Origin of the sequence: Halomonas sp. ATBC28, assembly GCF_005937175.1 — a bacterium.
In the GTDB taxonomy this organism is placed as follows: Bacteria; Pseudomonadota; Gammaproteobacteria; order Pseudomonadales; family Halomonadaceae; genus Vreelandella; species Vreelandella titanicae.
On sequence record NZ_VCQL01000008.1, the window covers coordinates 1 to 57,329 of the forward strand.

General features: G+C 54.1%; 53 protein-coding genes and 5 pseudogenes (1 of these 58 running past the window's edge). 41 read left to right on the forward strand and 17 right to left on the reverse strand.

The genetic code is table 11. The annotated features are described in order from the left end of the window. Window positions 1-207 (reverse strand): annotated as a pseudogene (locus E0L35_RS10535) (IS110 family transposase); the annotation flags it as partial. Between the two features lie 287 nt (window positions 208-494). Between E0L35_RS10535 and E0L35_RS26460 the strand changes: the two are divergent. The 6 genes and pseudogenes from E0L35_RS26460 to E0L35_RS10555 all read left to right on the forward strand — a co-directional run bounded on the left by E0L35_RS26460 (window position 495) and on the right by E0L35_RS10555 (window position 5,830). Next, window positions 495-857 (forward strand): site-specific integrase, encoded by a 363-nt coding sequence (locus E0L35_RS26460; RefSeq protein ID WP_212751678.1) that lies wholly within the window; start codon window positions 495-497, stop codon window positions 855-857. Next, a complete protein-coding gene (locus tag E0L35_RS26940) occupies window positions 850-951 on the forward strand; it encodes a tyrosine-type recombinase/integrase (RefSeq protein WP_349304639.1) in 102 nt (33 codons plus the stop codon). Before E0L35_RS26460 ends, E0L35_RS26940 begins: the two co-directional genes overlap by 8 nt. Window positions 952-1,153: 202 nt before the next feature. Continuing rightward, on the forward strand, window positions 1,154-1,852 hold the full coding sequence (locus E0L35_RS26845) for a transposase zinc-binding domain-containing protein (RefSeq protein WP_212751679.1): 699 nt from the start codon (window positions 1,154-1,156) through the stop codon (window positions 1,850-1,852). A gap of 56 nt (window positions 1,853-1,908) precedes the next feature. Further along, a pseudogene (locus E0L35_RS26850) lies at window positions 1,909-2,019 on the forward strand (transposase); the annotation flags it as partial. Window positions 2,020-2,561: 542 nt separating this feature from the next. After that, entirely contained in the window at window positions 2,562-4,130 is a 1,569-nt protein-coding gene (locus E0L35_RS10550; RefSeq protein ID WP_138800249.1) for an HAD-IB family phosphatase, read from the forward strand. A 218-nt stretch (window positions 4,131-4,348) separates the two neighbouring features. Then, complete coding sequence (locus E0L35_RS10555) at window positions 4,349-5,830, forward strand: transposase (protein WP_249362122.1); 1,482 nt, start codon at window positions 4,349-4,351, stop codon at window positions 5,828-5,830. Window positions 5,831-6,086: 256 nt separating this feature from the next. Here the strand turns inward: E0L35_RS10555 and E0L35_RS10560 are convergent. After that, window positions 6,087-6,728 (reverse strand): annotated as a pseudogene (locus E0L35_RS10560) (tyrosine-type recombinase/integrase). A 442-nt stretch (window positions 6,729-7,170) separates the two neighbouring features. Here E0L35_RS10560 and E0L35_RS10565 point away from each other — a divergent pair. The 5 genes and pseudogenes from E0L35_RS10565 (at window position 7,171) to E0L35_RS10585 (ending at window position 15,281) form a co-directional block, all read left to right on the forward strand. Continuing rightward, the gene (locus E0L35_RS10565; RefSeq protein WP_249362123.1) at window positions 7,171-8,580 is read left to right on the forward strand and encodes a PLP-dependent aminotransferase family protein; all 1,410 of its coding nucleotides are present in this window, start codon (window positions 7,171-7,173) and stop codon (window positions 8,578-8,580) included. A gap of 99 nt (window positions 8,581-8,679) precedes the next feature. Then, window positions 8,680-9,135 (forward strand): FixG Ig-like domain-containing protein, encoded by a 456-nt coding sequence (locus E0L35_RS10570; RefSeq protein ID WP_138800251.1) that lies wholly within the window; start codon window positions 8,680-8,682, stop codon window positions 9,133-9,135. After that, window positions 9,132-11,189, forward strand: a complete 2,058-nt coding sequence (locus E0L35_RS10575; RefSeq protein ID WP_138800252.1) for an EAL domain-containing protein — start codon at window positions 9,132-9,134, stop codon at window positions 11,187-11,189. Before E0L35_RS10570 ends, E0L35_RS10575 begins: the two co-directional genes overlap by 4 nt. Before the next feature lie 269 nt (window positions 11,190-11,458). Next, window positions 11,459-14,113, forward strand: a pseudogene (locus E0L35_RS10580) (ATP-dependent Clp protease ATP-binding subunit); the annotation flags it as partial. Window positions 14,114-14,312: 199 nt separating this feature from the next. Next, window positions 14,313-15,281, forward strand: a complete 969-nt coding sequence (locus tag E0L35_RS10585) for an LLM class oxidoreductase (RefSeq protein WP_138800254.1) — start codon at window positions 14,313-14,315, stop codon at window positions 15,279-15,281. Window positions 15,282-15,328: 47 nt separating this feature from the next. On the opposite strand, the gene E0L35_RS10590 is transcribed toward E0L35_RS10585, so the two are convergent. Next, window positions 15,329-16,150 (reverse strand): CmcJ/NvfI family oxidoreductase, encoded by an 822-nt coding sequence (locus E0L35_RS10590; RefSeq protein WP_138800255.1) that lies wholly within the window; start codon window positions 16,148-16,150, stop codon window positions 15,329-15,331. Window positions 16,151-16,393: 243 nt separating this feature from the next. Between E0L35_RS10590 and E0L35_RS10595 the strand changes: the two genes are divergently transcribed. Together E0L35_RS10595 and E0L35_RS10600 are read left to right on the forward strand one after the other, a co-directional pair. Then, on the forward strand, window positions 16,394-17,710 hold the full coding sequence (locus E0L35_RS10595; RefSeq protein WP_022523782.1) for a DUF3422 family protein: 1,317 nt from the start codon (window positions 16,394-16,396) through the stop codon (window positions 17,708-17,710). Between the two features lie 391 nt (window positions 17,711-18,101). Then, complete coding sequence (locus E0L35_RS10600; protein WP_171051137.1) at window positions 18,102-19,202, forward strand: hypothetical protein; 1,101 nt, start codon at window positions 18,102-18,104, stop codon at window positions 19,200-19,202. A 68-nt stretch (window positions 19,203-19,270) separates the two neighbouring features. Here E0L35_RS10600 and E0L35_RS10605 read toward each other — a convergent pair whose 3' ends face one another. The 3 genes and pseudogenes from E0L35_RS10605 to E0L35_RS10610 all read right to left on the reverse strand — a co-directional run bounded on the left by E0L35_RS10605 (window position 19,271) and on the right by E0L35_RS10610 (window position 23,762). Beyond that, entirely contained in the window at window positions 19,271-21,151 is a 1,881-nt protein-coding gene (locus tag E0L35_RS10605) for a monovalent cation:proton antiporter-2 (CPA2) family protein (protein ID WP_022523779.1), read from the reverse strand. Window positions 21,152-21,517: 366 nt separating this feature from the next. Next, window positions 21,518-21,757: pseudogene (locus E0L35_RS26625) on the reverse strand (IS1380 family transposase); the annotation flags it as partial. A gap of 223 nt (window positions 21,758-21,980) precedes the next feature. Beyond that, a complete protein-coding gene (locus E0L35_RS10610; protein ID WP_249362133.1) occupies window positions 21,981-23,762 on the reverse strand; it encodes a GGDEF domain-containing phosphodiesterase in 1,782 nt (593 codons plus the stop codon). A 352-nt stretch (window positions 23,763-24,114) separates the two neighbouring features. Between E0L35_RS10610 and E0L35_RS10615 the strand changes: the two genes are divergently transcribed. Continuing rightward, window positions 24,115-24,906, forward strand: coding sequence for a 2OG-Fe dioxygenase family protein (locus E0L35_RS10615; RefSeq protein ID WP_138800256.1), 792 nt, complete (start codon window positions 24,115-24,117; stop codon window positions 24,904-24,906). Window positions 24,907-25,112: 206 nt separating this feature from the next. On the opposite strand, the gene E0L35_RS10620 is transcribed toward E0L35_RS10615, so the two are convergent. The 3 genes from E0L35_RS10620 to E0L35_RS10630 all read right to left on the reverse strand — a co-directional run bounded on the left by E0L35_RS10620 (window position 25,113) and on the right by E0L35_RS10630 (window position 28,329). Then, complete coding sequence (locus E0L35_RS10620; protein ID WP_138800257.1) at window positions 25,113-25,646, reverse strand: invasion associated locus B family protein; 534 nt, start codon at window positions 25,644-25,646, stop codon at window positions 25,113-25,115. 262 nt (window positions 25,647-25,908) lie between these two features. After that, window positions 25,909-26,613 carry a phosphatase PAP2 family protein gene (locus E0L35_RS10625; RefSeq protein WP_249362124.1) on the reverse strand — a complete coding sequence of 235 codons (705 nt, stop codon included), beginning with the start codon at window positions 26,611-26,613 and terminating at the stop codon, window positions 25,909-25,911. 747 nt (window positions 26,614-27,360) lie between these two features. Continuing rightward, window positions 27,361-28,329 carry a LysR family transcriptional regulator gene (locus E0L35_RS10630; RefSeq protein WP_138800259.1) on the reverse strand — a complete coding sequence of 323 codons (969 nt, stop codon included), beginning with the start codon at window positions 28,327-28,329 and terminating at the stop codon, window positions 27,361-27,363. 95 nt (window positions 28,330-28,424) lie between these two features. On the opposite strand from E0L35_RS10630, the gene E0L35_RS10635 reads away from it, so the two are divergent. Beyond that, complete coding sequence (locus E0L35_RS10635) at window positions 28,425-28,886, forward strand: hypothetical protein (protein WP_138800260.1); 462 nt, start codon at window positions 28,425-28,427, stop codon at window positions 28,884-28,886. A 270-nt stretch (window positions 28,887-29,156) separates the two neighbouring features. Here the strand turns inward: E0L35_RS10635 and E0L35_RS10640 are convergent, their stop codons facing one another. Beyond that, a complete protein-coding gene (locus tag E0L35_RS10640) occupies window positions 29,157-29,330 on the reverse strand; it encodes a phosphatase PAP2 family protein (protein WP_138800261.1) in 174 nt (57 codons plus the stop codon). A gap of 368 nt (window positions 29,331-29,698) precedes the next feature. On the opposite strand from E0L35_RS10640, the gene E0L35_RS10645 reads away from it, so the two are divergent. Beyond that, complete coding sequence (locus E0L35_RS10645; RefSeq protein ID WP_138800262.1) at window positions 29,699-30,451, forward strand: Crp/Fnr family transcriptional regulator; 753 nt, start codon at window positions 29,699-29,701, stop codon at window positions 30,449-30,451. A gap of 78 nt (window positions 30,452-30,529) precedes the next feature. Here the strand turns inward: E0L35_RS10645 and E0L35_RS10650 are convergent, their stop codons facing one another. Beyond that, entirely contained in the window at window positions 30,530-31,057 is a 528-nt protein-coding gene (locus tag E0L35_RS10650; RefSeq protein ID WP_039858268.1) for a PadR family transcriptional regulator, read from the reverse strand. 114 nt (window positions 31,058-31,171) lie between these two features. Between E0L35_RS10650 and E0L35_RS10655 the strand changes: the two genes are divergently transcribed. The 16 genes from E0L35_RS10655 to E0L35_RS10730 all read left to right on the forward strand — a co-directional run bounded on the left by E0L35_RS10655 (window position 31,172) and on the right by E0L35_RS10730 (window position 44,003). Then, complete coding sequence (locus E0L35_RS10655; RefSeq protein ID WP_138800263.1) at window positions 31,172-31,543, forward strand: DUF2306 domain-containing protein; 372 nt, start codon at window positions 31,172-31,174, stop codon at window positions 31,541-31,543. A gap of 109 nt (window positions 31,544-31,652) precedes the next feature. Then, window positions 31,653-32,279: a LysE family translocator gene (locus E0L35_RS10660; protein WP_027959191.1), complete on the forward strand. Its 627-nt coding sequence runs from the start codon at window positions 31,653-31,655 to the stop codon at window positions 32,277-32,279. Window positions 32,280-32,322: 43 nt separating this feature from the next. Next, window positions 32,323-32,910, forward strand: a complete 588-nt coding sequence (locus E0L35_RS10665; protein ID WP_212751680.1) for an O-methyltransferase — start codon at window positions 32,323-32,325, stop codon at window positions 32,908-32,910. Window positions 32,911-33,008: 98 nt separating this feature from the next. Further along, on the forward strand, window positions 33,009-33,500 hold the full coding sequence (locus E0L35_RS10670) for an arsinothricin resistance N-acetyltransferase ArsN1 family B (protein ID WP_138800265.1): 492 nt from the start codon (window positions 33,009-33,011) through the stop codon (window positions 33,498-33,500). Between the two features lie 167 nt (window positions 33,501-33,667). Beyond that, on the forward strand, window positions 33,668-34,072 hold the full coding sequence (locus E0L35_RS10675; RefSeq protein WP_138800266.1) for a DUF1801 domain-containing protein: 405 nt from the start codon (window positions 33,668-33,670) through the stop codon (window positions 34,070-34,072). A gap of 52 nt (window positions 34,073-34,124) precedes the next feature. After that, complete coding sequence (locus E0L35_RS10680; protein ID WP_249362125.1) at window positions 34,125-35,345, forward strand: crosslink repair DNA glycosylase YcaQ family protein; 1,221 nt, start codon at window positions 34,125-34,127, stop codon at window positions 35,343-35,345. Window positions 35,346-35,562: 217 nt separating this feature from the next. Beyond that, complete coding sequence (locus E0L35_RS10685; RefSeq protein ID WP_138800268.1) at window positions 35,563-36,363, forward strand: hypothetical protein; 801 nt, start codon at window positions 35,563-35,565, stop codon at window positions 36,361-36,363. 274 nt (window positions 36,364-36,637) lie between these two features. Beyond that, complete coding sequence (locus tag E0L35_RS10690; RefSeq protein WP_138800269.1) at window positions 36,638-37,435, forward strand: M48 family metallopeptidase; 798 nt, start codon at window positions 36,638-36,640, stop codon at window positions 37,433-37,435. A gap of 66 nt (window positions 37,436-37,501) precedes the next feature. Then, window positions 37,502-38,728: a GGDEF domain-containing protein gene (locus E0L35_RS10695; protein ID WP_138800270.1), complete on the forward strand. Its 1,227-nt coding sequence runs from the start codon at window positions 37,502-37,504 to the stop codon at window positions 38,726-38,728. A gap of 9 nt (window positions 38,729-38,737) precedes the next feature. Beyond that, complete coding sequence (locus E0L35_RS10700; protein ID WP_138800271.1) at window positions 38,738-39,139, forward strand: DUF2784 domain-containing protein; 402 nt, start codon at window positions 38,738-38,740, stop codon at window positions 39,137-39,139. Window positions 39,140-39,192: 53 nt separating this feature from the next. Then, window positions 39,193-40,563, forward strand: coding sequence for a CHAD domain-containing protein (locus tag E0L35_RS10705; RefSeq protein WP_138800272.1), 1,371 nt, complete (start codon window positions 39,193-39,195; stop codon window positions 40,561-40,563). 88 nt (window positions 40,564-40,651) lie between these two features. Next, the gene (locus E0L35_RS10710; protein ID WP_022523750.1) at window positions 40,652-40,858 is read left to right on the forward strand and encodes a ParD-like family protein; all 207 of its coding nucleotides are present in this window, start codon (window positions 40,652-40,654) and stop codon (window positions 40,856-40,858) included. Beyond that, window positions 40,851-41,642 (forward strand): type I methionyl aminopeptidase, encoded by a 792-nt coding sequence (gene map, locus E0L35_RS10715; protein ID WP_138800273.1) that lies wholly within the window; start codon window positions 40,851-40,853, stop codon window positions 41,640-41,642. The genes E0L35_RS10710 and map overlap by 8 nt, the downstream gene beginning before the upstream one ends. A gap of 196 nt (window positions 41,643-41,838) precedes the next feature. Beyond that, on the forward strand, window positions 41,839-43,152 hold the full coding sequence (locus tag E0L35_RS10720) for a S8 family serine peptidase (RefSeq protein WP_138800274.1): 1,314 nt from the start codon (window positions 41,839-41,841) through the stop codon (window positions 43,150-43,152). A gap of 69 nt (window positions 43,153-43,221) precedes the next feature. After that, entirely contained in the window at window positions 43,222-43,461 is a 240-nt protein-coding gene (locus tag E0L35_RS10725; RefSeq protein ID WP_138800275.1) for a hypothetical protein, read from the forward strand. A gap of 56 nt (window positions 43,462-43,517) precedes the next feature. After that, the gene (locus E0L35_RS10730) at window positions 43,518-44,003 is read left to right on the forward strand and encodes a VOC family protein (RefSeq protein WP_138800276.1); all 486 of its coding nucleotides are present in this window, start codon (window positions 43,518-43,520) and stop codon (window positions 44,001-44,003) included. A gap of 89 nt (window positions 44,004-44,092) precedes the next feature. Here the strand turns inward: E0L35_RS10730 and E0L35_RS10735 are convergent, their stop codons facing one another. From E0L35_RS10735 to kynA, 4 genes are all read right to left on the reverse strand, one after another. Continuing rightward, window positions 44,093-44,857: an alpha/beta hydrolase gene (locus E0L35_RS10735; protein WP_138800277.1), complete on the reverse strand. Its 765-nt coding sequence runs from the start codon at window positions 44,855-44,857 to the stop codon at window positions 44,093-44,095. Between the two features lie 12 nt (window positions 44,858-44,869). Further along, the gene (locus tag E0L35_RS26630; protein WP_249362126.1) at window positions 44,870-45,400 is read right to left on the reverse strand and encodes a hypothetical protein; all 531 of its coding nucleotides are present in this window, start codon (window positions 45,398-45,400) and stop codon (window positions 44,870-44,872) included. A gap of 3 nt (window positions 45,401-45,403) precedes the next feature. Beyond that, window positions 45,404-46,099: a hypothetical protein gene (locus tag E0L35_RS26635; protein WP_249362127.1), complete on the reverse strand. Its 696-nt coding sequence runs from the start codon at window positions 46,097-46,099 to the stop codon at window positions 45,404-45,406. Between the two features lie 83 nt (window positions 46,100-46,182). After that, window positions 46,183-47,019: a tryptophan 2,3-dioxygenase gene (kynA, locus tag E0L35_RS10745; RefSeq protein ID WP_138800278.1), complete on the reverse strand. Its 837-nt coding sequence runs from the start codon at window positions 47,017-47,019 to the stop codon at window positions 46,183-46,185. Window positions 47,020-47,356: 337 nt separating this feature from the next. Here kynA and E0L35_RS10750 point away from each other — a divergent pair, with 337 nt between their 5' ends. The 6 genes from E0L35_RS10750 (at window position 47,357) to E0L35_RS10775 (ending at window position 52,092) form a co-directional block, all read left to right on the forward strand. Next, a complete protein-coding gene (locus E0L35_RS10750; RefSeq protein ID WP_171051144.1) occupies window positions 47,357-47,953 on the forward strand; it encodes a LemA family protein in 597 nt (198 codons plus the stop codon). Window positions 47,954-47,971: 18 nt separating this feature from the next. After that, entirely contained in the window at window positions 47,972-49,951 is a 1,980-nt protein-coding gene (locus E0L35_RS10755) for a M48 family metallopeptidase (protein WP_138800280.1), read from the forward strand. A gap of 32 nt (window positions 49,952-49,983) precedes the next feature. Further along, window positions 49,984-50,523: a GrpB family protein gene (locus tag E0L35_RS10760; RefSeq protein WP_138800281.1), complete on the forward strand. Its 540-nt coding sequence runs from the start codon at window positions 49,984-49,986 to the stop codon at window positions 50,521-50,523. An 80-nt stretch (window positions 50,524-50,603) separates the two neighbouring features. Next, a complete protein-coding gene (locus E0L35_RS10765; protein ID WP_022523739.1) occupies window positions 50,604-51,011 on the forward strand; it encodes a VOC family protein in 408 nt (135 codons plus the stop codon). A 50-nt stretch (window positions 51,012-51,061) separates the two neighbouring features. Next, entirely contained in the window at window positions 51,062-51,697 is a 636-nt protein-coding gene (locus E0L35_RS10770; RefSeq protein ID WP_138800282.1) for a LysE family translocator, read from the forward strand. A 74-nt stretch (window positions 51,698-51,771) separates the two neighbouring features. Beyond that, window positions 51,772-52,092 carry a DUF1330 domain-containing protein gene (locus E0L35_RS10775; protein WP_022523737.1) on the forward strand — a complete coding sequence of 107 codons (321 nt, stop codon included), beginning with the start codon at window positions 51,772-51,774 and terminating at the stop codon, window positions 52,090-52,092. A 56-nt stretch (window positions 52,093-52,148) separates the two neighbouring features. Here the strand turns inward: E0L35_RS10775 and E0L35_RS10780 are convergent, their stop codons facing one another. After that, window positions 52,149-52,850, reverse strand: a complete 702-nt coding sequence (locus tag E0L35_RS10780) for an NAD(P)H-dependent oxidoreductase (protein ID WP_022523736.1) — start codon at window positions 52,848-52,850, stop codon at window positions 52,149-52,151. A 119-nt stretch (window positions 52,851-52,969) separates the two neighbouring features. On the opposite strand from E0L35_RS10780, the gene E0L35_RS10785 reads away from it, so the two are divergent. Then, entirely contained in the window at window positions 52,970-53,875 is a 906-nt protein-coding gene (locus E0L35_RS10785) for a LysR substrate-binding domain-containing protein (protein ID WP_022523735.1), read from the forward strand. Window positions 53,876-54,107: 232 nt separating this feature from the next. Further along, window positions 54,108-54,623, forward strand: coding sequence for an MgtC/SapB family protein (locus E0L35_RS10790; RefSeq protein WP_009286495.1), 516 nt, complete (start codon window positions 54,108-54,110; stop codon window positions 54,621-54,623). Between the two features lie 108 nt (window positions 54,624-54,731). Here the strand turns inward: E0L35_RS10790 and E0L35_RS10795 are convergent, their stop codons facing one another. After that, the gene (locus E0L35_RS10795) at window positions 54,732-56,654 is read right to left on the reverse strand and encodes a DNA topoisomerase III (protein ID WP_138800283.1); all 1,923 of its coding nucleotides are present in this window, start codon (window positions 56,652-56,654) and stop codon (window positions 54,732-54,734) included. Window positions 56,655-56,867: 213 nt separating this feature from the next. On the opposite strand from E0L35_RS10795, the gene E0L35_RS10800 reads away from it, so the two are divergent. Next, window positions 56,868-57,329 carry the 5' end (the start) of an AarF/ABC1/UbiB kinase family protein gene (locus tag E0L35_RS10800; RefSeq protein ID WP_138800284.1) on the forward strand. Its footprint extends 780 nt past the window's final position, so 462 of the gene's 1,242 nt are visible here — the first part of the coding sequence; its start codon is at window positions 56,868-56,870; its stop codon lies off the right edge, out of view.

The following is a 57,329-nucleotide window of genomic DNA, read 5'->3' on the forward strand; positions in this document are numbered from 1 at the left end:
GATCCAGTACCAGCAGTGCATGCATTCGACGCCGATGATCAGCTCGTCCAGGTAGGGTTCGATCAGATGGAGCAAAGGTTCTGGTTTGGCTGGAATCTCTTTATGCAGAAGGGTGTCGCCCTGCTGATCCAAGATACAGACATACAGGCTACGGGCATGCAGATCAATTCCACAGTAGTGACGGTGAGTGCTATTGTAAAAGTTCATTGAGTCTTCTCCTGTTAGGTTTGGTCGCCTTTTCAGCTTAGCCAAACAGGCTGAGCTGGGGGAGAAGGCTCAATGAGTATCAAATTGCTGCAAGGGACAAAACTACGCTCCGCAAATTTGTGGTTCGCTGCGCTCACATTACCACAAATTGGCTCCACTCCGTTTCGCCCCTGAGCAAGGCGTTGAACTAAACCGCTTCGCGGTAGCTGGCGACGAACCACATTTTTCGCCTCATCGGGCCACACTGTTTATTGACCCACATAGGTCAATAAACAGGAGTGACGACTATGACAGCCTTGCGAGAGAAGATGATCGCGGCCATGCGTCAGCGTGGCTTTGCGCAACGTACCCACAACACCTATCTGATGGTGGTCACTGATCTGGCACGTTATTTCCACCGACCACCAGACACGTTGAGTACCGACGACCTGCAACACTTTTTCAATCACCTGGTCCATGAGCGCGGTTTATCCGCCGCTGGCTGCCGCGTTTACCTGCAAGGCGTGCGGTTCCTGTTGCAGTGGTCTTCGTTTGATGTGCCGCTCACCGTCCCCAAAAAAATCGCAGCGTATTCCAGAACTTCTGACCCGCGACGAGGTTCGGCGGATACTGTCCGCCAGCCAAAACTCCAAGCATCGCATGATGCTTGAACTGTGCTACGGCTGCGGCTTACGCGTGAGCGAGGTCTGCCACCTGCGGGTCAGTGAAATCGACAGTCAGCGCGGCCAGTTGCGTGTCGCTTAGGGCAAGGGCGCGAAAGATCGCATGGTGTTGCTTCCGGTGACCCTGATCGATCGCTTGCGCGAGTACTGGCGTGCCTACCGACCATCAACATGCTCTTCCCGAGAGCCCTGTTTCCCGATCAAGCACTGCACCCCAGTGCGCTCCAGAAGGCCTTTACCCAGGCCAAACGCCTTGTCAGGGTGGGGCGTCCAAAGTCTGCGCCATGACTAAGGCCGCTACCTTTCAACAGGCGCTGATCTACTTTCTCGATCCGACAGGTCTTGATCGCCGGCGCCAACGGGTGTGTACTCATCCGCTAGTCTGCCGAACGGAGGAGATGGGCGGAAGGGTATTGCAGTGCTCCGACTGCGTCCACGTACAGCCACACTACTTCGGCTGCCGCGATCATCATTGCCCACAGTGCCAAGGCCGCGCCATAAAACAATGGGCCGAGCGTCAGCAAGCCAATATCCTGCCTGTGCGCTATTACCACGTCGTGTTCACGCTGCCATACAGCCTTAATGGCTGGGTTCAGCTCCATCCCGAGGTGATTCACCGGATGCTATTCCAGAGTGCTTGGCACACTCTGCGCACTTTTGGGCGCGATCCCAAACGCCTTGACGGCGAGAAGGGGATTATTGCCGTGCTTCACGCCTGGGGCCAGAACTTGAGCCAGCATGTGCATCTGCACTGCTTGGTTCCAGGCGGAGCCTTGGGTGACGATGACCGCTGGCGTGGAGCACATAGCAACTACTTGTTCCCCGTGCACTTGTCACGCCACTTTCGCGGGCACATGGTGAGCGTTCTTCGCAAGACCGCTAATGCAGGCGATTTCCACCGGGTCACCCGGCCCGTAGAGGTCGATGAACAACTGAACATGCTGATGGCCACTGAGTGGGGGGTACAGCAAGGACTGTCTTGAACACACCCACGCCGTAGTTCGTTACCTGGCGCGCTACACGCGCCAGATCGCCCAACAATGCACGCATCCTCAATGGCGAGGAGTTCGTGTGTCGCATCTTGCTCCACGTCCTGCCCAAGGGACTGATGCGGGTTCGTCACTGCGGTTTTCTGGCCAATCGCTGCCGTCGGCAGCGTCTGGTACAGATCCGTCAAGCGTTAGCGGTTGTTGAGCAAGGGACGGATGACGATATGACTGGCAGCGATGAGGAACGTGCCTACACCTGCCCACACTGCAAGCAACCCACATTGCGGATGATAGGGAAGCTCATACCCCAGCGTTCCTTCGGCCAACCACACAACCATAAGGAACGCCGTTATCGAGCATGGCGTAATGCCAACCCCTTACAGCAGACTTGGTTATCCGGCCCGCTCAAGGGGCACGGCTACACTCGTCCCGGTGATGGATTTTAGCCATCAAGCGCGCTACATTGGGTTAACTTAGGTTCCGAGGCACTGAAATGATAGCTAATCTCACCATTAGAGCGCGTTACCACAGACATGCCTATGGACGGCTTTTTGCCTCCGGCCGCATGCCAGTCAATACAATCCCCTATTAAATAGCTGCCTGATGGACGCGCCTTAGTCCAACAGGCATTTATACGCCATGCTCCGCACGGCGAATAAATGCTTAACTGTTAGCATGTTTAATAACTAAATAAGGAAATGAGATGAAGGCTAAAGTATTCGTAAGTTCTACATATTTAGATCTAAAAAGCACAAGAGAATCCGTTTGTAATGCTCTAGGAAAAAACATGTTAGAACCCGTTCTCTTTGAGAAAGGGGGAGTTTTTTTCGACCCAGACTGTCCTCTTGATACTTCTTGTTATAAGCGTGTTTCTGAATGCGATCTATATATATTAATTATTGGTTCTCGCTACGGAAGCAGGTCGTCTCAATTGGAAATACTAGATGATGTTGGGACATGCGAATTTAATTCTGTAACTAGAGAAGAGTGGGTTGAAGCTAAAAGAAACGACATTCCTATATATATATTTGTAAAGTTAGAAGTGCTTTCTGAATATCATATTTACAAGAAGCAGGATTCAAGAAAATACAAATGCGTTAATGTGGATGATGTTAATGTATTTAGGCTGATTGATGAAATTTATTCAGAAAAGATGAATAATTTAGTGCAACCGTATGAAAAGCCTGAGCATATCGTGAATTTTTTCTTGCAGCAATCATCTGGACTATTAAAGAAGTTTCTAGATGATAGAAGGTCATCAAGATCGGCTAATATCGAAAAGAGGGACTACTTCATTGATTGCTATAAGTTATATTACTACAGATGTCAGAAGAAAATCACTCAGGCGGAGCTTGCATCTGAGGTTGGATGTGACCTACGTTGGTTAAGAAAAGTTGAAAATGAAAAGCGTCATACAACTGTTTTTCACATGGCTAGCATGAATGAGATATCTGCACTGGAAAGCAACCTTGGCCTTGAACCTGGAGAATTGATTGGCAGTAGCTCTTTATTTCATGAAGAAAAGTATAAAAGTTTTTATTATATAAATAAAAAGAAAAAGCCAACTTATGATGCATCAATGGATAGAGATAAAAAAGTTGTAGTGTTTGATTTTGATGGAACTCTAACCATTCAAGATAACGGGCACTCAACTTGGGAGAAGCTATGGATCGAGCTAGGGTATGAGGAAAGTGAATGTATAAGATATCATAAGAAGTTTACTGCTGGCGAAATTAATCATTCAGAGTGGTGTCAAATTACGAAGGAAAAGTTCAATGACAAAGCTATCTCTCAAAAAAATCTAATTAATGTTGCTAACTCCATAAAGCTAATTGACGGTGTATCCGAGCTATTGAAGAAGTTGCATGCTGAAGGCATAGCAATATATATATTATCCGGTTCTATAGAGTTTATTATTAGATCGGTCTTAGGTGAGAATGTCAAATATATCAAAGAGATTAGCTCTAATGATTTGATTTTTGATGCTAGTAAGTTGTCTCGAATCGTTGGCACAGAGTATGACTTTGAGGGGAAGGCTGAATTTATAAAAATGAAAATAAGGCATCATGGCATACCTGCTAATGAAGTATTATTTGTCGGGAACTCAAATAACGATGTACATGCGTTTGAGTCTAATGCGATAATCTTGTTGATTAACCCCGTCAAGGTCGATCCTTATAGTAGATGCTGGACTTATAACGAAAATAAAGTTTGCAATCTCATGGCTATCGAAAAATATATATTCCCATCTTTAGCATCTGCTAACAATTAAAGTCAGGCGGACGCTTAATCGCGCCACTGATTTGAGTGTTGAGCCTGTAGAAAAAAAACCGCTGACGGCTAAGTTTTGGTAGGATCGAGGAAACAGACGAGGAGTGGTCAGCATGCCGCGCTTCAAGGCTTATAACTACGATCAGAACGTCATGGTGGTGATCAACTATCAGGATCAACTACCAGGATCAGCTCTAGCTAGGCACCTTTGAACACGCTGTGCATTACCTGATCGAGCACAAGCTCGACTTATCCGTTTTCCATCCCAAGTACCGCAACGATGCGACCGGTCGGCTGGCCTATGATCCGGCTATCCTGCTTAAGATTATCCTGTTTGCTTACTCAAAAGGCATCGCCTCTAGTCGCGAGATGCATTGGAGCTGCGAGACCAATATTATTTTCAAAGCCCTTTCCTGCGATACCGTTCCCCACATCACCACACTGGCAAGCTTCGTCAGTCGCCATGCTGATGAGATTGATGCGCTATTCGAACAAGTGCTGCTGGTGTGCCACGAACAAGGCTTACTGGGCAACGAACTCTTTGCCATTGACGGCTGCAAGATGTTCTCCGATGCCTCCAAAGAGTGGTCGGGTACGTTCAAAGAATTGGATGAGAAACGTGAGAAACTGAGAGGCCTGATTCGTCATCACCTACTGGAGCACTACGCGCGTGATGAAGCCGAAACGGAAGCCGACCTGGATCGGGACATTCGCCGAGCCAAGACGATTCTCTCGCTAGATGCCGCCATGAATAAAGTGGATCGTTTCCTAAAGATGCACAGCCCAAGGATGGGCCAGGGGAAGCGAATCAAGGAAGTGAAGAGCAATCTGACCGATAACGAAAGTGCCAAAATGACCACCAGCAAGGGCACGATCCAGGGCTATAACGGCGTAGCCACGGTGGATAAAAAGCACCAGATCGTCATTGATGCTCAGGCCTTCGGCGAAGGCCAGGAGCATCATACCCTGAAGCCAGTTCTGGAGCAGGTAGAAGCGCGTTTTAAGAAGCTGGGCATCGCCGAGAACATCTACCAGAAAGGCACCGTCGTGACCGCTGTCACTGGCTTTGCCAATGAAGCTAACATGAAGTATCTGTACGAACAGCAGATCAACGGCTACATCCCCGATAACCAGTTCCGCAGCCGAGATCCGAAGTTCGCCGACCAGAAAGACAAATACGGCAAGCGCCACCAGAACCTCCCGGACAAAGGCTGGCGAGAGACGACGCCCGCCAGCGCGTTCCAGTTTGATCCTGTAAACCTAACGTGTATCTGCCCCACCGGTGAAAAGCTGTCCTATCGCGGGCAACGAGAAACAGACAATGGCAAGATCCGGGTACACTTTGAAGGGCGTTTGCTGCAATGTCGGCATTGCCCAAAGAAATACCGATGCATGCAGAACCCGAGTTCGGCCGACCATCACAACGGCGCAGGGCGACAAGTGTCTTTTATTATCGAGAACAAACGCTTACCCAATTATACGGACTGGATGAAGCATCGGGTTGATAGCCCGAAGGGCAAAGAGATTTACAGCCATCGCATGTCAGTCGTAGAGTCTGTATTCGGTAACATTGGCACGACGAAAAGGTTGAACCGCTTCAGCCTTCGGGGTAAGAAAAAGGTGCAAAGTCAGTGGCAGCTCTACTGCTTAGTGCACAATATTGAAAAGTTGGCGAATTACGGCCACATGGCCGCGTCATGAAGGGCTTAGAGCGGAGTAAGTTGCTTTTTAAGAGCAAAAGGCCGTCTTCAACAAGCTTTAGTTGGGCGCTAAAGTGGCTAAATGCCGATATTAAGATTACTCAGCCAGATGACCGGCTGGGTAAATAAATAAGGACAACAGGCGGTGGAAACGGCTCGAAATCGGTTTTTTCTACAGCCTCGTTATATCAGCACTACCTCAAAGACCGCTCTTGGCCGGACAACGACGGCCCGAAATAGGCCGTCGTTCATCCTCATCAAACTTCTGTATGTTCTGCCATTTCCAACGCGTCATCTACCTCTATCCCTAGATACCTGACGGTGCTTTCCAGCTTCGTGTAACCCAAGAGCAGCTGCACTGCCCTTAAGTTTTTCGTGCGACGGTATATCAGCGATGCTTTCGTACGACGCATCGTGTGCGTGCCATAAATTGACGCATCTAGACCTATTTCGGTAACCCAAGCTTTGACAATACGGGCATATTGGCGCGTTGAGATATGCTTTGCGCTATTGATTCAGCTGGGAAACAAGAAGTCTTCGCTTCGGAGCTGAGCAAGCTGTATCCAGTCGATAATAGCGATACGAGTTTGCTCGGTTATTTCGAGCTGGACAGGTCGATGCGTTTTTTGCTGCATCACGATTGCTCGTGGGGATATACACGCACCATGAGCTATATCCCGTACTCGTAAATTGACAAGATCGCAGCCCCGTAATTTGCTATCGATGGCTAAATTGAAGAGGGCGAGGTCTCTCGTCTTTTTGGCAAGCTGTAGACGAACACGGATGGCCCAGATGTCTCGAAGGCGCAGAGGCGCCTTCTGTCCAACCAACTTGCCTTTATTCCAAGGTATAGGTTTACAGAAAATTTCAGTCAAAACGTTCATGGCGTGTTCCTCCATCAGGCGGAGGACAAAGAATGGCTCAATTCATGCTCGTCATATGCTAAATTTAATTTACAGTCAGGGCTCGACCCTGAGCGGACGTGCCGGTCAAAGCGGCAATCCATGCGGATTTCGCTTGGAGGGGATTGCTCAAACGAAAGGATGAAATTCTGAATAAATATGACGAAAATCGAGCGAAAGAAGAACAAAAAACGCCCGAGGCAATACTGATTCTGAGTCGAACCCGTGAAACCGAGAATCAAAGTGTTACAATTAAAATTCCACACAAAGTACTAAATTCGTCGTCCTGGCCAAAAGCCCAATTCTCCCAAAGCCCTCAACAGAAGTTGGCCATGATGGCCTATGCACTACCTTTGAACCCCTTTTAAAATGGGTGGATTACTGAATCTATTACGCCGATGATGGCATGGTCCACACTAAGTTCCGGGGGAGACTCTCTTTGGCTGAAGGAACGTACCGCTATCAGCAGCTGCAGCAGTGGATACTGCAAGGCATCATTGACGGTCGTTGGACGCCGGGGGATCGTCTACCATCCATTCGAGAGATATGTACACAACAGGGCGTGTCAAAAGCCACAGTCCAGCATGCCCTGCAGCGACTTGAGGCGCAGGGGTTTCTGGAGGTTCGGCCAAAGGCAGGCCATTTCGTTACCCTGGCGCCTAAAGCCACTGCACCGCCGAGAACCACCTCCCGTATTGAAGCGCCTCGCCCCGTCAATGTTAGTGATTTACTGCTGGACATTATGGATCGAAATGCCGCGTTCGACCTTCTGCCCGAACTGCATGCCGGCGAACTGCCACCAGGAATCGTAAGCCTCAACCGGGCCATTGGGAGGGCTCTTCGGAGGCAGCGTGGTGCCGACTTCCAGTATTACGACAAACCTGCAGGCGATCTGAAGTTGCGAGAGCAGCTTGGGCTTCTGCTGGCTAAACGAGGGTGGCCTGTTACGCCAGATGAACTATGTATAACCTCTGGCTGTCAACATGCCTTGTTCCTGGCGCTCATGGCCTGCTGTCAACGCGGGGACGTAGTTGCCGTGGAATCTCCGGGTTTCTATGGGGTACTGCAACTGCTGGAACAACTCGGTTTGCAAGTGATTGAAATACCAACCTCCACGGCAAGTGGTTTGGATATGGATGCCCTTGAAGAAGCCCTGGGGCGCTGGAACATCCAGGCATGCGTCGTGTCTCCGGCGTTTGCTACGCCAGGAGGGGCGTTGATGTCCGAGGCTCCCCGGCGACGTCTGATGGCCCTCGCGGAAGAGTACGATCTGGCCATAATCGAAGACGATATATACGCCGAGTCCGGGTTTTCCCGGGTTCCCGACACTCTTAAAGCGCTGGATGAGAGCAATCGGGTCATCCACTGCAGTTCGTTTTCCAAGGTGTTGTCCCGGGACCTGCGCCTGGGTTGGATTTCAGGGGCACGCTGGCATCAGCGGATACTGCATCTGAAAATGGTGACTCAACTGGCCAGTAGCCGCTATTTGCAACAGGGCGTTGCAGCCTATATGGAAGAGGGTGAGCTGTCCGCCCATCTTCGCAGGCAACGGAAGTTGATGAGTGAGCAACGCGACCGCCTACTGGCTTCACTGCTCGCATGGCTGGTGTCGGTAAGAGTGACGGCGCCCCAGGGCGGCCTGGCGGTCTGGCTGGAACTGCCTGCAACGGTCGACACCCTGGCTGCATACCCCAAGGCGCTTGACGCAGGTGTTGTGATCACGCCCGGCCCGCTTTTTTCCGCATCGGGTAAGTATGGCAATTGTCTGAGGGTCAGCTTTTCCCATCCCTGGGATGAGCGAAGAATCCATGCCCTGAATCAACTACCAGAGTTGCTGAATCTCACCTGACAGCCCATCTGTCCCTATCGAAAATTAAAAATTTGAACCTGCACCGATCCGGCGAAACTGGATAATCTCACTTTCAAATAGAACGAATGTAAGTGAGTAATGAGCCAGAATAAACTGCTTCGCAATATCGATACCAAGCCTTACAGCTCCAGGCTCATGGATAAAATTCATACCCGCAGTTTCAAGGGCTATTTCAGGCGCCTGAGAATCCCTGGTGGAGCCCTCCTCTTTGCCCTGTATTTTGGAACTGTCTGGTTAACCAGCGGAGACCGCCAGGCGGTCTTATGGGACCTTTCTGAATTGAAGATCCTCAATAAGGGTCAGCACAGCCAGAGTTATAACATCGGTGTGTCTGGAGTGGACGGCCTGCAACTGAGCTCTGTAGCGACTGTGTCTGTAGGAGCAGGGGAGAGAGTTGAGCTACCGGTTACCATATCCGTTGCACCGGAGTCCCTTGAGACTGAAGTCAGTGCTATCAATGTCCATCTTCAATCAGTGAAAGATCCGGCACTGAAACTCGTCGAGAACAGTAAATTTATGGGGACAATCCGATGACTGACCAGCCCGTGCATGAGGTCATGGATCGGCTTTCTCCGTCAATCTTCGCCGGACTACTGAACGTCAATGGTGTGCTCACGTACGCCAATAAAGCCGCGTTGGATGCCATTGGCGCGCGAGCTGAGGATGTGCTGGGCCGACCGTTTGATGCCACCCCCTGGTGGGGATTCTCAGACCAGAGCCGGCAACGTCTGCGCGATGCGATACGGGCCGCCGGACAGGGGCATACATCCCGTTTTGACGTGCTTATCCTCGATCGCAACGGTCGAGTGCGGATCATGGATTTCACCCTGCACCCGGTCTACGACGACAAGGGAAACGTCACCTATATGGTACCTTCCGCGCGCGACATCACGGAGCGCAGGCAGGCTGAGCGGGAGCTGCGGCTGACCCAGTTCGCAGTGGATCACGCGCGGGGCGCGATGTTCCAGATCGATGCCGACGGGCGGGTACGCTATGCCAATCGCGCGGCCTGCGACATGCTCGGGTACGCCCGCGAAGACCTTACAGGACGCTTGCTTTCCGATATCGATCCCACCATGACGGAAGCGGCCTGGCGGGAGCATTTGCACGAGTTGAAGGCGCAGGGCTCGGCACGACTTGAGTCACTCGCCCGCCGCAGCGACGGGGGACTGATCCCCATCGAGGTAACCGCCACCTACATTGAGTACGAAGGTGAGCCCGTCAGCTTCTCCTATGTCGACGATCTCACGGCCCGCAGGGCGTCCGAGGAGCGCATCCACTATCTAACCCGATTCGACGGCCTTACCCGGTTGCCGAACCGGACGGCACTCCACGAACGCCTCGAACAGGCCATCGAGTCGGCGAAACTCAGCAACTCGTCTGTGGCGCTTCTGATTGTCGGGCTCGACCGCCTGGGGCTGGTCAACGACGCCCTGGGGCATGCGGGCGGAGACGAGGTGCTCCGCGCCATCGCCGAGAGGCTGTCCGCAGGCGCGGAAACACCCGCGACCGTGGCCCGTATAGGCGGGGACGAATTTGCGATCATGTACACGACAGATACGCAGCAGGATCTCCATGCCGAGTATTGGACTCAACGCATCCTTGAGTCGGTCTCCGAGCCCTTGCGGATCAACGATCAGGAGATCTGCGTAACCTGCAGCATCGGCTCTGCAGCCTATCCATTCGACGGAGCGGACTCGGGAGAGCTGTTCAAGAATGCCACGTCAGCACTGCGCCGCGCTAAGGGCCGGGGGCGCAACATGCACCTGGCCTATGCCTCGGCGGCGGCCAATCGGGATCCGGAGCGATTGGCCCTGGAGTTGGCGCTGCGCGGCGCGCTGAAGCACGGCGAGTTCAGCGTGTATTACCAACCCCGTATTGACGTGGACAGCGGTGCCCCCGTCGGCGCTGAAGCACTTCTGCGATGGCATCACCCCCACATGGGCATGATCTCACCGGCGCGGTTCATCCCTGTTGCGGAGGAGACTGGCCTGATTGAATCGATCGGGGAATGGGTGCTACGAGCGGCATGCGAGCAGAACAGGCTTTGGCGCGAAAGTGGCCTGATGCCCGGACGCATCGGCGTGAACCTCTCCGCCCGACAGTTCCGGCACGCAGACCTCGCGCTGCGGGTGGTGCAACTACTCAAGGAGACCGGATTGGACCCGGAACACCTGGAACTCGAACTGACCGAAAGCATGCTCATGGAGGACGTCGATACTGCAATCGCGACAATGACGTGCCTCAAGGATTACGGCGTGAGCATCGCGCTGGACGACTTCGGCACCGGATACTCCGGCCTGAGCTATCTGAAGCGATTCCCGATCGATACGCTCAAGATCGACCAGTCGTTCGTTCGCGAAATCACCAGCGATCCGGCCAGTGCTGCGATCGCCGACGCCATCATCGCCATGGCCCAACGCCTGGGTCTGGATGTCATCGCCGAGGGCGTGGAGACCCCGGAGCAATGCCGGTTGCTGCGTGAAAGTGGATGTCGGTATATGCAGGGTTACCTGTTCGCAAGGCCGGTGCCGACAGAGGATCTAACTAAACTGTTGCGTGTGGGGCACGTCGGCAGGCACCTCTGACGCGGTTTGTGTTGATGCGGCTTGTTCGAACACGGCCAGCAGTAAAACAGAACCAGGGTATGGAGTTGGTGCTGGCGGTTCATTCGCCCGGGATGGCGGGGCCCTGCTGCTTCGTGCCGCCTTGCTTTCAGTCTACCTCGGGCTATACTTATTTAATCTTCTCCCGGGCTCTGCCCCCTCCCAGGTTTCACTGGGCTCCGCCCCTTCTCCAAGGCTTAGCCGTTCCTATACGACTGTTGTAAGCCACACAACGGTACAACGGAGGCATCATGGGCAAGAGCGCGGAACAATCACCCCAAGTATCATGCGATATCTGCCGGCAACGCCCTGCGGCTCTGCAGGTCACCGTTTCACAAGCCGGTCGAAGACGCACCCTCAACGTATGCCAAACGGATTATTTGCGCCTGAGAGCACGAAGTGCCTCTCCGTTTGAATCCCTTTTTGGAAGCGGGCTACTCGCCGACGATTTCTTCGAGCGGCTGGCGCGAGACGAGAATTTCGGCTTTGGCAGTGTCGCCAGTCGAGAGAACGGCCGGCCGCAGGATAGCGAATCGGTCGCCCTCGGTGACCTGCTTAGCGAGCAAAGCGAGCAGATTCTGCAGCAAGCCGCGGCTACCGCGACGGAGTGGGGTTCGCAGCTCATCGATACCAGCCACCTGCTTTACGCGCTGGCCGATAACGATGTGGTGCAGGCGCTCCTCAAGCGATACCAGCTGTCGGCCAAGGAACTCAAGGCCCAGATTGAGCAACTGACACCCAAAGCTGCGAGCGAACCTGAAACGGACGGGCCTACAAAGATCGGAGTTTCCCCACGGGTGAAAGCCGCGCTACAGCGCGCCTTCCAGGCGTCGAGAGACCTCGGGCATGGCTATATTGGTCCCGAACACCTTCTGATCGGTCTGGCCGAGGAGGAGGGACTAGCCAGCGACTTGCTGAACCGTTATGGCCTCTCTGCACACGGTCTTCGGCAGAAGGCTGTGCAGGTGGTCGGAAAGGGGGCACAGGAGGGGCGACTGCCGGAGCAAAGCGACACGCCCACCCTGGACAAGTACAGTCGGGATCTTACGGCATTGGCTAACGAGGACAAGCTCGACCCGGTGATCGGGCGAGCGGCCGAGGTCGAGACCCTGATCGAGGTTCTTTCCCGGCGCCGCAAGAACAACCCTGTTCTTATCGGTGAGCCGGGGGTCGGCAAGACCGCCATCGTCGAAGGGCTGGCGCAGCGAATTGTTCACAACGAAGTGCCGGACCTGTTGCAGAACAAACGGGTGGTTGAGCTAAACATCAACTCGCTGGTGGCGGGCTCCCAGTATCGTGGCCAATTCGAGGAGCGGATCAAACAAGTCCTCGACGAGATTACGTCCCATCAAAACGAGATTGTGCTGTTTATCGACGAGCTGCACACCATTGTCGGCGCAGGATCGACCGGGGGCGAAGGCGGGCTGGACGTCGCGAATACCCTCAAGCCCCAACTGGCGCGTGGTGAATTGCATTTGGTCGGGGCGACCACGCTGGGCGAATACCAGAAGCACATCGAAAAAGACGCTGCGCTGGAGCGGCGGCTGCAACCGGTGTTCGTCGCCGAACCAACGATTGACCAGACCATCAATATCCTAAGAGGGCTTAGGGATCGGCTGGAGGCTCACCACAAGGTGACTATCACCGACGAGGCGATTGTCGCCGCCGTGGAGATGGCCGACCGCTACGTCACCAACCGGTTCCTGCCGGATAAGGCCATCGATCTGATAGATCAGGCGGCTGCCCGGGTACGAATCGGTGGCACCTCAAGGCCGCCGGAGCTTCATGAGCTCGGTGCGCAGATCGACCAATTGCGGCGCGAGCGTGACTACGCATCCAACCGCAAGAATTTCGAGCGCGCGAGCGCGCTGGAAGCTCGTATCGAAGAACACCAGGGCGACTATGACCAAGGCCTGGAGGAATGGAACACGACCCGGAGCACCAGCGCCAACCAGGTGGGCGTCGAGGATGTGGCGCAGATCGTTTCGCGCCTGACCGGCGTTCCGGTGGCAGAGCTCACCACGGAGGAGCGCACCAGACTGATGGAGATGGAACAGCGCCTGCATCAGCGGGTAGTCGGTCAGGACGAGGCGGTAAGAGCCGTATCCGATGCCGTGCGCTTGTCTCGCGCCGGGCTGGGCGACCGCCGCCGTCCCATCGCAACCTTCTTCTTTCTCGGACCCACGGGAGTGGGAAAGACGGAATTGACCAAAGCCCTTGCGGAAACGGTCTTTGGTGATGAAGAGGCGATGATCCGCATTGACATGAGCGAGTACATGGAGCGGCATACGGTCGCGCGCCTCATCGGGGCGCCTCCCGGATACGTCGGGTTCGAGGAAGGGGGGCAGCTTACCGAAAAGGTACGCAGAAAACCGTACAGTGTCGTTCTTCTGGACGAGTTCGAGAAAGCACATATGGATGTCCAGAACGTGCTGCTGCAGGTCTTCGAGGATGGGCGGCTCACTGATGGCAAAGGGCGTGTCGTAGACTTCACCAATACCATCATAATCGCCACGAGCAACATCGGTTCCGATGTTATCCGGGACAACCTCGAGGCCCCGAAAGGCAAGCGCAAGGACGACGCGGAATTGAAGTCGGAACTGTTGAACGTGCTCCGTCGTTATCTCCGCCCGGAGTTCATCAACCGCATTGATGAGATCATCGTGTTCCACGCACTTGATCGCAAGCAAATCGGTGACATCGTAGGCCTGCAGCTCGAGCGCGTGAAGCGTCTCGCGCACGGGCAGGGCTTGACGGTGGAGTTCGACGACTCGCTCATCGACCATTTGGCGGATGTCGGCTACCGGCCGGAATTCGGTGCGCGCGAACTTCGTCGCCAGATTAGAACCCTGGTCGAGACGCGCCTGGCGAGTGCCGTGTTGCGGGGCGACATAGAGGCAGGTGATAGTCTGCGCTTCGTCTACGACAAGGGTCGAAGTGAGATTCGCTGGGAGAAGGAAGCAAAGGTGCCTGCCTCCGAACCGGAGTAATGAAGCCCCGGTGGCTACGGGCAGGGGAGAAAAGACTAATGGGATAGACCGGGTGCAACTCGACCGTCGCGCAGTATCTCGCTCACTTGCAGCGGGAGCAAATGGAGGACAGAGCATGTTTAGCCCGAATTCCATTCCCTATCAGCAACAAGCTGGCTTTCAGCGCACCTACCGCCAAGGCCGCCTGAGCCTGGGCCTTTTCTTCCCTCTCGAAGCCTTTACCGGCGATATGCCGACTATGACCAACCAGGTAAGCTTGGCCCAACGTGCCGAGCAACTGGGTTTCTCTGCTCTCTGGTTTCGGGACGTGCCGTTACGCGACCCCAGCTTCGGGGATTCGGGCCAGGTGTTCGATCCCTGGGTCTACCTGGGTTTTATGGCCGCACATACTCGCTCGATTGCGCTGGGTACCGCGTCGGTCATCCTGCCAATCCGTAATCCCCTGCACACTGCCAAGGCCGCAACGAGTGTCGATCAACTCAGTGGTGGCCGACTGTTACTCGGCGTAGCTTCCGGTGACCGTCCGGTAGAGTTCCCGGCGTTCGGTGTCGACCCGGAGCAACGCGGCAGCCTATTCCGCGAATATCTCAAGGTATTTCGCGAGGTTCAGCTCAGCAGTTTCGTGCCTTTGACCTGGTCGGGCGGGACGCTTCAGGGAGCCGATCTGATTCCCAAGCCAACCACAGCGGAAATTCCATTCTTCGTGACCGGCCATAGCCGCCAGACGCTGGAGTGGATCGCCCGCTACAGTCATGGGTGGATCAGTTATCCGCGCCCCCCGAAGTCCCAGCAAGCGGTTGTCGAGAGCTGGCGCACGGCGGTTCGTGATGAATGTGGCGAGCTGTTCAAACCCTTCAGCCAGTCACTTTACCTCGACCTGACAGATAACCCGCAGACACCCCCACGGCCGATCCATTTGGGGTATCAACTGGGACGGCATCACCTTATTGCGCTGCTCCACAGTTTGCAGGAGATCGGCGTAAACCATGTGATTATCAATTTGAAATACGGCCAACGACCTGCCGGCGAGGTCGTTGAGGAAATCGGTCAATTCGTTTTACCTGACTTCGCCATGTCGGCATAAAAGCCGGCCGGGAACTGTACGGGTAAGCCATCGCCAGTGTTCAAAATCTAGCCGAAGAAGGCGAGGGTGCGAACCTCGATACTCTCGCGAGGCGGGGCCCCCGGCGGCGTATGGGGGTCCTGGAAAGCCGTATGGGGGGTGAAGCGGGCACGGCCGTCGTGACGCGAGTCATACCCTTTGATCAGCAAGGCCTCGTCCCGGCGCATGTCCGGAAAATAGTACCAGCGCTGGCGCGGATTGTACGCTAGGTGGTAGATCTCACCGGTACGGTCCGGATAGATCAGGTCGGTGGCCAGCAGGTCATCGGGGTCGAGCGTCGAGGCGTCCAGCAGGGCCAGCGGCGAACGCTTGACGGGCCCGCTGATGGGGCGCCAGAGGTTGATCTGAGCGACCGGCATCGCCGCCAGTGCGTCGGCCTGTTCGCTGCCCAGCACATCGCGGACACGCTCAGGCCCTGAGCGCTCGGTGTAGTCATTATGTACGCGGCTGGCCGGGCCGCGAATGCCCCGTTGCTCGGCATCGGTACGCCGGGTGTGGTCGAAGATGACGACCCGGCTCGCGCCCGTCAGCTCTTTGATCAACGCCTCGACTTCGGCGTAGTAGACGCTTTCCACCGACGTATCATCGTAAAGGTCGTCGACCACCGTACCCCGCCGATGAAATTCGAACCCCTGCTTGTCCAGAGATAGGCTCTCTACCAGTGGTCGGCCGTTGTATATCGTGACGTCGCGCTCCTCCTGTTCTGCAAAGTAGCGCGGTTCACTTTCACCGGTCAGGGCTTCGGTATGCACATAGGGCTTCGCGTCGTGCTTGACCAGATAGGTGAGCGTCGTGGTAATGCTGTCGGGCATGTCCGTCGTGCGCTGCAAGAAACACCTCCCGATCCGCTGAACGCGTCCAGAGTGGTGTCACCGTGGAGGCGCGATAGCTGGTGTAGGTTTCTTCACTACTTAGTATAGGCCATCAGACGGGAACTTTCCCTGCCTTGACCCTGTTCTTTGGCAAATGTTACGTCGAGGCGTAATCGCTCACAGGGTTTACCTTCGCGTAGTGAGCTATAGTGTTACTAGAGTCCCGCTCTGTATTTCCTTTACCCGTCAACCGAGGTCATTATGGCCGAGTCGATCCACAATCCGAACGATCAGCCGGCCTCAAGCGATACGGTGTATGGAATGCCGGCTTATGCCGACAGGGCTGCGGCCGTGAACGAAGTGCATGCACGCCCACTCCTCATGATTCAGGCCCCGAGGGAGATGTTGCAGTTCGCTTTCATGAGGGGAGGAGATCTGACCAAGGATAAGTTGGCAATGAATGAGTTGTCTGGTCGTCTCCGCGTGGCTGAGCCTGACCAATCTACGTCATTTCATGGCTTGGCCTGGGAAGACGGAGACCTGCATTGTGAAAAGCACTCGGAGTATTCGACGTATCTGTGGTGTGCCGAGCTTGATCCCGAAACCGGAGAACCATGCGGCGAGAATCCGTTCAAGCATGGATTCATCCCTCCCGGCCCGGTGGTATCGGGCGTGCGCCTGACCTTTCTTCCATGGAATTCAGATACTGAGAAGGAGGTAGATCGCTTCGATCCTTCCAGCCTTTGTTACTCGCTGGTAGAAAGTGGGAACGCTGCCATCCTGACCGATTTCCGACAGGATGAAGACGGCCTGACGCACATCCTGATCCTTGCGCGTGATTTGAAACCCGCGCGAGCGGGGGCGCTGGCGCAACGTCTTCTGGAGATTGAGACCTATCGGACTTTGGCCTTATTGTCGTTGCCATTGACCAGGTCAATGACGAAGGAGCTGCGAAGCATGGAGTCACAACTGGCCATGATGACTGATGAGATGTCGACGAACTCGGAAGCGCGGCGTGACAACCACCTCCTTCTGTCAGAATTGACCAGTCTGGCGGCAAAACTGGAGGCCTGCGTTGCTGCAAATCTCTATCGATTTGGCGCCAGCCGGGCTTACTACGAGATTGTTGAAGAGAGGTTGGCAGCGCTAGTGGAGGAGGGCGTATCCGGATACTTCACCTGGCGGGATTTCCTTCAGCGCCGTATTGCGCCTGCGATGCGAACCTGCCTTTCGGTTAAAGAGCGCCAGGCCAAGCTCTCCGACGAACTGACCCGAAACATCTCACTACTGCGCTCCTGGGTCGATGTCGAACTGGAACGCCAGAATCGGGACTTGCTGGCGTCGATGAATAACCGAGTCAAGCTGCAATTGCGTCTTCAGCAAACGGTTGAAGGCCTGTCTGTGGCAGCAATTTCATATTACGTCGTGAGTCTTTCAGGCTATTTCCTGAAGGGAATTCCATTCATTTACGATGTTGTCACACCGGTGATGTCGGTACTGGTACCCGTCGTGATGCTGTTGATCTGGTGGAGGGTTCGTCGGATCAGACATGCCCACGACGATTCCACGGCGTTGTAAAAGTCTTAATACTATCTACCGGCTTGAAACGCGGAATGGGGTAATCGTGGAGCGTCCGGTAGGGATGCCAGCATTTAATGGACCCAGTCATCTAATCTCTTGGGGTAGGGATAGGGCAGCGAGCATGGCCGGCTGATGGGGGCCCGGTTTCAATTTCTCCAATGACTATAGCGAGAGTCGCGCTATGCTGATCTTCATCTAAGCTTGGATATACTAGGCGGGCTTTACAGGGTCCCACTCCTAAGTCCGCTAGCTACGTCGTCAAGGAGCGCTTATGACCAAAGCTCAAAACGAGGTCTACACCAAGCAGCCCGCAGCAGAAGGGATCCAGACGGTTAACCCATGCCGAAAAGTGGTGGGCCTAGTACCTGCTCCGGAGATGTCCGCTGAGATGGCCGAAAAGGTAATCGACCAGTTACCCGAACTTCTGGCCAACTACGTAGATGACCGGTTGAGCTGGGAGGTTCAACTCATCGTTGATCCATTGATCGGCGCTGCAGAGGTTTCCACCTATATCATCGGGAGTATTCTCGAATACAAGCGGCATCAGCAGTGGGACTACGCGATTTGCATTACCGATTTGCCGATCCACAAGTCTGGACGCTTCGTGATAGCTGAAACCAGCATGGTGCATGGCGTTGCAATAATCTCATTACCCGCTTTCGGCATTACCGCGGTACGCCGTCGCCTTAGCGAAGCGATTCTGCAACTGGTCAACGAATTGCATCATGGCAGCTCGGAAGAGGATCGTGCTCGCCAAGAGCAGCGTACTGAGCAATCCTATAAAGTTCACGAGAGCCTGCGTGGCAAAGGTGCCTGGCAACTACTGGGCAGACGCCTCTACGAGAAGTTGTTCCCGATACGGCGGGTCACGCGATCGGGCGAGGGAGAGTCCTTCGACGTACGCTTCATTGCTGATTCATGGATTAACGGCAATCTTCGCATCCTGGCTGGCATGGTTCGCGCCAACCGCCCCTGGACCATCTTTCCTGCTTTCAAAGGCGTCATCGCCGTAGCGTTCGCGACCGGTGCCTATGGCCTAGTGTTTCCCACCCTTTGGAATCTCAGCGCCAATTATGGTTGGCCTCGCCTTGTTCTTCTGATGGGAGTCTCCATGGTGGCGATGATCGCCTGGATCATACTTGCGCATTCTCTTTGGGAGTCGATAAGAAACTCCCCACTGCCACACTTGGTTCGCCTCTACAATACGGTCACTGTACTGACGCTAAGTACTGGGGTTATATTCTATTATACGATCCTACTGGGTCTGTTCTGTTTCACGGTCCTCGTTTTCATTCCGGCCAACATGCTGGAAGAGCAACTCGGCCAAGCGGCCAGCCTTCTAGATTATACTGCCCTTGCTTGGCTCGCGACTTCGGTTGCCACCATCGCTGGTGCCCTGGGGGCCGGATTAGAAGATGAAGAAACCGTCAGAAACGCTACTTATGGCTACCGGCAGCGACGCCGCAACCAAGAAGCGGATAAGCGCTGATGCGCGTCGACAATTAAAAGACGCAACCAAACGTGGGACGGCCTTCTAGTATCTCTTTGTTTTCGCGATCAACCATTGTTCTTTGGTGGTGTCCATGCCAGTGTTTCGTCCTCGGTTAGCCGTACGTCCTCCCGCATGGCATGATCCAATGCCTCTTCGAGCTTCATGAACAACTCCCCGTAGCGCGGGCTGAAGTGGATGCCTTCTTCTATATTGCGCCATGTGTCGAACAGTTGATCTTCGTGGGCTTTTTCGCTGGCGATAAAGGAGCGGGTCATCCGGCGCGCGCGTTGTGGGTGGACGCCCATGGCCGTGAGGGCCTCGCCGCCGAGTTCCAGGGCGGAGTAGTAGGTCTCGCTCACCACGTCGTCGGCGCCGGCTTCACGCAGCTCGTAACCATGGCCGCGGTCGAAGGCGCGGGCGAGTATCCAGACCTCTGGGTAAAGCTGTTTGACGTGACGCACCAGGCTCACGGCCCGGTCGCGGTCATCGATGGCGACGACGAGCAGGCGTGCCTCGGCAATGCCGGCGGTTTCCAGTAGCTGGATGCGGGTGGCGTCGCCAAAGTAACTTTTCAGTTGGATCAGGCGCAGATTTTCGATCTGATCCAGAGCATGGTCCAGGGCTACGCTGGGAATGTTGTTGGCGCGAAGCAAACGACACACGATCTGTCCGAAGCGGCCGACCCCTGCCACGATCACCGGGGCCTGCTCTTCTATCTCGTCCGGCTCTGCTTCTTCATTGGAAGCCTTCTGATAGCGTGGCAGCACCACCCGGTCATAGACAATGAACAACAGCGGTGTCAGGAACATGGACAGGGCCACCACCAGTGACAGCACCTGAGCGGTGTCTGCAGGGATAACTTGGTTCTGGGTACTGTAGGTCAGCAGCACAAACCCGAACTCACCGGCCTGGGCCAGCCCGAGGCTGAACAACCAGCCTTCACTGCCGCGGATGCCGAATGCGAAAGCCAAGCCAAACAGAATCAGCGTCTTGCCAATGATAACCGCCAGGGCGAGAAGAAAGATCGTATCCCATGAAGCCGCCAGAACGCCGAAATTGATTCCCGCGCCTACGGTCATGAAGAAAAGCCCCAGCAGTAGCCCCTTGAAAGGTTCGATATTGGCTTCCAACTCGTGCCGGAATTCGCTGTTGGCGAGGACCACACCGGCCAGGAATGCGCCGAGCGCAGGTGAGAGGTTCACTAGGCTCATGAGCGCCGCGATGCCGATAATCAGCATCAGGGACGCGGCGGTGAATACTTCCCGCATGCCGGATTGCACCACGTAGCGGAACAGCGGCCTACTCAGGTAATGGCCACAGATAATCACGATCACGATCGCGCCGACAACGGCCAGCCCATGCGCCCAGCCCGGCAGGTTCTCAACCAGGCTGAGGCTGCTATGCCCGCCCTCGCTGCCACTACCGGACATTTCGGACACGGCCAGCAGCGGGATAACGGCCAGCATGGGAATCACTGCAATGTCCTGGAAAAGCAGCACTGAGAAGGCACTCTGGCCACCTTCGGTTTTGACTAGCCCCCTTTCGGTAAGTGTTTGCAAGACAATCGCTGTTGAAGAGAGGGAGAAGAGAAACCCTACTGCCACGGCTGTTTGCCAGGCCATCCCCTGGGACCAAGCAAAATAGGTGGCGGCGGCTGCAGTCAGTGTGACCTGCAGGCCGCCAAGACCGAGCAGCCTGACCCGCATGGCCCAGAGGGATTTTGGGTCAAGCTCCATCCCCACCAGGAACAGCATCATTACCACGCCGAACTCGGCAAAATGCTGAAGAGTAAGGGCCTCCTGGCCCACCAGTCCTGTCACCGGTCCTATGACCACACCGGCCACCAGATAACCGAGTACCGACCCCAGCCCGAACTGTCTGGCCAGTGGCACCGCGATTACCGCTGCCACCAGGTAGATAAACGCCTGAACAAAGTAGTCAGTCATCAGTCATGTCCGTAGGTCGAAAATCACATACCCATTCTTCTAACATTAGACCAACGGCTGCATTTCGCTTCCGGTATCGAAAATGGGGGAAAAAATGGAGACAGACCTGTTTTCTTCACCCCAATGATCAGCGTGGTCATAACCGTCAACTGGTAACCCGTGTGATTCATCACGGTCTTGTTAAAGTGGCTGATCGCACGCTTCCGGCTCTTATTCTTCTGCCAACGACATGGCAGCACCGCCACATATGCTCATTTATTCTCTAAATACTTGTCGCTTATAATATCAAGTAAAGAGGGCGGGGCGCTTGCTCACGGCCCCCTCGACCACTGGACGATGCCTTAAGAAAGGCGGTCGTGGTGGCGGTTAGGACAATGCGGCCAATCTTGGCCCTCCTCGCATTAGGGTTGGCCACCAATTGTCGGCGGCGGCTCCCAGGTGCAAGGTCACCCGCAATGCATGCATGGTGAGCGTGGCGGCGACTTTCAGCACCTGCTCGCGAAACCTCATTAGGCTCCACCTCTTACGGTTTTGATTCCCCATCAGGCAGCTCAGGCCGTGCGGATATTGTTTCAATCTAACCATTAGTTCTAGTTCGTTCTGGGCCTTCGGCCCTCCACCGGATGGCCTTTTCTCCGCTTCGCTACGTAAAGGCCGCTGCTGAATGTTGGCGTTACATCAGGAAAGTCTCAATGGCGGCTCCTGGCCGATAACGGCAATCCAGCTAGGGCCGCAGTGTCAGTCCCTGCGATCAATGAGCATCAGGATCGTTCACAAGTTCTCCAGGTCATGGCAACCCCGGGCATTGGACGCCAAATCACGACGAGGCTCAGCTCGACAGCCCTTCGTGACCAGGCACGAAACCGCCCAGCAGGCGGTCGATTTCCTTGGCAGGCATCGGACGGTAGAAGTAGAACCCCTGGATGAGGTCGCAATGCATTTCGCGAAGCAATGACAACTGTTCGGCGTTCTCGACGCCCTCGGCCACCACTTCCAATCCCAATCGATGACCGATGAAGATGGCACCCTCCATGATGGCCCTATCCTTCGGCTGTGTGGGAGCGTCGTGGATGAAAGAGCGATCGATCTTCATGGAGGTGGCTGGAAAATGCTTGAGATAGCTCAGGGATGAATAACCGGTTCCGAAATCGTCGATAGCAATGCGAATGCCGCGATGGTAGAGGCGCCGCAGATCCTCGAGGACAGTCTCGTCGGCTTCGATCAGAACATTCTCGGTTAATTCGATGCCGATATCCCGCGGGCCTAAGCCGTGACGCTGCAGCGAGTCCTCGAAGCTCTTGAGGGCATCGGGACGCACCAATTGACGACCCGAGACATTGATGTCGATGCGGTGCTCATGAAATCCCTTGGCACGCCATTCCACCTGCTGGCGGCAAGCCTCTTCAATGACCCAGTCGCCCAGACGATGGATCACACCGGAACGCTCGGCCAGCGGGATAAACTCGGCAGGCGAGATCGGCGGGCCCTCGGCAGGCTCCCAGCGTATCAAGGCCTCGAGATTCTCTATTCTCCCACTGGCCGCCGAGACCTGGGGTTGGTAGTGGAGGGAGAATTCCCCGTTATCCAGGGCTTTCTCGAGTCGCGCCGAGAGATAGTGTTGGCGAACCAGCTCATCATGGAGCTTCTGTTGGAAGAAACGTACAGCACCCCGACCCTCCAGTTTTGCACGATTCTTGGCAACATCGGCATTACGGATCAATTCGCGTGACGATTCACCATTCTCGGGAAAGAGTGCCACACCCAGGCAGGCCGTGACCTGACGCTCCCGACCATCCAGGACGAAAGGTTCCCGAAAGACATTCTGGACATGACGAACGACCCGTCTGACATCGGGGGGCAAGTGGACGCCGGGAAAGGCCAGCACGAATTCATCGCTAGAAACACGGGACACCAGGTCAGTGACGCGCTGGCACTCTCTTAGTCGCCGAGTCAGCTCAATGAGCAGGCGATCGCCCTGATCATAGCCAAGGGCATCATTGATCTCGACGAAGTGATCGATGTCCAGGTAGATGGTTGCCAGGCCATGGCCCTGGCGTCGACAGGAATCCAACAGACTGTCCAGATCGACCTCGAAGGTCTGGCGGTTAGGGAGATGGGTGAGCCTGTCGAAATGGGTGGCGAATTCCAGGTCACGGTGGGCGCGCTTCTGGTCGGAAAGGTCGACATCCACGCAGAACATCAGGGGTGAGTCGGTATGCTCATTGAGCATCAGATGTTGCGAAAAGACCGATACCAGTTCACCGGTTTTGTGCTTGAGCTGGAGTTCATCGGCGGGTATATCGACCCCTTCTTTGATCCAGGCATCATGCGCCTGGATCACCCCGTCACGCATGAAGGCAGGAATGATCAGATCTTCCAGTAACTGTCCTTGGGCTTCCTCAGCGGTATAGCCATAGAGACGAGTGCTACCCTCATTCCAGTAAATCACTCGCCGATAGCGATCATAACCCTGAACCGCCACTTTCGGCAGACTCTCCAGCAGGGCGCGGAATTGCTGCTCACTCTCCAGATACTGGCGGCGTACTAACTCGACTTCTTCCCTACCGGCATCATGCGAATCGATGCCATCAGTTGAAGGTGTCTTTGACATCTTCAACACGAGTGCACCGGAAAACTTCCTGCGGTTCTCCTTCAGGCGTTTCGGATCTCTGTGAAGTCGGGGATCGCTGGCAGTCATGGGATCCACTTAAAGAAAAAACACTGTCAAGAGCCATCATAATGGCAACGAGAGGGGCACTTTGTTGTGATTATCCTACACCTATTTGTAGGAGATAACCTACAAATACGTCATCAACGGTCTGATCCTGTTTTCAAAAAAATCACTCTTTTTAGTACATTTCTTTGACATATTGTTGCAAATCTTTTCATTTTCTACCTGTTGACCTCAGTGTTTACACCGGCAACACCGGGCAATTCAGCCCAGTTAACAGGAGAATGCCAACATGAAACTCGATACTCTCAAGCACGGTTTCGACCTCACCTCCATGCCTGCCGATTCACTCGCCGATTATTGGAATCCGGGAGTGATAGAGGCGCTGAGGCATCAGGATTGGGCGAAAACCAATATTCGGGAGCGAATCGATCTGACCGCCTGGCAGGGATTTACCGCTGACCTGCCGCGCGATCCCTACGTTAACCAGCGATGGAAGCGGATGTCATGGCTCGCCCTGAATGATCAGGGAGATGTCGAGGATATGGGCCAATGCCCCATGGCCCAGGGGGGTGCCTTCAACGACGCGGAAAGCATGGCGGATCGCCTGCGGTACTATGATCCGCTGACTCGGGAATTCATGGCACGCCCCGATGTGAAAGCCTTTGTTCGCGCCTGGGCAAGGCTGTGGAGTATCGGTGCGCACGAACCCATCCTGATGCAGATCACCGGGGTTCGCGGGGAAGGCAGCATCGACCCCCTTCAGGGACAGGGAATTCATGCCGATGGCTGCAAGGCCCTAAGCATTCTGGTCATCAATCGGGAAAACGTGGCGGGTGCCGAAAACCACCTCTACGCAGACAAGGCTGGCACGCAACCCTTGGTCGATATCACTCTGGATCCGGGTGATATCCTTCATCTGAACGATGACCGGCTATTCCACAGTGTCGACGGGATCGAACAGCTCGACAGCGAGTCACCCTTCGAACGGTTCATCATCATCATCAATAGTCGCTTCGTGGACGGCTTCCAGAACCGGATGTTGCGTCGCCACTTCCCGGAAGCGGTCCTCAATGAGAGCTAATGACACTCTCGGTAAATTGAGAACCTAGCAACACTAACGCCCCCGGAACTCCAGGGGCGTTTTGGTTGTGCGCCTGGCAGGGGGAAGTGCTGGCCGACGGCAAGGGTGTCTGTCTCCACTGGCCAACGCTGTGTGAGCGGCTGCTGGCAACGGCTGAGTAAACGTGTCCCTTTTAAGTCGGCTTTGTCTGGGCAAGGCCCCGAAGGTTAACGAGCGATGCGGTTACTGGCGTCAGTAAAGCCGAGCAGTGAAATATCTATGTCCATGCGTTCACCGCGTGGACTAATCATGCTGAGGGTTGCTGTATTGCCACTGCGGAGTTGCTGCAACATCGACGACTCAATGGGCACGTCAGCACGGCACCCTTGCTCCTGGCATACCTGATAGGGGAATTGGACTGGCTCAGCGTTATCCACACTGAATTGCAAGCCCGGGGCCAGACGTACCCCCAGCGGCACGAAGAAGCTCATCACCGGGTCATCGATCTGAGGCGGGTAGTCGAGAATTACCTGCATCAAGGGCTGGTCGCTGTCGGGTTGAGTGATCAGTTGCGACATCGCACAAGGGCTCGGGCCCTCGGCACTACGCTGGCAACGGACTTCCCAATCCTGGAACGACTCGGTAGTAACATCATTACCGGAGGCTGCCCCTGGTTGTTGTTGGCTAAAGGCATTGGGGGACAACGCCAAGAGCGATAGTAGACCCATTCTGAAAAGGTTTTGAGTAAGAGAGTTTGGCATTGGCGTTACCTCCTGTTGGTTCGCTGATGGTGGATAATAGTGCTCACCATGCCTGCTTGTACGCTTGAGGTCGAGCCCTTGATGTACGAGAGCGTGGTTGGGCTGTTTACCTTCCTCCCTAACCAGTCTTCCTGAGCGTTTTTTTTATTTAAGAGGAAGGGCGGTTTGATCGCTCTAACGGCTACTGTTTATCCTGGCGATGTATTCATTTTTCCAGGTGGCTGGGCAACTCACTGCGTTGCCCACCTCGGCTTGGGTCACGTTATTCTGTGCCCGAACTGCTCTCTTCGGGCTCTATCTGCCCACGCCGCTGCAGCCATTGCATCACGATCCAGCACAGCGCTGCCCAGCTCGCCCCGGCCGTCCAGCCCGCAAGCACATCGGTCGGCCAATGAACTCCAAGGTAAACGCGGCTTATGCCCACCAGCAGGGTCAACAATATCGCCAGTATCAAAAGGTAAGCCTTTAGCCTCAGCGCGGGCTGTACGCGGATGAGCAGCGCGGCCAGGGTGAGGTAGGTCACGGCAGACATCATTGAGTGGCCGCTGGGAAAGCTCGCGGTATAGACCATGGCTTCATGAGGCACGAGATCGGGGCGAGGGCGGTCAAAGCCCAACTTCATCACGGTGCTGAGAAGTATGCCACCGGGCACCGCGATTGAGGCGAAGAGGGCCGCGCGATAGTGTCTGGCAAGTAACAGGTAGCCTAGGGAGCCCAATGTGATGAGTACTAGCACGCCGGCACCGCCCAGTGCGGTGAAGTCCCGGCCCATTTCCTCAACCCATCCCGGCCCGATTGGGTCGCTAAGATCTGCGGGGTTGCGAAGGGCGAGCAGCAGGCTCTCATCGATGCTATGGGTGTCCCCCTCGACAACTTCGTCGGCCAGCGCGACGAACCCCCAAATCCCACCGGAAAGTACCACGACGCATAGCAGCATCGCTAGTTCGTAGCGGCCGAGCCGAGCCATTAGGGAAAATCCTTTGCGCCCAACTTGTCCAAGTTTTCCATGGTGCTTCATTGGCAACTCCTTTGCTTTGATAAGTGATACGCAACGTCGGTTATGACGGCTTATTGTGCCTGCGTTATCAATAGCGCGGAAAACCGCTTACTTCTAGGGCTTGTTGACGTTTTATAGGAGACGTTTGGCAGGATAGTCAGGTATTGTCGCCGAAGGTCTTGCGCCCGTCGCGGGGGCTTACCTGGTGGCGCTGCCTGAAATGTTGCCGAAACAAAGTTGCCGTGTGGCATTCGCGATTTTGGCTTAATCCTTGGCAGTGGCGTTGCCGCCAAGCTTATTGTGTTCACTGCCTATAAATGAAGGTGGTATAAAAGGCTAATTTCCAGCGATGGCAGCAATCATTATCTGGAAGCGTTGACGCTAGGAAGATTTTGAAAATCTGCGCGTAGAGTGGGTGAAGGTAAGCGCAGATTATTGCTCTAGAGTCACCTGGTTGGAGGGCTGATTTCGACCCAATCCGGATATCAGTGAGACCAGACGGCCACTACTGCGGCAGTAGATCGAGACAACTGGTATTGCTGGACACGGCCAAGAAATTGATAGCCTCCGCGATCACAGCACTCGCACCACCGGTCGACAGCACGGTCACGAGGATCGCCGCATAATCACTCCGAGCCTGCAGGCTCAGCGCACGTCCCGATTTACCTGACATCACCAACCCCACTACTCGTCGCCCGTAAATTTTGCAACAGAACCCTAACAGGTGCTTTGGCGCGGCTTGATGATGTCAGATGCTGCGAGGCGTCGGTCAGCCTCATCGATTAGCGCATCGAACGTCGCCAAAACAATATTGCGTAGCCACCGGGTGGCGGGGTCACCATCAAGTTCTGATTTCCACATCACCCGAAAAGACACGTCAGGCAAGGGTTCGGGAGGCTCAAATACCTGAATATCTTCACCCTGCGCGCCTCCTAGTAGACACAGCGCGACAAAATTACCCAGCATGTCGGTATTGTTCAAGACCGCACCAATGCCTGACCAACTGGCAGCGTGTAACCCAATCCGGCGTTTCAGACCTAAGCTGTTGAGCCGCTCTTCTACGGTTCCATGTGTTGCACCTGGAGTGTGCACAACGACATGAGGCCAACTCATCCAACTTTCCGTTGTCCAGTCATTTGAAGCTGGGTGTCCATGACGAGCGAAGACATAGCGTTTTAATGAGGGTAGAGCCTTAGCCTTCAATCCTGCCGGGAGAGGGAAGTTTGCGTTCCCAAAGGCAATGTCTATTTCGCCACTGACGATCTGACCCATGGTCTCCTTTGACAGGGGCTGCCATGCAAGGCCGGAGTTTGGTGCTTCTCTGTGCATCCTTCGGACAACTTCTGTGGCCACAATGTCCAAGCCGGGGCCGGCTATTTTGAAAATACGTGTGCTTTTCGAGGGATTAAATTCTGCTGGCGGCTGCACGGCGCGTTCAATCCGGGCGAGGATTGGCTGTATCTCTTGGTAAAGTGCGAGAGCCCTTGGACTGGGCTGCATAATTCCACCAACACGAACCAAAAGCGGATCACCAAGCTGGTCGCGCAACCGACCTAAAGCATGGCTGACTGCCGAAGGCGTACGGCCGAGTTGTTCTGCGGCCCGATTGACACTGCCCTCATCCATCAACACACGGAAGACCAAAAGCAGGTTCAGGTCCAGGTTTCTAATCTGAATTTCATTCATGCTAAATGAATACTATTTGCTTTTATGACACGGAATTCCCAGCATAATGGCCCCGTATCGGTCAAAGATCAATATACAGCTGAAAGGAATTCACGATGGCACTCTCGCTACCAAACGCAAAGACTCTATTTGTTGATACTGGCCCAAGACTGGTGCTTGGAGGCATCTTCCTGATCGGCGCAATTGATGGGTTTTGGTACATATTCACTGGATCGCACCTCATCCACCCACCAACATCAGTAGATGGTCTGGCTTTTGAAGCCGCTCTCAAAGAGGTTGGATTTTTCTGGCCTTTGATGAAAATTATCGAACTGATCGGCGCTTCGTTGTTGCTGAGCAATCGAGCGCCTGCACTAGGGTTGGCATTGCTTGCCCCTGTGATGGCGGTGATTGTGGCGTTTCATGTGGTGTTGAATCCCGCCGGACTGCCGCTCGCTGTCATCTTGGTGGCAACCGGCGGAATGACCCTTTGGGTTCAGTTTGAGCGTTTTAAACCGCTGACAGCTTCTGGAACACCGAAAAATCTGACCAACGACGCCGACGGCCAGTATCCGTGACCAGGAGTACTTCTATCTGGGACCTGAAGATGTGGCCTGCCATAGCTTCAGGCTCTAATACCCAGACGACTAAAACCGTGAGGCGATCCTCGGCGTAGGGATACCCAAGAACGCGATCGCCAAGCGCCGCAAAGACTGCAGGCTTACTATCCGCGATGCCATCATGATCATTCCGACCCCATAGACGGACGCCCAAGTTGCGCCAGGAGCGCCATCCGAACCGGTGTGATTCAAAGGCCGCAGTCGTCGCAGTCGTCGGTGTCCGACCTGCTATCTTCCGTCTCTACCTGCCCACGCCGCTGCATCCAGCGCCCAGCTCACCTCGGCCGTCCAGTTGGCAAGCACATCGGTCGGCCAATGAACCCCAAGGTAAACTCGGCTTATACCCACCAGCAGGGAAAAGCTTTTGCGCCCAACTTGTCCAAGTTTTTCATGGTGCTTCATTTGCAACTCCTTTGCTTTGAGAAGGGGTACGCAACGTCGAATCTGACGGTTTTATTGTGCCAGGGTTATCAATAGCGCGGAAAACCGCTTACTTCTAAGCCCAGTTGACGTTTTGACAGGAGACGTTTGGCAGGATAGTCAGGCATTGTCGCCGAAGGTCTTGCGCCAGTTGCGGGGGCTGACCTGGTGGCGCTGCCTGAAATGTTGCCGAAACGAAGTTGCCGTGTGGCATTCGGGAGCCAGGGCATCCCTATAGGATTCATGCAACCATTTGATAACAAGCATAATTCATAACCTACGTTAGGTTAGTGAGGTCGGCAAATGTTTTAGAATGACGCTAATAAACCATTTGCCTGAGGGGTAACAGAGTGTCTCTCATCGATACAGTAGTGATGCGGGGCCTTAGTACTCAAGGTGCGCTGTCTCAGGAAGACAAAGCGCTATTGCTGGGTCTTGAACTCAGCCCTAGATACATGTCAGCTAGTGAGGTGCTCTGGCAGGAGAGCGAGGATGCTGATCTGTTCTGCGTGGTCAAGGAGGGCTGGGCATACTCCTATCGTAACTTGAAAAATGGTTCAAAGCAGATCCTCAAGTTCTACCTTCCTGGCGATATCATAGGCATTCGTGATTTTGGCTTCACCCGCCGCCTGGCAAGTGCGGCAATGATTAATAAAGGTGTAATCTGCCCTTTCTCATATCAGCAGCTTTTTGAGCTCTTTGGGCGTTCAAGCCTAGCTGCCGGCATCGTGGCCACAGCAACTCGTCAGCAGGCGCAACTCTCCGAGCGGCTGATATACCTCGGCAAGTATTCAGCCCACGAGCAACTGGCGCACTTTCTCTACGAAATTTATCTGCGACTCAAGCGGATCAAGGCCGTTAGGGACAATAGCTTCTTCATGCCGCTCACGCAGGAGCTGATTAGCGACGCGCTAGGGATGAGCCCGGTACACGTGAGCCGGACTTTCTCGATGCTGCGTGATGAGGGCTTGGTGATCCGAAACCGCCAGCACGTGAAGCTGCCCGACCCCGAAGCGTTGGCGCGGTTAGTCGAATTCAATGATAGCTATATCGATGAATTCCTATCTCCCTCGTTTTCTGAACTTTTAAAAGCGAGCCCGTAAAGCGCTGGTAGCCTCTATTGGCTGATCAAGCCCCCTCCAAAGCCCCCAGCTTCCACGAGAAGCTGGTTTCACCAAAAGCTAATTTTCCTCTATCACTTCCTCGACCCACTCTACCCAGGTTTCGGTAAGGCGTTGTCCAAGTCGCAATGTGTGCCAGGGTGCTCGCTGGGCGGGCGTCAACGATTGTGGATCGCTAAACCACTCCCGTTCGATGGCAGCGTAAGTCGTTAGGCGATCCTTGAGCTGCTTGCGGAAGTCGGTGAGCTCTTCGCGGCGGGCCTCCTCAGGCCAGCGTTCCCAGGCGAAAAACTTGGCAAACAATGGCTGGCGCACAGGGCTGGTAGACAAGGGCTCGGCGAGCCAGATGTCTAGCGCCTGACGCCCCGCTTCGGTGAGTTGGTAAACCTTGCGGTCGGGGCGTTCGGTTTGCGGCAGAGTCTCGCACGCCAATAGGCCATCGCCGCGCATTCGGTCAAGTTCGCGGTAGAGCTGCTGGTGGCTGGCCTGCCAAACATGGGCGAGTCCCGCTTTGAAGCGCTGGAGGATATCGTAACCAGTGCCGGGCTCTCGCTGAAGAGTGATTAATAAAACGGCGCGTAGGGACATGAGTAACCGTGTGTTTCGAACGTTATGCACATAGTTGCATAATAAAATGGCAGGGGCTAGCCTTATGCAACAAGTTGCATTTGCCGGGCAGTTGACTTGGCTCTCGGAGGTTTCATGGCGTTTACCCTGCATCTCTACGCGTCTCTTCTGGCCCTGGGGCTTGGGGCTATTCTGCTGCTTTCGCCAAAGGGCACTATGCTCCATCGAATACTGGGCAGCACCTGGGTGCTCGCCATGGCGTTCTCTGCCTTGAGCTCCTTCTGGTTTGGCGGCGGCGTTCTGCCGCTAATAGGTCACTTTGGGCCGATTCATCTACTTTCGTTGTGGGTACTAGTAGCTCTTGCCGTTGCAGTGGTGGCTATCCTCAAGGGGAGTGTAGAGCAGCATCGCGGTTGGATGATTGGCGCCTATCTGGGGCTGGTCGGTGCTTTTGTCGGTTCCCTGGCACCAGGACGCTGGATCGCTGTTCAGCTGGGAATGTGGTGATGATTAAAAGCAAGCGTGTTAGATAGGGCCGCTGACCCCTTAGCAGGATACTCCAATCATTGTTGAGCTTATGCTAACTTAGCATTAACAACCTGTGAGGTAGCTTTCCATGTCTATTGAAATCTGGTTCGCCTTTGCCCTGGCGTCAGTGGCATTGCTTGCTATTCCTGGGCCGACGATTTTGACCGTGGTCAGCTACTCTATTGCCCAAGGCAGGCGCGCCAATATTCCGCTTGTCGCTGCGGTGGCATTGGGTGATTCAACGGCGCTGCTCTTTTCACTGCTTGGCCTGGGAGCGGTGTTAGCCACTTCGGCATTTTGGTTCACCGTGATCAAGTGGATCGGCGGTTTATACCTTCTCTATATGGGCATCAAACTATTGCGTGCCGGTATATCCTCTGTGCAGCCAGTAACACCGGCGGTATCAGGTTCGCGCTGGAAGCTTTTCACCAATACCTATCTCGTTACTGCGCTCAACCCGAAGGGCATTATCTTCTTCGTCGCCTTTTTGCCGCAATTCGTCAGCCCGAACGCCGATGCTGGGCAACAATTGTGGATACTTGCGATCACGTTTGTGGCGTTGGCAACGCTGAATGCCACTCTTTACGCCGTATTCGCAACGTCGGTGCGCAAGATGCTGGCATCGCGTCGTGCCCAGCGTCGCTTCAACTTGGTTGGCGGAACGTTACTCTCTTCAGCGGGTGTCTGGGCGCTGCTTGCTAAGCGGCCTGTATAAGCAAAAGACGGTAAATTGGATGTGTTCGTATCGGGAGACAACTGTGAGTGAAACCCTTCAAGAACTGCTAGCGGAACTTGAGCAATTTGGCCAACAAAACGATGCTGCCATTTCTGAACGCCCAAGACGAATGCTCAATATCACTCGTGATACGGGGGAGTTTTTATCGGTACTTGTTCAAGCAACTGATGCCCAACGAGTGCTGGAAATTGGCACCTCGAATGGGTACTCCACCTTGTGGCTGGCTCAGGCAGTGCAGAGGATTGGTGGGCACGTTACCACCGTTGAGCTCTCCGAATTCAAGCTGGAGATGGCCTTGAGAAATTTTGAGCGCTCAGGCCTCTCTGATGTCATCACTCAGCATCGAGGGGAAGCGGGTGGTTTTCTAGAGAGGCTGGATGATGCCTGTTTCGATCTGCTCTTTTTAGACTCAAAGCGCTCTGATTATGTGAATTGGTGGCCGAATATCCAGCGAGTTTTACGCAAGGGCGGACTGCTTGTGGTGGATAACGCCACTTCCCATGCAGATGAAATGGCTGATTTTATGGCGCTGGTATCGGCAGACTCCAAGTTCACTACTTGCACTGTACCCGTTGGCAATGGCGAGTTTCTGGCAACGCGGTGCGGGTAACGCCTGCTTAGCGTTAAAGGCGCCCTAGCTGATTCAGAAAGCGGAAGTCGATTTTTCATCAGTGAACCTAAACCGTCAGAATATAAATGGAATAAACCATGATCAGAGATGCCGTAGAGGGTGATTCGGAAGCCATAGCGCACATTTATAACCACTACATCGAAAATACCGCTATTTCATTTGAAGAAAAGCCAGTATTGGGTTCAGACATTCAAGGCCGGATTGAAAACGTTCAGGGGGCCGGTTTGCCTTGGGTGGTGGCAGTGGAAGATGATGCTGTGGTGGGCTATGCCTACGCTACCAAATGGAAAGAGAGAAGCGCCTATCGATTTTCAGTTGAAGTCAGCGTCTACCTTTCCAATCAGGCGCACGGTAGGGGCTTGGGTGTAAAACTGTACGAAACACTCTTTTCCACGCTCAAAGAGGGCGGGATACATGCGGTGATGGGCGGCATAACGCTTCCCAACCCAGCCAGTGTCGCACTGCACGAAAAAATGGGCATGAAAAAAGTGGCCCATTTTGAAAAGGTAGGGTTTAAGTTCGATCAATGGCACGACGTTGGCTATTGGCAGCTAAATCTGACTAACTGATAGTGACTCAACATGCTGAAAGCAAGGTTGATGTAATTAGACACTATGGACGTAACTCAGAATGGTGGGAGCCGGCATGTTGAGACTATCGTGGAACGATGGCCTTACGGTTTGGTGTGATAGATGAATTTTATGCCTCTCGCTGCTAACCCTGGAGTAAGTTTAACGTGAATCCAGATGTTCAGGCTAAGTTTGAAAGCTACCCGAAAGGCGCACGGTGGCAGCTTGAGAGCGTGCGACAACTCATTCTGGCAGTAGCTGCTGAAGATGAGCTTGGCGATGTCGAAGAAGCGCTTAAATGGGGAGAAGCTAGTTATCTTGTCAAAGGGGGCACTACCATTCGAATCGACTGGAAACCTAAAGATCCAGACGTCATTAAGGTATTTTTTCACTGCCAAACATGTTTGATTGAAACGTTCAAAGAAATATATCGTAATGAATTTGAGTATGAGGGTAAGAGAGCTATTGTGCTCCCTCTGAGTGTGAATATCGAACAGGTTCCGTTAAGGCATTGCATCGAGTTGGCTCTGAAGTACCACAAGCTTAAGCGCTTGCCGCTTCTAGGCGTGTAGCCATTGGGTAAAGTGCAAACTTGTACTGTTAATGACGAGCTTCGAGGCAAGTATGACAATCACTGAAATTAAAAGCCCACAAGAGCTGTCGCGCTTACGCCGCCTTGCTCTGGCTGCGCAAGGTTTGCTGCAGAATAAGCCTTATGGACGTGGCTTAGCCGGTGCCCGTAAAGCGATTAACCACCTGGGTTATGTTCAGATAGACACCATATCTGTGGTGGAACGAGCCCATCATCATGTTATTCACTCCCGGGTACCAGGGTTTGAGCCACACATGCTGAACCAGCTGTTGATCAATAAAGACATTTTTGAGTATTGGTCGCACGCGGCTGCATTTTTACCCATTACCGATTTTCGCTTTTCCTTGCCCTACAAAAACGCTATCAAAAGCGGGCAAACACATTGGTTTAGATCACCTGATAAAAAGCTAATGGAAGAGTTGTTGGCTCGCATACGTTCAGATGGCCCGCTGCGGTCTCGAGATGTAGGGGCTAGCACCATAAAACGTGCAGGTTGGTGGGACTGGAAGCCAGCCAAAAAGGCACTTGAACAGCTGTATATGCAAGGCGATCTGATGGTCAGCGACCGCGACGGCTTTCAAAAGACATATGATCTAACCGAGCGGGTATTGCCATCTCACGTAAATTTACAGATGCCCTCCATGGAGGAGTATGCGGCGCACCTTGTAGACCAACAATTGCGCTGTCATGGGTTTGCTTCACTCAAAGGGCTGACCTATCTGCGCCGAAAGGCAGAGTTACGCAAAGCTGTGAATGCCCTGGTAAATGAAAGGTTGGCACAGGGAGATTTAGAGAAAGTAAAAGTGAGCAGTGGCGATGAATTTATATTGGAAAGGGGGGCACTCGAACGCTCCCTGCCTCGTTTGAAAGAGCGTATGTTGATTCTTTCACCATTCGACAACAGTGTCATTCAGCGGGAGCGGCTCAAAGCGCTATTTCAATACGACTATCAGTTGGAATGCTATGTGCCCGAAGCCAAGCGTCAGTATGGCTACTTTTGCCTGCCGCTTCTTTATCGCGATGAGTTTGTTGGCCGGATGGATTGTAAAGTCCATCGCAAAACCAGTCACTTAGAGATCAAGAACTTATATTTCGAGCCACACCCTTTTGATGAACATAGAGTCGTTACTGCTTTTGTGGAAGCCATCGTTCAGTTTTGTCATTTTCAAAAATCTGACTCCGTCTCTTTGAATGCAGTCCAACCTGAACACCTGACTCAGCGGTTGCGCAGCGCGTTAAAACCCCTGGGGTGAAAGGATCTAGGCAGGGGGGGGGTATCTAAGCCAGGCGTTGCTATTGGAAAAATTTTCCTCGGAGCCATGGCTTCAGGTACATGAATGTGTTGAATGACCGTTTCTAGCCGAATCAAAAACTTTCCTCCATATTAACAACGGGGCAGATGACGGCCTGCTGACGTAGATACGTTAGCTGCTATATTAGCGATAACGCTTAAGCGAGAGGATTGCACCAATGACAGGGACAAATAAACCATCAACGATAGCATTGTTGAGCGATAACCGGGTAAAGGTGCTCTTGGTCATCGCGATTATTGCGGTGGTCTGGGCCGTGGTGGCGCACACCATTGCTGGGTCGCGGGGAGACAGTATGGATGCGCTCGAAGCGCGTCTGGTTGAAACCGAGCGGGAGCATCAACAGATTCAGGCGGAGATGTCTGAGGTTGAAGCCGCGGAGCTTGATTTAGCAACACTGCAGCAGAGAATGAGCGCCCTTGAGGTTGAGCAAGCTGATGCTGAAGCCGAGCTAGCTTCGACGCGAGCAGATATTTCCCACGCTGAAGAAGATTTGAAGGCTTTACGGGGCGAGCGTGAAACCCGCGAAGAAGAAGTGGAGACCCTCAATGAGCAGGTCGACGAACGGCAGAGCAGCCTTGAAGAGCTGAATGAGAACTACGCCGAGGTAGAAAAAGAGAAAGAAGAGGCCGAAGCCGCCCGCGATGCCGCTCAACAGTCTCGTCAAGACGCAGAAGACGCTCGCAGCGAGGCTGAAGCAGACCTTGAAGCGCTCAACGCCGAGATTGAAGAGGCCGAAGCCGCCAGCGATACCGCGCAACAGGCTCGTCAAGAGGCAGAAGATGCCCGCAGTCAGGTTGAAGCTGACCTTGAAGCGCTAAATACTCAGATAGAAGAGGCCAATAACCAACTTTCAGCAGTCGGTGATCGGGTAAGTGAGTTAGAAGCAACGCGTGATGCGCTCACCATTGAAATCACTTCCCTCGAAGTGATGCGTGACGAAGCGCAAACGCCTGAATGATTTGCAGCCTTAACGCATAGCATCTTGCAGCACAGCGATATAGGCGTGCCTCCCCGCCACTGGAACGGGGAGGTCATCGACGGTATCTACCGCCCCATAAGGTGCGGAAGGCTCGTTATAGCTTAGTACTGGGCTGGATCATGACCGCCTGTTTGTAGCCTACGATAACGACCGGCACCTTGGGCTGGGTAGCGTTGATGAACGCAACGAGCGCCACGCCTGCGAAGCGCCTTACACTCTACTGCACATTTCTTAATCCAGGCGATACTATCCGATGCATCGGCGATTTCTGTTACCTCTTTTCCTTTTGATGTTGCTGGCCTCTTTGGCTGGCTGTGGGGAAACGCCCACCGGGCGCTCCCAATTGGCGTTAGTACCGAACGCGTTAATGGCTGACATGGGGGAAGATGCCTTTAATCAGCTACGCAATAGCCAGCCGATCAATCGCGATACGCAGGCTAATCAATTGGTGCAGTGCGTGGCCGAAAAAGTGGTGGCTGGCGCTGAGGCGAGCTACCCAGGGCTCGCTTTCCCTGAACGCTGGGAAGTGGTGGTATTTGAGGATGCTTCCCCCAATGCGTTTGCTCTGCCGGGTGGACGCATCGGGGTGCATAGCGGGCTACTGCGAGTGGCCGAGACGCCAGCCCAGCTAGCGGCGGTGATTGGGCACGAGGTGGGGCATGTGTTGGCGGATCATGGCAATGAGCGGCTTACCCAGCAGCTTGGCATTAAAGCCGTGTTATTGGTGGTGGGGTTATTAGGGGAAGAGGAATTTGGCAACCAGCAATTGATGCAGGCCTTGGGTATCGGTGCCCAGCTGGGCATTAGCCTGCCTTTCAGCCGCACCCATGAGGAGGAGGCCGATTTGATGGGCTTGGAAATTATGGCCCGTGCGGGGTTTGACCCGCAGCAGAGCGTGACCCTGTGGCGCAACATGGCTGCTAGCGGTGGTGGTCAGCCCCCTGAATTTCTTTCTACGCATCCTGCCCATGAATCGCGCATTCGGGCATTACAGCAAGGGCTGGAAAAGGCCACGGCCAGCTATCGTACGGTTACGCCTGCTGAATGTTGAGGTGAGTGGTATCGCGTTATTGATAAAATAAGAAAAATTGCCACGTGACGTCGGGAGTGTGGGGCTGTGCCATTACAGAAACAACAGTATCAGGTGCATGGGTTAACCGGGCAGTTTTGCGATGCCAGCCGTGAGTTGATGTATCGCCGCTCTATCCAGGAAAGCGTGCGGCTTGAGTTTAGCTTTGCTGTGAGCGTTGCGGCATGTGTCTTTGGCATGTTCGCGATTGCGGATTACTACCTGCTGGGCCTGACCAGGGAGTTCTATCTGCTGCTTACCATGCGAATAGTGGTGGTGAGCATTTGCCTGTTGGTGGCACTCGTTGTGCGGCGCTGGGGTGGCAATGATTACCGTGCTTGGTTGCACGCCTTACCGCTGTGGGTATTTGCCACGGGCATTATATTGATTGTCCCCCTACGACCCGAAAGCCTCCCCACTCAAATCACCCCGGTGGTGGTGGCTACCATGGCGTTTTATCTTCTGATTCCCAATCCGCTAACAGTCGTGACAGCGGCCAGCCTCTATTTAAATATTGGCTTTTTAGTGGCTGCGGTACTGTTTGCGGGGCTTAGCCCGATAGCGACGCTGTTGGTCGCACTGTTGCTGATTATGGGCAGCGTTGTAGGGTTTTTCGCCCTGCTGCGCTTGGAATGCCTGCAACGTAAGCAATATGCACTGCTTCAAGAAGAGCGAGAGAATAACCACCAATTACACAAAGAGATCGCGCACCGAAAATCACTGGAAGAACAGCTGAGGGTAGTCGCTGAGCAGGACGCGCTGACCAGCCTGAATAATCGCGGCCATTTTATAAAACTGGCTAAAGATCTGTTGCAGCACTCGCAATCCCACAAGGTGCCATTTAGCCTGTTTATGATCGATGTGGATCACTTCAAACACATTAACGACACCTGGGGGCATAGCCACGGGGATTGGGTGCTAACCAAAATTGCCGAAGTCTGTGCCGAGTCGCTGCGCCCAACGGATGTGATAGGACGTTTTGGTGGTGAAGAGTTTGTCGTTGCATTGCCGGACACCAGCTCGCACGATGCGCAAATGGTAGCAGAGCGTTTGAAAAAGAAGGTGGCTGAACTTTCGTTAACAGAAGAGATGGGCAAACTGCGCCCAAGCGTCACCGTTGGCTTGGCGGCTACCGATTCAGAGGAAGCCGATCTGGAGTCTTTAATTAAACGAGCGGATGAGATGCTTTATGTTGGCAAACGCGCTGGGAGGAACCAAGTCGTCGTCTGCAGCGATGTTGTCGAAGCACCAGATTCACCCGTTGGCAACAAGTAGCGCTTTCCTATGCCCCCATCACTGCTGCTAATGCTCGCCGACACCCTTCTAATTCTCCACGTGCTGTTTGTGGCCTTCGTGGTGTTAGGCCTGGTCGCCATTTACGCAGGCTACTTCTTCAGCTGGCGGTGGGTTCGCAATAGAACCTTTCGTATCGTGCATCTATGCGCCATAGGTTATGTGGTGGTTCAGGCTTGGCTTGGCGTGGTTTGCCCGTTAACCACCTGGGAAATGGCGCTGAGGGCAGAGGCGGGCGCCGTCATCTATTCGGGCTCGTTTATTCAGTACTGGCTGCACAGCCTGCTCTATTTCACTTTGCCGGAGTGGGTGTTTGTGGTGGTGTACACGCTATTCGGTAGCCTGGTGTTGGCCAGTTGGTTTGTGGTGAAGCCTCGACAGCACTCTCGCTAGAAGATGGGCGTGTACTAAACTTTGCGTATCATACTGTGCTTGGGAGCGAACCCATGCGGCACCTATACCTAATGCGGCATGCCAAGGCTAAGCAGTCCAGTGGCGATATGACCGACCATCAACGGCCGTTGCGAAAGCGTGGTAAACGTCAGGCAGCGGCTATGGCACATGTGCTTCAGCACTGGCAAGCGTTAGAAGGGGGGATTTACGCCAGCACAGCGGCTCGCACGCGGGAAACCTTCGATGAGATCGCAGGCCAACTGCCTGATCATACTCTGGTCAACCAGGTTCACTTCGATGAAGACCTTTACACGTTCGATGGTGGCGGGCTGCAGGCCTGGCTCGAATCGTTACCAAACGAAGCCGAAAGAGTCCTGGTGATTGGGCATAACCCGGCGCTGCATGATCTGGCTCGTTGGCTCGACAAGGCTGCGCCGCATTCACTGCCCACCGGGAGCGTGCTGCATTTCACGCTGCCCGGCTCTTCCTGGGAAAGCGTGAGGCAGGGCGGAGCCAAACTGGCAGGGTGCCTGACCCCGGAGGCGGCCAGTTATCCCCTTTTTCAGCGCCTTGCCCCCCAACCACCCAAACGCAATAACGACACCGCCAGCCGCATGCGTGACATGATGGAGCACCAGTATCAGATGATCCGTGCCTTGGAAGCCGGTGTCATCGCAGGCATTGATCCTGAGTTCCTGCACCAGTACCGGGTTAATCTGCGTCGTAGCCGGGCAGTGGGTGAATCCGTGCGCGCCATTACCCGAGTGCCTGGCCTGAAAAAGATGCTTAAGCGGCTCAAGCAACGTGCCCAGGCTACCAGTGACCTGCGTGATATTGATGTGTTTCTGGAGGATATGGCCAAGACGCCCCCGCCGCTCACTCCTGGTAGTCGCCAGGGATTGATGCAGTGGCTCCAGGATTGCCAGCGGGAACGCCACCAGGCGCTGTGCCAGCAGTTAAGTGCACCGGCGTATGCTGAGGAGATGGAGGCATGGCAGCACTTTATCGCTTCCGATGACGTTGGTAAGGCGCTTTCGAAACTTACGCCAAAGCGTATACGTAGGGTACTGAATGAGCGTATCGCACGCCACGATGAAGACCTGGCGGCACTCTCGCTGGATACCCATGACACCGAGTTCCATGAACTGCGGAAGGGCGTGAAGCGGATTCGTTACCTGGCTGATCTGAATCCAGAGACCCCTGAGCCGTTTCTGCCCCAATTGAAGCACCGCCAGCGCCTGCTCGGGGAGTATCAAGACCTGTGTTCTCGTCAGGCCTGGCTGGATGCCTTTGTCGCAAACCCCGATAACGACTCGCAGCAACAGCAGGAGTGTGTTCAGTGGCGCGATTCGTTAGAGAAGCCGAAGCTTGTGCTGCGCAAAGAAGTATTGGCGTTGGAACCTCTGGCCAACGTGTCCCCGTAACAACGTAATCAGGTAGCCTTGCCGCCAATCGTTACGCAATATATGATTCGTATATGTTCCATATTCGTTTCATATATTGGGTGGTGTGATGGGTATCGTTAAGATCAATGACCAGTTGCATGAGGATATTCGCAAGGCAAGCACTGTCATGGTGCGCTCAATCAATGCCCAGGCAGAGTACTGGATAAAGGTGGGTATGCTGGCTGAGGCCAATCCGGGAATGACCTTCTCTGACATCATGCGTGAGCAAATGAAACAAGCCGACGTTGAAGTAAGGAAGGTGGTCGGTGAGTGAGCTGACGCTGAAAAGCGAGGAGGAGTTGCGTTTGATGCGGGAAGCCGGACGGCTACTCGGATTGGTGTTCAGTCATCTCGACCAACGGATAGTGCCCGGCGTATCCACCATGGCTATTAACGATTGGGCCGAGCGTTATATCGTCGATCAATTGCAGGCTCGCCCGGCCAGTAAGGGGCAATACGATTACCAGTACGTATTGAATGCCTCAGTCAACCACGTGGTGTGCCATGGCATTCCATCCGACAAGCAAATACTCAAAACAGGCGATATCGTCAATGTCGACATTACCCTGGAGAAAGACGGCTTTATTGCTGACTCCAGCAAGATGTATCTGATCGGTGATGTGACTCCCTATGCCAAGCGCCTGGTCGATAAAACCTACGAAGCCATGTGGCAAGGAATACACGCGGTCAAGCCAGGTGCCACGTTGGGTGATGTGGGCTACGCAATTCAGCAATATGCCGAAAAGTACGGCTACTCTGTTGTACGTGAGTATTGCGGCCATGGCATTGGCCGGGAAATGCATGAAGAGCCGCAGGTGCTGCATTACGGAAAGAGAGGCAGAGGCCTGGCGTTGAAAGAAGGGATGGTGTTTACCATCGAGCCCATGATTAATCAGGGCAGGGCCAAGATAAAAACCAAGCGGGATGGCTGGACGGTGGTGACCAGTGACAAGAAATTGTCTGCTCAGTGGGAGCATACGGTAGCGGTCACATCCTCTGGTTTCGAAGTGCTAACACTCCGCGATGACGAGTGCCTCCCTACTGAGATTAACCCATAACGGCATGATCTATCCTCCTTCGTTTAAGCGCCCTGCATGTTTAAGGGCCGTAGCCTGAAATCGATCTGGCGAAGCATATCAGGTGCGTTAAGCTGAAATGGTGGATGTGGCATAGCTAGGCATGCTTTCTCTTGCATGGAGTCTATGATTCACCTATTCCATATCGCTTAACAGCTAAATGAAAAGGATGTCTACGATGGCGAAAAAACCGACAGGTAACGGAAAAGGCAGTACGCCAGCGGGTGAGTTACTCGCCACTGTTTCATGCGGCACCGAAAAATTGCTATTGGCAGCCTTAGAGCGGGGCGGCAATTGCCTTGAAACCGGGCGCTTTCTGATTAGCTATCGTGAGGGGCGGGTAGAAGAGGGCATTAAGTCGCTAAAAGCCCAGAAATTTCGGATCGCAGATGCGCGGGATTTCACCGATCAAGCCGTTAGTCTGGAAGATGCCGGAGATGCTGAGGCAATGGTATTTCCGGAGATTGGAGTAGCGCTGGTAGGCGGCGATGCCCTACAGCAGCATGGCATGAGTGCGCTGGGTAAGGTAGCCGCGGATAGTCCCATCGAAATTATTGAGCCAGAGTATTTCGCCTTTTCTGAAAATTCTGAATATCTACGGGGTTTTTTGCGGGCAGCCAGCACCATCGCTCGTGATCTTGGCGTTGAGCTGGATTTGGAAGAAGGCGAAGAGAACCTTGAAGAGGACGCCCTTCGGCCAACTTGGGGGCTAAAACGCTGTAAGGTGCCGCAAAGTAGCTGGAGTGGCGCGGGTATAAACGTCGCCGTTCTGGATACCGGGATGGATCTTGGCCACCCGGATTTCGAGGGTAGGGAGTTCGTTACCCGCTCATTCGTTGGGGAGCCGGTGCAGGATATCAACGGGCACGGTACTCACTGTATCGGCACGGCCTGTGGCCCCCAGGCGCCCGGTGAAAACACACAGCGTTACGGGATCGCGTATGAGGCGCAGGTCTTCGTCGGCAAGGTGCTGACCAACTCGGGCAGCAGTACCGGGGCGGGCGTTCTCGCTGGCCTGAACTGGGCCATCGCCAACCGCTGTGAGGTGATCTCGATGTCGCTTGGCAGCCAGAGCCCGGTGCAGGCCGCTTACACCCATGCTGGTGAAGCGGCACTGCGTAATGGGTGTCTCGTTATCGCTGCAGCGGGTAATTCAGCTACCAATACAGGGGCGCCTGCCAACTCGCCTACTGTAATGTCGGTGGCTTCTCTCGATCCGAACCTGAAGCCCTCCAGCTTTTCCAATCATGGCAAGATCGAGATTGCCGCGCCTGGGCGCGATATCTTCTCCTCATGGCCCCGGCCCACTCGCCATAAAACGATCAGTGGCACCAGCATGGCGGCGCCACACGTGGCAGGCTGCGCGGCACTGTGGGCGCAATCAGATGCCTCATTGCGGGGAAGGAAACTGTGGCAACAGCTAGTGGCTTCGGTGCAAGAGCTGCCATCGCCTGAATCCCGCGTGGGAGCTGGGTTGGTACAAGCGCCTTGATGTTGGGCGATGCACTGGGCAGGCGCTCCTTTCAGGCCGCCCAGTGCACTTACTAGGGAGATATGCCAGATGCCAACGGTAGCGTTATGGTTGATCACTATTTCCAGCGATCAACCGATAAATGAGATGGCCACGCGTCTCAGCGCTGAAGGATTAAATATCCAGGAGGTGCTGGAAGAGATCGGTTGCATTACCGGCTCGGCAGACGATGCCACGGCGGAACGGCTGAAAAAGGTCAAAGGCGTAGTGGATATAGCGCCTGATATGCAGATCGATGTGGGGCCACCGGGCTCTGAGGAGACTTGGTAAGCTCGGTAAATATTTCACTGGGCTTGATGACGCGATGGTTTTAGTGGAGATGTGATATGACGACCCCCGCAAAGAACACTGTTTGCCTTTGGTACGATGGTGGTGCAGAAGAGGCAGCACGCTTTTACGCTGATACCTTTCCTGATTCGTTTGTTAGGGCGGTTCATCACGCACCGGGAGACTTTCCATCGGGTAAGCAAGGGGATGTATTGACCGTAGAGTTTACCGTGATGGGCATTCCGTGCCTTGGACTCAACGGCGGGCCTGGGGTTACGCACAATGAGTCGTTCTCTTTTCAGGTCTCAACGCATGACCAAGCCGAAACGGATCGCTATTGGAATGCCATTGTTAGCAATGGTGGCGAGGAAAGTGCCTGTGGCTGGTGCAAGGATAAATGGGGAATATCGTGGCAGATAACGCCTGCTGTGCTGATTAACGCCGTTACCAATCCCGATCCTGCCGTCGCTAAGCGCGCATTCGACGCGATGATGCAGATGAAAAAAATCAACATCGCGGACATTGAATCGGCGCTTCACGGTTGAGATAGGGTGAGTAACACTGCTTTACACGTTATTCGGCCGCTTAATTTTGGCCATTGTTGTACTTGCTCCTGCCGATTGTTTGTTCAAACTCATAGAGCATCTAACACATCAAAGTGATCGCAATTAGCTATATCCACGAGCTCGACTTGGATATGGCTAGTTTTTAACGCTGCAACAAAATCGTGTGTTTGTTGGCGAAAAGCGGGCGGATCGCTTTCGGCGATCACCACTTGGCATGAGGGTAGTTTGCTGGAATCGGCAAATTTAGGACTTAACGCAAGCGCTTGGGGTGGAGTGAGCTCCAGCGCTTCGTTAACGTAGGTATCCACCAATGGTGTTAGGTCATAAACGCCGCTAACCAGTATCAACTTATCAATGGGTATATCACCACTGGTGGCTACCCAGTAGGCTAGCTGGGCACCGGCGCTATGGCCGCCTAATACAATAGACCACACGCCACCGTTATCCGCGAGGGCGTTGCATGCTGCCCCAATCCCCTCAATGCATTGGCTCACCATGGTGTTAATGGAGGTTTCCGGTGCTAAGCCGTAACCCAGGGAGGCGAAGGCCATACCACGGGCCAGGTAGCGTTCAGCCAGAAAGTCCGTGGCGGTGTTATCCAGCGCCTGCCAGTAGCCGCCGTGAATAAATAGCATCAATGGCCAGGGGCCCGCGGTACTTTCCGGGACGAACAGGTTGAGACGGGCCGCCGGATCTTCACCGTAGCGCAGGGTAATCGGCTGGTGGCGTGCCACCAGGTCGATACCTAAAGCTGCCTGGCGCGTTAAAGTGGCTTCGAAATCCCGAGCGAAATGGCTCGGCGAGTAGGCGAGGTTCAGGGGTATTTCAGTCATCACGTACCTCTATTAGGTAACGGCATCACGCACATGAAACAGCGGATCCTGGTACTCACCGCTTTCCATTACCTCGCGGAAGTGCTGGGCGGCCTGCCAAACATCTTCAAAACTGAGATACAGCGGGGTAAAACCAAAACGCATTAGGCCGGGTTCCCGGTAGTCGCCGATCACTCCGCGGGCAATCAAGGCTTGAACGATAGCGTAGCCGTTTTGACTATCCACCAGTGATACCTGGCTGCCGCGCTCACTGGCTGATGGGGTTATATCGTCAATATTATGAGTGGTAAAAATATCGCTTAAACACTCTCGAAACAGGTCGCTCATTGCCAGACTTTTTTCTCTCAGCGCCTGCATGTCCACCTCGCTCCATAGGGCGAGTGAGGCTTCCAGAGCGGCGTAGGCAAGTGCCGAATGGGTGCCAGTGCGAAAGCGGGAAATATCCCCCGCTGGGGTGTAATCCGCTTCAAAAGCGAAGGGCGATGCATGGCCGTGCCAGCCGGAAAGCGGCTGCCAACCTTTGTCTTGGTGATCGCTATGCACGTATTAAAAAGCTGGCGCGCCAGGGCCGCCGTTAAGGTACTTGTACGTACAGCCTACGGCGTAGCGAGCACCGCAACCGTTTAGATCAATGGGCAGTGCGCCTGCGGAATGGGCCAAATCCCAGATGACTTCCGCGCCGTGGTCGTGCACCAGTTTCGTGGTGGTGGCTATATCGCGTAATTTGCCAGTACGGTAATTAACTTGGCTCAGTACCACCACGGCTACACCGTCGAGGTGTTCGGCCAAGTTGCCTCCTTCGGGCAGGAAGCGGTGCTCGGCGCCACTCACCCGGCAATAGCCTTGGGCGATGTAGCCATCGGTCGGGAAGTTGCCGCCTTCGCTAAGAACCGCCTGGCGACCCTCCTTGCCTTGGCCGAGGATATACCCCAGCAGCTTGAAGATATTTAGCGTGATATTGTCAGTGACGCTTACCTCACCGCGTTGCGCACCAATCACCGGGGCTAGCAGATTGCCCAAGCGTTCCGGAGCATCGAACCAGCCCTGGTTCCAGCCTTTGATCAGTTGGTCGCGCCATTGATCCAGAGTCTCATCGACCGCCTGTTTGGCGGCCTTCGGTTGAGCGCCCAGTGAGTTCCCATCAAGATAAAGCACGCCTTCAGGCAGGGCGAAATGGCTTTTAAAGTCTGCCAATGGGTCTTGGCGGTCACGCTCACGAACACTATCCAGGCTTACAGGCATATGGCTGCTCCGAAAAATTGTATGTCGCTGTTTTGAATATCAAGACGGTAGTTAAACTGGGTGCGCAGCAGCGCGCCAAGTGCTTATATCGTCGTCCGAACACTCCACAGTTCCGGGAAGAACTGAAGATCCAGCGCTTTGACCAGATAGTTCACCCCAGCCGTTCCGCCTGTGCCGCGTCTATAGCCAATGATACGCCCGACCGTTTTCATGTGGCTGAATCGCCAGCGCTGAAAGTTGAATTCGACATCCACCAATTTTTCAGCAAGCTCGTATAGATCCCAGTGTTGTTCGCTGTTGCGGTAGATTTCCGTCCAGACCGCTTCCACCTCGCTACTGGCGGTGTAGGGGATACTCCAATCGCGTTGGGTTTTGCTTTCCGGAATGCTGAAACCGCGTTTGGCAAGCAGCTGCAGCACGATATCGTAAAGACTGGGCGAGTGGAGGGATTCCTGAAGTTTTTGGTAGTGTTTGGGTTTTGATCTGTGGGCTTCGATTAGCTTGGCGTTCTTGTTACCCAACAGGAATTCCATTTCCCGATATTGATAGGACTGAAACCCAGAGCTTTGGCCAAGGCTGTCTCGGAAGCTGGCATAGTCGGCGGGGGTCATGGTGACCAACACTTCCCAGGCCTTGATAAGCTGTTCCTGAATTCTGGAAACTCGCGATAGCATCTTGAAAGCAGGGCGCAGGTTATCTTCTTGAATATGCGCTGCGGCGCCATGAGCTTCGTGAAGGCACAGTTTGATCCATAGCTCCGATACTTGATGGATAACGATAAAGAGTAATTCATCGTGTTCATCAGAAGCCGGATTTTGGCAAGCAAGCAAAGGTTCCAGATCCAGGTACTGGCCGTAGCTAATATCCTGATCCCAATGAATGGCTTCATTATCGACGCTGTTTTCTTCAGGAGTCGTCATTTTATTCTGCCTTGGTTGCTGTGCAATGTGTGGTTGTTGTCGTTTGTTTGCAAGCCTGTTCTTTAGGTTCACCTAAGTCCCAGAGTATACCGGCGGCGAGCTTCAGGCCCTGCTCGATAATCGTTTCGAGCAGGTACCGATACGATCACAGTGTTTTATGAGAAAGGTGATCTTGAGCAATGCTATGTCGACATTCCCTTTCTCCCTAAGCTTGCAAAGTGATGTGTGAACGTCGGATATTGAACTTGGTGGCTACTTTTTTCACTAGCTAGGCATTCATTGTCTAGCTTTTCATAGACCGGCTTTTACTGACGAATGCCTACTATAAGGAAGAACCATAGTGCTCACTATCATCATCACTGTGGCGATCATCGCCGTTATCGCGTTTTACGTCATCGGTATCTACAACCGACTTGTGTCTTTGAAAAATCGCTTTGAGAACGCCTTTGCGCAAATTGAAGTGCAACTTAAGCGTCGGCATGACCTGATTCCTAATCTGGTAGAGACCGCAAAAGGTTACCTCAGCCATGAACGGGAGACGCTGCAGTCGGTCATCGAGGCTCGTAATACAGCCGCCGCTGGGCTAAAAGCGGCCGCGGCAAACCCAGGCAGTGCCAAAGCCATAGCAGACCTGGGCGGTGCAGAGGGCGTGCTGACACAGGCGATGGGGCGGCTCAATGTGGTCATGGAAGCCTACCCGGATCTAAAAGCCTCAGAAAATATGCAGCAATTGTCAGAAGAGCTAACCAGCACTGAAAACAAAGTGGCCTTTGCGCGGCAGTCATTTAATGATGCGGTGATGCACTACAACACCTATCGGCAGAGCTTCCCGCCGGTAGCAGTGGCGGGCATGTTCGGCCATGGGCAGGATGCCTCGTTGTTAGAGTTTGAAGACAGTGCCCAGATTCAAGTGGCGCCGACGGTGTCGTTCTAAGCTCAGGGAAAACGCGACATGGATTTTTTTACCGCGCAGGATAACGCTCGTCGTAAAACCGGGCGTCTGGTCGTTTTGATGGTACTGGCAGTACTTGCCCTGATTGCTGTTACCACGCTCGCAATTACCATCGCGCTGCATCTAATGGGGGAGCAATCTGCTACACAAACCAATCTTTCTGCTCAGGGGATGTGGTCGGCACTCTCGATTGAACTGGTCACTGGCGTTGCTATTGCGGTGTTGGCCGTCGTGGTGCTGGGCGGGCTATTTAAACGCAGTCAGCTAAGGCGTGGTGGCCGGGTAGTGGCAGAAGCCCTTGGTGGACGCGAGATCAATCTTAATACCCGTGATGCTGATGAGCGGCGTATTCTCAATGTGGTTGAAGAGATGGCGATTGCCTCTGGAACGCCAGTGCCCTCCGTGTATGTGCTGGAGGAGGAGAGCATCAATGCCTTCGCCGCCGGTTATCAAACCAATGATGCAGTGATCGGGATTACTCGCGGCACGATCCGAAACCTGACGCGGGATGAACTGCAGGGCGTCGTAGCGCATGAGTTTAGCCATATTCTGCATGGTGACATGCGGTTGAATATGCGCCTGATCAGCATACTGCATGGCATCCTAATCATTGGCTTATTGGGCGGAACATTGCTGCGTAGTATGCGCTTTCGGCGGGTCGGCGGTGGAAAACGCGACAACTCAGGCGCTGTCGTTTTAGCACTGGGGGCGGTGCTAATGCTGATCGGCTACGCGGGTACCTTTTTTGGCAATTTGATCAAATCGGCGGTTAGTCGGCAGCGTGAATATCTGGCGGATGCCTCTGCGGTGCAGTTTACCCGCAACCCTCAGGGGATTGGCAACGCGCTGGTTAAAATCGGCTCGCACACCCAGGGCTCTTACCTGCAAGCGACACAGGCGGCGGAATTCAGCCACCTGTTCTTCGGTCAAGGCGTGCGGCAGGGCTTTAGCCAAATGATGGCCACCCATCCGCCGATTAAAGATCGTATCAAGCGGGTCATGCCCGATTGGAATGGCCGCTTCGAAGTCTCTGTCAATGGCCATCAGAACTGGCCCACCCAGCAAACCGAGAATCACGCACCTGAAATTGAAGGCGACGGTGAGAGGTCTGAAGCAGAGCCCAGATTTGGCTCGGGAACAGCAACGGGAACGGGGGCAATGGCGGCTGTGTTAACCGGTGCCTCTGCTCAAACTGCCATTAACACCATGGGCCAGCCTGACCAGCGCCATCTTAATCAGGCTAGAGCGAGATTAGATGCGCTGCCTGAGCGGATTAAAAGCGCCGCCCATGAGCCCCATGCCGCTCGTGCTCTGATCTATGCACTGCTGCTTAGCCAGGATAAGACAATGCGTAGGCATCAGCTTAAGGCGTTGCATCAAGTTGCACTGCCAGACGTTTATCGGGCGTTGATGGATTATGGCCCGGAAATGTTGAGGCTGGATGTACAGTTACGCTTGCCACTGATTGAACTGGCGCTGCCAGCGTTACGCTCGCTTTCGATGGAGCAGGCCCAGCATTTTCGCCTCTGTATGGAAAGGCTGATCGAGGCGGATGGTCAGGTCAGTCTGTTGGAGTGGACGCTATATCAGTTGGTGTTGAATAACATCAGCAAGCAAGGCAGTGGGCCTTCAAACCTCAAGATAAACGACCTGCAGCGGGAGTGTCAGCTGCTACTGACGGTGCTTGCCACCGCCGGTCAAGATGACCCAGTTGAAATAAGCGCTGCGCTTAATGCCGCTGAGCGTGAGCTGCCATTCTCATTGAGGGCCACTGACGATATAAGTGATATGCGTGCACTCAGCCTGGCGGTTGAGCGCTTGCGGCGCTTAAAGCCTTTGCATAAGCCCGCGCTGTTGCAAGCGATGGCACGCTGTATTGAACATAGCGCACGTATTTTGCCTGCTGAAGCCGAGCTGTTCCGTGCTATGGCCGATATTCTCGAGTGCCCAATGCCGCCACTGTTATCAGATGAAGCATAGGCAACAATTTTCGATACAGGGAAGCCTCAGCCATGGATGAAACGGAATCTTTAAATCGAGCCATCCATGAGGAGGTCGCGCTATTTCCATATGATATGGCTTGGCCAGCTCTATTCGAGAAGGAGCGAGACAGGCTGCTGGATTTATTTCCAGATGAATTTCTAGCCATTGAGCACATCGGAAGTACCGCTGTTCATGGTCTCTCGGCCAAGCCAATCATCGATATCCTGGCAGGCGTAGAGTCAATGCACCAGGCTGATGACTTGCTGGAGCCGTTGTGCCGTGCCAAATATGCGACATCATTAGCGTACAACGCTTCCTTGGTCGGGCGGCGTTGGTTAATGCGATGGGCCGAGGGGCGTAGGACGCATCATCTGCATCTTATGGTGTATGGCGGTGAAGAGTGGCATCGGCGATTGGCTTTTCGCAATAGACTGCGCGCTGATACTGAACTGGCGCAACGTTATGAGAAAAAGAAGCGTCTGTGGGCGGCGGAATTTACGTCAGACCGAGAAGCCTATACGGCGGCGAAAGGGGATTTCATTAAACAGGCGCTCAAGAATGCCTCTTAACCACAGCAGTCAATGTCGCGTCTGTTTTGCAGACCTTTCTACAGTAACGCTTAGCGCGTCAAATGAAATGGGAGGTTAAAGTGAAGACTATCAAAACATCTTTAATGTTTGTGGGGGATCAGGCCGGTAAAGCCGAAGAAGCTATCAAGTTTTACACTTCGCTATTTGAGAACTCGAAAATCATCGATATCGAGCGTGTCGAAGCTGGGGGGCATGATCCCGAAGGGGCAGTTAAGCTCGCCCGCTTCTCGATAAACGGCACTCTCTTCCTGGCAATGGATAGCTATTACGACCATCAGTTCAGTTTTACGCCAACAATGTCATTACACGTTGAGTGCGGCTCAGAGAAAGAAATAGAAGACGTATTTAAAGCATTGAGCGATGGAGGTAAGGTTTTGATGCCTCTAGATAATTACGGCTTTAGTGAAAAATTCGGATGGTTGAATGATAAATACGGCGTTTCCTGGCAGCTGAACCTTTCCAACTAGCACGTTAACATTCTTTTAGCTTGGCAAAGGAAAAATACAAGAGAGCGCTTATGTTTGAGTATACATTGCTGCACTGGATGACTTTTTTATCAGCGGCCGTGCTTTTGAACCTATCGCCGGGGCCAGATATTGCCTACATACTGGGGCAAACATTACGTAGCGGGCGACGACAAGGGTTTGCCGCTATGTTTGGGATTTGGACAGGAGCGGCGCTCCATGTAGTAATGGCTGCAGTTGGTCTTTCGGCTATTTTAGCCACCTCTGCATTGGCGTTTTCGATTGTTAAATGGGTAGGGGCCGCCTACCTGATATGGCTCGGTATTAAAATGTTGCTGTCTCAAGGGGATCAGTTTGTCGCTGCAGAAAAGCCGGGTAACAAGAACCTCTCCACTGTTTATTGGCAGGGCATGCTGGTATCTGCGCTAAACCCCAAAGTCGCTATCTTCTTTCTGGCTTTCCTGCCGCAATTTATCGTGGAAGGCGCTGGCCCAGCCGAGGCACAGCTTTTATTGCATGGCAGCCTTATTATTGCAGTTGCTGCCGTAATAGAGCCCCCTTTGGTTTTGGCTGGTGCTAAGTTGGGTGCTTACTTAAAGAGAAAACCACACGTTGGTTTATGGATGGATAGATCCCTTGGAGCACTTTTCGTCGCGTTGGGTGCACGGTTGGCTGCGAGTGCAAGGTAGGCTACGTAATGCTATTTTTGTTTTTGAAGTGCTGGGGAGGAGGTCTCTTTTCGTTTAAATGAAGGATGGTGATAATGTCTGCTTACGCCGTTGCTCTTATCCGCGAAACCCGATTCGATCCTGAAATTAAACAATATTTAGAAGGCATTGATGCAACCCTCGCGCCGTTCTCGGGCAAATACCTCGTGCATGGTGGGCCATACATTCCGCTTGAGGGAGGGTGGACAGGGGATATGGTGGTGATTGAATTTCCTTCCATGGAGCATGCGCAAGGTTGGTATGACTCGGCTGCTTATAAAGCGATCCGCCCATTGCGTACCCGGAATACAGAGGGCGATGTGCTATTAGTTCAAGGTGTACCAGAAGGGCATAAAGGAGCGGACATCCTTGGGTAGCGATAGCCGCTCCTTATACTTCAGCGTATTTACGATGAAAGACCATTAACTATAATTTAGGCCGGTTGAGGTGATGGCGTGCTTTCCAACGCTACCTGCAACTCTTCAACAAGCGTTTCAACTTTCTGTATCGCGGCAGCAACCGATTTGGCCAATACCTCGCCGCCCACTTCCTGTCCTTCGATCGCGATGTAGTGAACGCGAGTGATGCCGATAAATGCCAGTGCTGTGGCCAAGTGTGGCTCAAGGTGGTTCATATGGGCCATTTCTTCACCTGGCGCCATATTTACGCCGCCTCTAGCGGTGAGCACAACGGCATGCCTTTTTCGGTCTGTGAGCTTGGGTATGTAAGGGTCTATCGGGTTGGTGTCATCGAACTCTACCGTTCGACCGGGCCGTACTACTTGGTCGACCCACGCCTTGAGGGCGGCAGGCATACCGAAGTTGTATAGCGGCGTTCCGATTACCACAATATCAGCAGCAATTAACTCATCAATCAGATGGTCGCTCTCTGTCAGTGCGTCCTTCATCCAGCTTTCTCGGTGCTCTTCGGGGGCGAAGGCAGACGCAATCCAGTCGTGGCTGATAATCGACGGTGGGTTTTGACCAATATCGCGATAGGTAACCGTGTCTTGCGGTCGGCTTGATTGCCACTGGCTGACAAACTGATAGGTTAAATGGCGACTATGCGAGCCGTGGTTATCTGTGCCAGCAATACCGGGGCGGGCGCTAGCGTCTATATGCAGGATGTGTGTCATGGTGGCCTCCTAATCTGAGTTGAACTCATCTATGATTAACAACAGGCTTAGCTTAGGCTTTGCCTTTCAGCCTGAACAAACGATCTTTTCTTGCAGCTATAGATGAGTGAAACTCATTCATGAACCATCGCCGATTACCCTCGCTTTCAGCACTACGAGCTTTCGAAGCCGCTGCCCGCCATGAAAGTGCCAAGCAGGCGGCGCAGGAATTATCCGTTACTGCCACTGCCATTAGCCATCAGGTTCGGGGTCTTGAAGAGGCGCTAGGCGTTACCCTATTTTTACGTAAACCCCGACAGTTGGCGCTGACACCTCAGGGCCGTGAGCTACTGCAGGTTCTGGAGACTGCGTTTGATAGCATTAGTCATGTTGTCGAGCGGTTGAGTGCTGTACCTGTTCGCCAAACCGTTACGCTCTCTACAACGCCAGCGGTTGCGGTGCGCTGGTTGCTGCCCTGGGTGTGTATGCTGCGTGACTCCCATCCAGATATAGATCTGCGTATTCATGCTTCGCATGAGTCGGTTCCTCTGGATGGGGTCACGGCAGACATTGCCATTCGCTATGGCGATGGCCGTTGGCCAGGGTTGGTCGCCGAGAAGCTGTTTGATAACACCTTTATCCCGACCTGTAGCCCACGCCTTGGTCTACACGAGGTAGAACAGCTACCTTTGCACCCATTGATTCACTTCAGCAGTCAGGGGGCCATATCATCACCACTGGATTGGGCGACGTGGCAGAAAGAAGCAAGGGTACCTGGGCTGGACGTGAGTGCCGGGCTGGTCTTTTCTGATGAGACCCACGCTATCTCGGCTGCCGTTGGGGAGCAGGGTGTAGCGCTGATGAGCCGCCAGTTGATTCAGGATGAGTTGGAAGAGGGGCGTTTGGTGCAACCTTTCGGCCCCGAATTTGAAGGTAAGCCGTTCTTTCTGGTCTACCCAGAAAGCCGACGGCATGACCCAACCATTCAAGCGATCAGTGATTGGGTTTTGGCGGTGCCGGGTGGGTTGTGTACGTTGATGAATTGATAGTGGAGGACTTTTATACCGTTATCTTATAGGCAAGCTACCCATCCACCTTACTGACTTGGTTAACAGGCCACGCTGCTGGATGACCTTCGAAGCTTCGCTGTTGTTCAAGGAGCTTCTAAAGTGTATCTCCGAGCTGATGCTCGTCCTACTGCAGGTGAGAAATGCTGTTCCCCTGAATTCAACTCATAGTATTTAAGAGCCGTCGCTCTGGCAATCAAGGAACGAAACGATGGAAGTAATTATTAATACTATAATATCCGAGTTTTCGGATTTTAATGACCTGAGTGAATTCATCATTGTTGTGATTCGCTTGCTGTTGGCGGCTGTACTAGGCGGTCTATTGGGGCTCGAGCGAGAGCAGAGAGGCAAGGCCGCTGGAATACGCACCCATATGCTGGTCTGTATGGGGGCGGCTTTGTTTATATTTATACCTCAGCAAACGGGTATCTCTGATGCGGAAATGAGCCGGGTCATCCAAGGCGTTATTGCTGGCATCGGTTTTCTTTGTGCTGGCACCATCATCACCCGAAAAGATGAAAAAGGCACGTCAGGGCTTACCACGGCGGCAGGGGTTTGGTTGACGGCGGCAATTGGCATAGCCGTAGGCCTAGGACGCGAGCAGACGGCGGTTTTGTGTACGCTGCTGGCCTGGGTAGTCCTCTATGTAGTGCCTTTCTTTTCCGGTTCAATCAGCAAGAAAAAGTCTTCGTCCTTGGGCGATGACGAAGACAATACCGATATTTGATGGGAGCCGAATGCAAAAACTAGAGGGCGTGAATGAACAGAGAGTTAACTCCTCTGGTAAGGCCTCGCCTTTTTATAATCAGGGAACTACATCCAGACGGTATAATTATTATTTGTTGGAAGCCTTCTTTCTTCCACTGGGGCTTTTCCTTCTTGCATAGTTCTTTCTCGGCTTACCCGTGCGTTTCGGCGGGCCACCGGCCTCACCCTGGGCGGTTTGCAGGCTCTGCCTCAGCTTGGCAGCGTCACTGTGGGTGAGCAGGCCGCGTAAATCATCCAGCAGGGCCTGTTGAAACGCGGCGGGGTCGTCCTGCTGTTCGGAAATTGCCCGTAGGCGTTGTTCCCATAGCGCAGTGCGTTCAGGCGTGCTTACCGCGCTGGGCAGGGCGGCGATTAGGGCGCTACCCAGTTTGGTGGCACGCAGGGCTTTTTGCTGGCGTACCAGGTAGCCGCGCTGTACCAGGGTTTCGATAATGCCCGCCCGGGTGGCTTCGGTGCCCAGGCCATCGGTGTCGCGAAGCGTACGACGCACTTCCGGGTCATCCACGTAGCGGCCAATGTTCATCATGGCCTTGATCAGGCTGGCATCGGTGAACGGTTCCGGCGGGCGGGTTTCCTTCTCCTCTACGCCTGCGCCCAGTGCCTGGCAGGGCTCGCCTTGGGTGAGTGGTGGCAGCGGTGGTGTTTCATCCCGAGTAGTGAATAGCGGTTTCCAGCCGGGGTCGAGAATGCTTTGCCCGCGGGCGCGGAAGGCTTCATTAAGCAGCGTAAATTCGGCTTTGACTTCGAAGGTGCGCAGAGGACGGTAGAACTGAGCCATCACGTTGCGCACGATCAACCGAAACACATGGCCTTCGGTAGCGGAGAGCTGGCTGAAATCAGCGGGTTTTCCGGTCGGTGCGATTGCGTGGTGGGCACCGACCTGCTTATCGTTCCACGCCTTGGAGCGCAGGGTAAAGTCTGCTCCATTCAGCCACTGCTGAAGCGCTTCATCGTTCTGGCAGGCACTGGTGAGGCTGCGCTGAGCAAGCTGAAGATGCTCCTCGGGTAGGTAGCGGCAGTCTGAACGGGGGTAGGTGATCAACTTGTGGCGCTCGTAGAGCCGCTGGCAAATATCCAGCACCATCTGCGCAGAGAGCCCGTGGCGGCGGGCGGCGTCTACCTGAAGAGCAGAGAGCGAGTAGGGCAGTGGCGGTGCCTGGCGTTTCTCCTGCTGGTCGAGCTTGGTGAGTTGCCCTGATGCGCCGGGTAACTGAGCCGCCAGGGCATCGGCGGGCCTGCGGTCAATCAAACGGCCTTGATCGTCAAGAGGTTGGTGCTCTTTGGGCGCCCACCAGGCGCGCAGTTGACCTTGGGCAACCTTGAGATCCACCCATAGTGGATAAAACGGATGAGGCACAAAATCACGGATGGCGTTATCGCGGCGCACGATTAATCCCAGTACCGGGGTTTGCACACGGCCGACAGAAAGCACACCGTCGTGCCCCGCTTGTCGGCCGGTGAGTGTCCAGGCACGGGTTAGGTTAATGCCATACAGCCAGTCGGCGCGAGAGCGGGCCTGGGCTGCCTGAAACAGCGGCTGGTAATCGGCGTTGGAGCGTAGCTTGGCAAGCGCCCGGCTCACTGCAGGTTTATTAAGGTCGCTGATCAGCAGCCGTTGTACCGGGCCACGGTACTTCATGTACTCGATCACTTCCTGCACCAGCAGCTGACCTTCGCGGTCAGGGTCACCCGCGTGAACCACATCGGTGGCTTGTTTGATCAGCTTGCGAATCACCGCGAGCTGCCCACGCGCCTTGGGGCGTGGCATCAGCTTCCACTGCTGCGGCACGATAGGGAGCCGATCCAGCCGCCACTGCTTGTCAGCGGGGTCATAGGCTTCCGGTGGCGCTTGCTCTAATAAGTGCCCTAGGCACCAAGTGACCGTGGTGTCGCCACATAGCACCGCGCCCTCCTGGCGTTTGCTAGTGCCCGGTAACGCCTCGGCAATGGCTTGGGCGAGGCTGGGTTTTTCGGCAATTATCAGGCGCATAGCAGCGAAGCCTTCATCGTATCCTTTGATGGCGCCTATGGTAGCAGACGCTGGCCAGCATTGGCGCCAGAGGGGGCAGGTCAATGTAGTGATGCGATAAATTGCTGATACTGTTAAGTTGTATAAATTATGTACAAATAGTTTTGTTGGCTAGCAATCTGTTTGATAGCAATCTATTTGATGGTCAGGGCTGGTATTTAAGGGGCATCATCAATGCGTGATCGAGGTAGAACACGACGTTTAATGGGGTTGGGTGCACGCACTGGTGGAGCGCTGCTGAAAACCCGTTTAGGTGGCCAAGCGGATTGGCGAGCCCTGGGCGAAGCGCTGTTTGAGGGGCTTTCAGAGCTTAAAGGCCCGGCCATGAAGCTTGCCCAAATTATGTCCCAGTGGGACGATCTGCTACCGCCCGATCTCGCCGAGGAGCTTGCCCGCCTGCAGCGCCAAGCCGAACCGATGCCCTGGCCACGTATTCATGAAGCGCTGGTTCAGCAGTACGGCGACATTGACCACTATTTCAGCGAAGTCGAGGAGCGCCCCTTTGCCAGCGCCTCCATGGGGCAGGTTCACCGCGCGACCACTCATGAGGGCGAAACGGTCGTGCTCAAGGTGCAGTACCCCGGCCTTGCTGAGGTGTTGGAGAGTGATTTAATCCAGGTGCGACGCATTATGCGT

What these genes read in the sequence shown, in the direction of transcription:
- E0L35_RS10655 (WP_138800263.1), top strand. Translation starts at nt 31,172, where the DNA reads ATGGCGTTTACCCTGCATCTCTACGCGTCTCTTCTGGCCCTGGGGCTT.
- E0L35_RS10770 (WP_138800282.1), top strand. Translation starts at nt 51,062, where the DNA reads ATGTTTGAGTATACATTGCTGCACTGGATGACTTTTTTATCAGCGGCC.
- kynA (WP_138800278.1), bottom strand. Translation starts at nt 47,019, where the DNA reads ATGACGACTCCTGAAGAAAACAGCGTCGATAATGAAGCCATTCATTGG.
- E0L35_RS10760 (WP_138800281.1), top strand. Translation starts at nt 49,984, where the DNA reads ATGGATGAAACGGAATCTTTAAATCGAGCCATCCATGAGGAGGTCGCG.
- E0L35_RS10600 (WP_171051137.1), top strand. Translation starts at nt 18,102, where the DNA reads ATGGCCGAAAAGGTAATCGACCAGTTACCCGAACTTCTGGCCAACTAC.
- E0L35_RS10790 (WP_009286495.1), top strand. Translation starts at nt 54,108, where the DNA reads ATGGAAGTAATTATTAATACTATAATATCCGAGTTTTCGGATTTTAAT.
- E0L35_RS10620 (WP_138800257.1), bottom strand. Translation starts at nt 25,646, where the DNA reads ATGCCAAACTCTCTTACTCAAAACCTTTTCAGAATGGGTCTACTATCG.
- E0L35_RS10690 (WP_138800269.1), top strand. Translation starts at nt 36,638, where the DNA reads ATGCATCGGCGATTTCTGTTACCTCTTTTCCTTTTGATGTTGCTGGCC.
- E0L35_RS10670 (WP_138800265.1), top strand. Translation starts at nt 33,009, where the DNA reads ATGATCAGAGATGCCGTAGAGGGTGATTCGGAAGCCATAGCGCACATT.
- E0L35_RS10640 (WP_138800261.1), bottom strand. Translation starts at nt 29,330, where the DNA reads ATGAAGCACCATGAAAAACTTGGACAAGTTGGGCGCAAAAGCTTTTCC.
- E0L35_RS26635 (WP_249362127.1), bottom strand. Translation starts at nt 46,099, where the DNA reads ATGCCTGTAAGCCTGGATAGTGTTCGTGAGCGTGACCGCCAAGACCCA.
- E0L35_RS10630 (WP_138800259.1), bottom strand. Translation starts at nt 28,329, where the DNA reads ATGAATGAAATTCAGATTAGAAACCTGGACCTGAACCTGCTTTTGGTC.
- E0L35_RS10605 (WP_022523779.1), bottom strand. Translation starts at nt 21,151, where the DNA reads ATGACTGACTACTTTGTTCAGGCGTTTATCTACCTGGTGGCAGCGGTA.
- E0L35_RS10795 (WP_138800283.1), bottom strand. Translation starts at nt 56,654, where the DNA reads ATGCGCCTGATAATTGCCGAAAAACCCAGCCTCGCCCAAGCCATTGCC.
- E0L35_RS10755 (WP_138800280.1), top strand. Translation starts at nt 47,972, where the DNA reads ATGGATTTTTTTACCGCGCAGGATAACGCTCGTCGTAAAACCGGGCGT.
- E0L35_RS26845 (WP_212751679.1), top strand. Translation starts at nt 1,154, where the DNA reads ATGACTAAGGCCGCTACCTTTCAACAGGCGCTGATCTACTTTCTCGAT.
- E0L35_RS10585 (WP_138800254.1), top strand. Translation starts at nt 14,313, where the DNA reads ATGTTTAGCCCGAATTCCATTCCCTATCAGCAACAAGCTGGCTTTCAG.
- E0L35_RS10710 (WP_022523750.1), top strand. Translation starts at nt 40,652, where the DNA reads ATGGGTATCGTTAAGATCAATGACCAGTTGCATGAGGATATTCGCAAG.
- E0L35_RS10650 (WP_039858268.1), bottom strand. Translation starts at nt 31,057, where the DNA reads ATGTCCCTACGCGCCGTTTTATTAATCACTCTTCAGCGAGAGCCCGGC.
- E0L35_RS10725 (WP_138800275.1), top strand. Translation starts at nt 43,222, where the DNA reads ATGCCAACGGTAGCGTTATGGTTGATCACTATTTCCAGCGATCAACCG.
- E0L35_RS26940 (WP_349304639.1), top strand. Translation starts at nt 850, where the DNA reads ATGCTTGAACTGTGCTACGGCTGCGGCTTACGCGTGAGCGAGGTCTGC.
- E0L35_RS10685 (WP_138800268.1), top strand. Translation starts at nt 35,563, where the DNA reads ATGACAGGGACAAATAAACCATCAACGATAGCATTGTTGAGCGATAAC.
- E0L35_RS10705 (WP_138800272.1), top strand. Translation starts at nt 39,193, where the DNA reads ATGCGGCACCTATACCTAATGCGGCATGCCAAGGCTAAGCAGTCCAGT.
- E0L35_RS10575 (WP_138800252.1), top strand. Translation starts at nt 9,132, where the DNA reads ATGACTGACCAGCCCGTGCATGAGGTCATGGATCGGCTTTCTCCGTCA.
- E0L35_RS10610 (WP_249362133.1), bottom strand. Translation starts at nt 23,762, where the DNA reads ATGTCAAAGACACCTTCAACTGATGGCATCGATTCGCATGATGCCGGT.
- E0L35_RS26460 (WP_212751678.1), top strand. Translation starts at nt 495, where the DNA reads ATGACAGCCTTGCGAGAGAAGATGATCGCGGCCATGCGTCAGCGTGGC.
- E0L35_RS10625 (WP_249362124.1), bottom strand. Translation starts at nt 26,613, where the DNA reads ATGGCTCGGCTCGGCCGCTACGAACTAGCGATGCTGCTATGCGTCGTG.
- E0L35_RS10635 (WP_138800260.1), top strand. Translation starts at nt 28,425, where the DNA reads ATGGCACTCTCGCTACCAAACGCAAAGACTCTATTTGTTGATACTGGC.
- E0L35_RS10680 (WP_249362125.1), top strand. Translation starts at nt 34,125, where the DNA reads ATGACAATCACTGAAATTAAAAGCCCACAAGAGCTGTCGCGCTTACGC.
- E0L35_RS10720 (WP_138800274.1), top strand. Translation starts at nt 41,839, where the DNA reads ATGGCGAAAAAACCGACAGGTAACGGAAAAGGCAGTACGCCAGCGGGT.
- E0L35_RS10595 (WP_022523782.1), top strand. Translation starts at nt 16,394, where the DNA reads ATGGCCGAGTCGATCCACAATCCGAACGATCAGCCGGCCTCAAGCGAT.
- E0L35_RS10785 (WP_022523735.1), top strand. Translation starts at nt 52,970, where the DNA reads ATGAACCATCGCCGATTACCCTCGCTTTCAGCACTACGAGCTTTCGAA.
- E0L35_RS10550 (WP_138800249.1), top strand. Translation starts at nt 2,562, where the DNA reads ATGAAGGCTAAAGTATTCGTAAGTTCTACATATTTAGATCTAAAAAGC.
- E0L35_RS10660 (WP_027959191.1), top strand. Translation starts at nt 31,653, where the DNA reads ATGTCTATTGAAATCTGGTTCGCCTTTGCCCTGGCGTCAGTGGCATTG.
- E0L35_RS10775 (WP_022523737.1), top strand. Translation starts at nt 51,772, where the DNA reads ATGTCTGCTTACGCCGTTGCTCTTATCCGCGAAACCCGATTCGATCCT.
- E0L35_RS10780 (WP_022523736.1), bottom strand. Translation starts at nt 52,850, where the DNA reads ATGACACACATCCTGCATATAGACGCTAGCGCCCGCCCCGGTATTGCT.
- E0L35_RS10615 (WP_138800256.1), top strand. Translation starts at nt 24,115, where the DNA reads ATGAAACTCGATACTCTCAAGCACGGTTTCGACCTCACCTCCATGCCT.
- E0L35_RS10700 (WP_138800271.1), top strand. Translation starts at nt 38,738, where the DNA reads ATGCCCCCATCACTGCTGCTAATGCTCGCCGACACCCTTCTAATTCTC.
- E0L35_RS10735 (WP_138800277.1), bottom strand. Translation starts at nt 44,857, where the DNA reads ATGACTGAAATACCCCTGAACCTCGCCTACTCGCCGAGCCATTTCGCT.
- E0L35_RS10730 (WP_138800276.1), top strand. Translation starts at nt 43,518, where the DNA reads ATGACGACCCCCGCAAAGAACACTGTTTGCCTTTGGTACGATGGTGGT.
- E0L35_RS10570 (WP_138800251.1), top strand. Translation starts at nt 8,680, where the DNA reads ATGAGCCAGAATAAACTGCTTCGCAATATCGATACCAAGCCTTACAGC.